At 45.6% G+C, this 57,671-nt stretch carries 53 protein-coding genes and 1 tRNA gene (1 of these 54 running past the window's edge); 29 read left to right on the forward strand and 25 right to left on the reverse strand.

All coding sequences use genetic code 11. From position 1 onward, the window contains the following. Both A37S_RS25010 and A37S_RS0116380 read left to right on the forward strand, forming a co-directional pair. A partial coding sequence (locus A37S_RS25010; RefSeq protein ID WP_036602392.1) for an IS30 family transposase occupies positions 1-265 on the forward strand: 265 nt, incomplete at its 5' end. A 183-nt stretch (positions 266-448) separates the two neighbouring features. After that, positions 449-525 (forward strand) — tRNA-Met (locus tag A37S_RS0116380). Here the strand turns inward: A37S_RS0116380 and A37S_RS28325 are convergent. The 7 genes from A37S_RS28325 to istA form a co-directional block, all read right to left on the reverse strand. Then, positions 482-2,098 carry a recombinase family protein gene (locus tag A37S_RS28325; RefSeq protein ID WP_425414410.1) on the reverse strand — a complete coding sequence of 539 codons (1,617 nt, stop codon included), beginning with the start codon at positions 2,096-2,098 and terminating at the stop codon, positions 482-484. The genes A37S_RS0116380 and A37S_RS28325 overlap by 44 nt on opposite strands. Positions 2,099-2,143: 45 nt before the next feature. Then, positions 2,144-2,341 carry a hypothetical protein gene (locus A37S_RS0116385; protein ID WP_028297925.1) on the reverse strand — a complete coding sequence of 66 codons (198 nt, stop codon included), beginning with the start codon at positions 2,339-2,341 and terminating at the stop codon, positions 2,144-2,146. Between the two features lie 458 nt (positions 2,342-2,799). Further along, complete coding sequence (locus A37S_RS0116390; protein ID WP_028297926.1) at positions 2,800-3,291, reverse strand: DUF1281 family ferredoxin-like fold protein; 492 nt, start codon at positions 3,289-3,291, stop codon at positions 2,800-2,802. A 72-nt stretch (positions 3,292-3,363) separates the two neighbouring features. Further along, entirely contained in the window at positions 3,364-3,768 is a 405-nt protein-coding gene (locus tag A37S_RS26355) for a DUF1281 family ferredoxin-like fold protein (protein WP_169719518.1), read from the reverse strand. A 106-nt stretch (positions 3,769-3,874) separates the two neighbouring features. Beyond that, complete coding sequence (locus A37S_RS0116400; protein ID WP_028297927.1) at positions 3,875-4,393, reverse strand: ADP-ribosyltransferase-containing protein; 519 nt, start codon at positions 4,391-4,393, stop codon at positions 3,875-3,877. Between the two features lie 167 nt (positions 4,394-4,560). Further along, positions 4,561-5,307: an IS21-like element helper ATPase IstB gene (gene istB / locus A37S_RS0116405; protein ID WP_028297928.1), complete on the reverse strand. Its 747-nt coding sequence runs from the start codon at positions 5,305-5,307 to the stop codon at positions 4,561-4,563. 22 nt (positions 5,308-5,329) lie between these two features. Beyond that, on the reverse strand, positions 5,330-6,853 hold the full coding sequence (istA, locus tag A37S_RS0116410; RefSeq protein WP_036602894.1) for an IS21 family transposase: 1,524 nt from the start codon (positions 6,851-6,853) through the stop codon (positions 5,330-5,332). Between the two features lie 472 nt (positions 6,854-7,325). Between istA and A37S_RS0116415 the strand changes: the two genes are divergently transcribed. Then, positions 7,326-8,465, forward strand: a complete 1,140-nt coding sequence (locus A37S_RS0116415; RefSeq protein WP_028297930.1) for a cysteine desulfurase family protein — start codon at positions 7,326-7,328, stop codon at positions 8,463-8,465. Between the two features lies 1 nt (position 8,466). Here A37S_RS0116415 and moaCB read toward each other — a convergent pair whose 3' ends face one another. Genes moaCB through A37S_RS0116465 form a run of 10 tightly spaced genes read right to left on the reverse strand, consistent with a single transcriptional unit; the run spans position 8,467 to position 18,296 of the window. Beyond that, a complete protein-coding gene (gene moaCB / locus A37S_RS0116420) occupies positions 8,467-9,378 on the reverse strand; it encodes a bifunctional molybdenum cofactor biosynthesis protein MoaC/MoaB (protein ID WP_028297931.1) in 912 nt (303 codons plus the stop codon). 1 nt (position 9,379) lies between these two features. Beyond that, positions 9,380-9,820: a molybdenum cofactor biosynthesis protein MoaE gene (locus tag A37S_RS0116425; protein ID WP_028297932.1), complete on the reverse strand. Its 441-nt coding sequence runs from the start codon at positions 9,818-9,820 to the stop codon at positions 9,380-9,382. Further along, complete coding sequence (locus A37S_RS0116430; protein WP_028297933.1) at positions 9,813-10,922, reverse strand: HesA/MoeB/ThiF family protein; 1,110 nt, start codon at positions 10,920-10,922, stop codon at positions 9,813-9,815. Before A37S_RS0116430 ends, A37S_RS0116425 begins: the two co-directional genes overlap by 8 nt. 5 nt (positions 10,923-10,927) lie before the next feature. Further along, positions 10,928-11,155: a MoaD/ThiS family protein gene (locus A37S_RS25020; RefSeq protein WP_036602878.1), complete on the reverse strand. Its 228-nt coding sequence runs from the start codon at positions 11,153-11,155 to the stop codon at positions 10,928-10,930. Next, positions 11,155-11,655, reverse strand: a complete 501-nt coding sequence (locus A37S_RS0116440) for a hypothetical protein (RefSeq protein ID WP_028297934.1) — start codon at positions 11,653-11,655, stop codon at positions 11,155-11,157. The genes A37S_RS25020 and A37S_RS0116440 overlap by 1 nt, the downstream gene beginning before the upstream one ends. A gap of 6 nt (positions 11,656-11,661) precedes the next feature. Continuing rightward, a complete protein-coding gene (locus tag A37S_RS0116445) occupies positions 11,662-12,390 on the reverse strand; it encodes a sulfite exporter TauE/SafE family protein (RefSeq protein WP_028297935.1) in 729 nt (242 codons plus the stop codon). Between the two features lie 3 nt (positions 12,391-12,393). After that, positions 12,394-14,391, reverse strand: a complete 1,998-nt coding sequence (locus A37S_RS0116450) for a TonB-dependent receptor plug domain-containing protein (protein WP_028297936.1) — start codon at positions 14,389-14,391, stop codon at positions 12,394-12,396. A gap of 19 nt (positions 14,392-14,410) precedes the next feature. Continuing rightward, positions 14,411-16,180 carry an NTP transferase domain-containing protein gene (locus A37S_RS0116455; protein ID WP_084163943.1) on the reverse strand — a complete coding sequence of 590 codons (1,770 nt, stop codon included), beginning with the start codon at positions 16,178-16,180 and terminating at the stop codon, positions 14,411-14,413. Beyond that, positions 16,177-17,166 (reverse strand): GTP 3',8-cyclase MoaA, encoded by a 990-nt coding sequence (moaA, locus tag A37S_RS0116460; protein ID WP_028297938.1) that lies wholly within the window; start codon positions 17,164-17,166, stop codon positions 16,177-16,179. The genes A37S_RS0116455 and moaA overlap by 4 nt, the downstream gene beginning before the upstream one ends. Then, positions 17,163-18,296, reverse strand: a complete 1,134-nt coding sequence (locus tag A37S_RS0116465) for an XdhC family protein (protein ID WP_028297939.1) — start codon at positions 18,294-18,296, stop codon at positions 17,163-17,165. Before A37S_RS0116465 ends, moaA begins: the two co-directional genes overlap by 4 nt. 326 nt (positions 18,297-18,622) lie before the next feature. On the opposite strand from A37S_RS0116465, the gene A37S_RS0116470 reads away from it, so the two are divergent. The 5 genes from A37S_RS0116470 to A37S_RS0116490 all read left to right on the forward strand — a co-directional run bounded on the left by A37S_RS0116470 (position 18,623) and on the right by A37S_RS0116490 (position 24,888). Next, the gene (locus A37S_RS0116470) at positions 18,623-20,881 is read left to right on the forward strand and encodes a xanthine dehydrogenase family protein molybdopterin-binding subunit (RefSeq protein WP_028297940.1); all 2,259 of its coding nucleotides are present in this window, start codon (positions 18,623-18,625) and stop codon (positions 20,879-20,881) included. 61 nt (positions 20,882-20,942) lie between these two features. Further along, the gene (locus A37S_RS0116475) at positions 20,943-21,413 is read left to right on the forward strand and encodes a (2Fe-2S)-binding protein (protein ID WP_028297941.1); all 471 of its coding nucleotides are present in this window, start codon (positions 20,943-20,945) and stop codon (positions 21,411-21,413) included. A 26-nt stretch (positions 21,414-21,439) separates the two neighbouring features. Then, complete coding sequence (locus A37S_RS0116480; RefSeq protein WP_028297942.1) at positions 21,440-22,096, forward strand: hypothetical protein; 657 nt, start codon at positions 21,440-21,442, stop codon at positions 22,094-22,096. Positions 22,097-22,129: 33 nt separating this feature from the next. Beyond that, entirely contained in the window at positions 22,130-24,364 is a 2,235-nt protein-coding gene (locus tag A37S_RS0116485; RefSeq protein WP_028297943.1) for a xanthine dehydrogenase family protein molybdopterin-binding subunit, read from the forward strand. Positions 24,365-24,435: 71 nt separating this feature from the next. Further along, complete coding sequence (locus tag A37S_RS0116490) at positions 24,436-24,888, forward strand: nuclear transport factor 2 family protein (RefSeq protein ID WP_028297944.1); 453 nt, start codon at positions 24,436-24,438, stop codon at positions 24,886-24,888. A gap of 88 nt (positions 24,889-24,976) precedes the next feature. Here the strand turns inward: A37S_RS0116490 and A37S_RS0116495 are convergent, their stop codons facing one another. The 3 genes from A37S_RS0116495 to A37S_RS0116505 all read right to left on the reverse strand — a co-directional run bounded on the left by A37S_RS0116495 (position 24,977) and on the right by A37S_RS0116505 (position 27,649). Next, complete coding sequence (locus tag A37S_RS0116495; protein WP_028297945.1) at positions 24,977-25,858, reverse strand: helix-turn-helix domain-containing protein; 882 nt, start codon at positions 25,856-25,858, stop codon at positions 24,977-24,979. 260 nt (positions 25,859-26,118) lie between these two features. Continuing rightward, positions 26,119-26,871 (reverse strand): LytR/AlgR family response regulator transcription factor, encoded by a 753-nt coding sequence (locus tag A37S_RS0116500; RefSeq protein ID WP_028297946.1) that lies wholly within the window; start codon positions 26,869-26,871, stop codon positions 26,119-26,121. 7 nt (positions 26,872-26,878) lie between these two features. Next, on the reverse strand, positions 26,879-27,649 hold the full coding sequence (locus tag A37S_RS0116505; protein WP_245586408.1) for a sensor histidine kinase: 771 nt from the start codon (positions 27,647-27,649) through the stop codon (positions 26,879-26,881). A gap of 657 nt (positions 27,650-28,306) precedes the next feature. Here A37S_RS0116505 and A37S_RS0116515 point away from each other — a divergent pair. After that, positions 28,307-29,470, forward strand: a complete 1,164-nt coding sequence (locus A37S_RS0116515; RefSeq protein WP_084163944.1) for an aldo/keto reductase — start codon at positions 28,307-28,309, stop codon at positions 29,468-29,470. Positions 29,471-29,560: 90 nt separating this feature from the next. Here A37S_RS0116515 and A37S_RS0116520 read toward each other — a convergent pair whose 3' ends face one another. After that, positions 29,561-30,457, reverse strand: coding sequence for a helix-turn-helix domain-containing protein (locus A37S_RS0116520; RefSeq protein ID WP_028297950.1), 897 nt, complete (start codon positions 30,455-30,457; stop codon positions 29,561-29,563). Positions 30,458-30,640: 183 nt separating this feature from the next. On the opposite strand from A37S_RS0116520, the gene A37S_RS0116525 reads away from it, so the two are divergent. The 19 genes from A37S_RS0116525 to A37S_RS0116615 all read left to right on the forward strand — a co-directional run bounded on the left by A37S_RS0116525 (position 30,641) and on the right by A37S_RS0116615 (position 50,325). Next, positions 30,641-31,825: a multidrug effflux MFS transporter gene (locus A37S_RS0116525; protein WP_028297951.1), complete on the forward strand. Its 1,185-nt coding sequence runs from the start codon at positions 30,641-30,643 to the stop codon at positions 31,823-31,825. A gap of 143 nt (positions 31,826-31,968) precedes the next feature. Beyond that, positions 31,969-32,820: an aldo/keto reductase gene (locus A37S_RS0116530; protein WP_028297952.1), complete on the forward strand. Its 852-nt coding sequence runs from the start codon at positions 31,969-31,971 to the stop codon at positions 32,818-32,820. Positions 32,821-33,028: 208 nt separating this feature from the next. Beyond that, positions 33,029-33,979, forward strand: a complete 951-nt coding sequence (locus tag A37S_RS0116535) for an aldo/keto reductase (protein WP_245586409.1) — start codon at positions 33,029-33,031, stop codon at positions 33,977-33,979. A 36-nt stretch (positions 33,980-34,015) separates the two neighbouring features. Then, positions 34,016-34,999 (forward strand): aldo/keto reductase, encoded by a 984-nt coding sequence (locus A37S_RS0116540; RefSeq protein WP_028297954.1) that lies wholly within the window; start codon positions 34,016-34,018, stop codon positions 34,997-34,999. Positions 35,000-35,091: 92 nt separating this feature from the next. Further along, complete coding sequence (locus A37S_RS28025) at positions 35,092-35,538, forward strand: hypothetical protein (protein WP_245586410.1); 447 nt, start codon at positions 35,092-35,094, stop codon at positions 35,536-35,538. Between the two features lie 119 nt (positions 35,539-35,657). Next, complete coding sequence (locus tag A37S_RS28030) at positions 35,658-36,206, forward strand: alpha/beta hydrolase family protein (protein ID WP_245586411.1); 549 nt, start codon at positions 35,658-35,660, stop codon at positions 36,204-36,206. A gap of 270 nt (positions 36,207-36,476) precedes the next feature. Then, a complete protein-coding gene (locus tag A37S_RS0116550) occupies positions 36,477-37,127 on the forward strand; it encodes a flavodoxin (protein ID WP_036602883.1) in 651 nt (216 codons plus the stop codon). A 13-nt stretch (positions 37,128-37,140) separates the two neighbouring features. Further along, positions 37,141-37,785: an NAD(P)H-binding protein gene (locus A37S_RS0116555; RefSeq protein WP_028297956.1), complete on the forward strand. Its 645-nt coding sequence runs from the start codon at positions 37,141-37,143 to the stop codon at positions 37,783-37,785. Positions 37,786-37,807: 22 nt separating this feature from the next. Next, complete coding sequence (locus tag A37S_RS0116560; RefSeq protein ID WP_211229806.1) at positions 37,808-38,815, forward strand: alpha/beta hydrolase; 1,008 nt, start codon at positions 37,808-37,810, stop codon at positions 38,813-38,815. Positions 38,816-38,870: 55 nt separating this feature from the next. After that, positions 38,871-39,359 (forward strand): nuclear transport factor 2 family protein, encoded by a 489-nt coding sequence (locus A37S_RS25030; RefSeq protein WP_051293244.1) that lies wholly within the window; start codon positions 38,871-38,873, stop codon positions 39,357-39,359. A gap of 37 nt (positions 39,360-39,396) precedes the next feature. Further along, on the forward strand, positions 39,397-41,556 hold the full coding sequence (locus A37S_RS0116570; protein WP_036602885.1) for an outer membrane protein assembly factor BamB family protein: 2,160 nt from the start codon (positions 39,397-39,399) through the stop codon (positions 41,554-41,556). Between the two features lie 85 nt (positions 41,557-41,641). After that, positions 41,642-43,252, forward strand: a complete 1,611-nt coding sequence (locus tag A37S_RS0116575; RefSeq protein ID WP_028297959.1) for a carboxylesterase/lipase family protein — start codon at positions 41,642-41,644, stop codon at positions 43,250-43,252. A 650-nt stretch (positions 43,253-43,902) separates the two neighbouring features. Beyond that, positions 43,903-44,598, forward strand: coding sequence for a carboxymuconolactone decarboxylase family protein (locus tag A37S_RS0116585; RefSeq protein ID WP_245586412.1), 696 nt, complete (start codon positions 43,903-43,905; stop codon positions 44,596-44,598). A 19-nt stretch (positions 44,599-44,617) separates the two neighbouring features. Further along, positions 44,618-45,685: an alpha/beta hydrolase gene (locus tag A37S_RS0116590; protein WP_036602888.1), complete on the forward strand. Its 1,068-nt coding sequence runs from the start codon at positions 44,618-44,620 to the stop codon at positions 45,683-45,685. Positions 45,686-45,802: 117 nt separating this feature from the next. Beyond that, positions 45,803-46,639, forward strand: coding sequence for an oxidoreductase (locus A37S_RS0116595; RefSeq protein ID WP_028297963.1), 837 nt, complete (start codon positions 45,803-45,805; stop codon positions 46,637-46,639). Positions 46,640-46,706: 67 nt separating this feature from the next. Beyond that, the gene (locus tag A37S_RS0116600) at positions 46,707-47,717 is read left to right on the forward strand and encodes a zinc-dependent alcohol dehydrogenase family protein (protein WP_028297964.1); all 1,011 of its coding nucleotides are present in this window, start codon (positions 46,707-46,709) and stop codon (positions 47,715-47,717) included. Positions 47,718-47,895: 178 nt separating this feature from the next. Next, on the forward strand, positions 47,896-48,372 hold the full coding sequence (locus A37S_RS0116605; protein ID WP_084163945.1) for a (R)-mandelonitrile lyase: 477 nt from the start codon (positions 47,896-47,898) through the stop codon (positions 48,370-48,372). A gap of 11 nt (positions 48,373-48,383) precedes the next feature. Continuing rightward, positions 48,384-49,463, forward strand: coding sequence for an alpha/beta hydrolase (locus tag A37S_RS0116610; RefSeq protein WP_036602891.1), 1,080 nt, complete (start codon positions 48,384-48,386; stop codon positions 49,461-49,463). A 109-nt stretch (positions 49,464-49,572) separates the two neighbouring features. Further along, positions 49,573-50,325: an SDR family oxidoreductase gene (locus A37S_RS0116615; protein ID WP_028297967.1), complete on the forward strand. Its 753-nt coding sequence runs from the start codon at positions 49,573-49,575 to the stop codon at positions 50,323-50,325. Positions 50,326-50,463: 138 nt separating this feature from the next. Here A37S_RS0116615 and A37S_RS0116620 read toward each other — a convergent pair whose 3' ends face one another. The 4 genes from A37S_RS0116620 to A37S_RS0116635 form a co-directional block, all read right to left on the reverse strand. Further along, positions 50,464-50,988, reverse strand: a complete 525-nt coding sequence (locus A37S_RS0116620) for a hypothetical protein (protein WP_157278753.1) — start codon at positions 50,986-50,988, stop codon at positions 50,464-50,466. Between the two features lie 115 nt (positions 50,989-51,103). Further along, positions 51,104-52,219: an aldo/keto reductase gene (locus tag A37S_RS0116625; RefSeq protein WP_245586413.1), complete on the reverse strand. Its 1,116-nt coding sequence runs from the start codon at positions 52,217-52,219 to the stop codon at positions 51,104-51,106. A gap of 62 nt (positions 52,220-52,281) precedes the next feature. Beyond that, positions 52,282-53,532: a DUF418 domain-containing protein gene (locus A37S_RS0116630; RefSeq protein ID WP_028297970.1), complete on the reverse strand. Its 1,251-nt coding sequence runs from the start codon at positions 53,530-53,532 to the stop codon at positions 52,282-52,284. A gap of 195 nt (positions 53,533-53,727) precedes the next feature. After that, positions 53,728-53,931 carry a hypothetical protein gene (locus A37S_RS0116635; protein WP_028297971.1) on the reverse strand — a complete coding sequence of 68 codons (204 nt, stop codon included), beginning with the start codon at positions 53,929-53,931 and terminating at the stop codon, positions 53,728-53,730. A gap of 1,639 nt (positions 53,932-55,570) precedes the next feature. On the opposite strand from A37S_RS0116635, the gene A37S_RS0116640 reads away from it, so the two are divergent. After that, positions 55,571-57,671, forward strand: partial view of a SusC/RagA family TonB-linked outer membrane protein gene (locus A37S_RS0116640; RefSeq protein ID WP_245586414.1) — the 5' portion only. It continues 1,130 nt past the right edge of the window; 2,101 of the gene's 3,231 nt are visible here — the first part of the coding sequence; it begins with the start codon at positions 55,571-55,573; its stop codon lies off the right edge, out of view.

Raw genomic sequence — 57,671 nt, forward strand, 5'->3', positions numbered from 1 at the left:
GCACAAGCTCATCGCAAAGAAACTGGAGGCCGATTTCTTCTTCGCCCACCCCTATTCCTCTTGGGAAAGGGGACTCAACGAATACACCAACAAGCTTATCAGGCAGTATATACCGAAAAAGCAGCCCTTTGAACAATTCAATGAACAGGATATCAGAAAGATACAGCACAAAATCAATGCAAGGCCAAGAAAAAAACTAGATTACCAGAACCCCAAGAACATTTTTTATGCTACCTTAGACAAAAAAGTTGCATTGGTGAGTTGAATCTACCTTGTCTGGTTAATTTTTATTTTTTTTCGATAGAAATAGAAATAACGCTATATTTGCAGACCCAAAAAGAAAGTGTTCTAAGGCTGATTCGGATGATTGGGGTTTGGACTTTATATAAACGCTAATTGGCGAACGCTTTTCGGTTCTGGGGTATATAAATTTGACATAATAGACAATGGCGGGGTAGCTCAGATGGTTAGAGCGTAGGATTCATAACCCTAAGGTCGGCAGTTCGATCCTGCTCCCCGCTACCAAAGTTGCGAAAGAGGCAAAATCCAGTTCTAATTCTGGTATGCCTCTTTTTTTATTACTTATAACTTGTTGAAAATAAGCTATATACGCAAAGAACTTATTTATTCTTGGGGTTCGACATTTATCTGTTTTCTTGCTGTATGTAATGCCCTCGGGGAAGAGTAAAAACTGTATGCGTTTCTTGGTGTTATAGTCTGCGGAAACCCATTTTAAAGGTAATTCAAAGGCGATTTTGATAGCAAAACCCACACTCTCATCAAGGTTCGACACCTGTTTGGAGAGTTTCATGAGATTTTTCTCGATTTCAGCCTTTTCTTCATTGTACTTGTCACGGTACTTGTGGTACAATTCTCCACCTATTTCTTCTTCGATGTAGCGTTCTTCCAGCCTGTCAATTTTCTTTATTATCTCTGTATGTTGATCCTGTAGGTTCCGATATTCGTCCTGATCTCCTGCTGTCAATTGATTGAATGTAGCAACAGCCTGCTTGGTGATCGCTTTAACCATATCTTTGGCTCTATCCACCTTAAATGTGTGAAGCAATTTTTCGAATAGACTATTTAGGGCGTTTGCGCTCTTGTTGTTGTTGCATGCTTTTGTATTGCATTTGTAATAGTATAGATTTTTCTTCTTTACAGTATAGCCCCGCATCGGCTTTCCACAATGATCGCAGGTCATGAAGCGTTTCAATGGGATTTCTGAGTTTTCCTCAATAATCCGGTATCCCTGTGCATTTTCTTTTAGCAGTCCGTTTACCTTAAGGAAGACTTCTTTGGAAATCATCTGCTCTTGGTTGCCCGCTACAACTTTTCCCTCCAGCATGTTGTGTGCCATCATACCACAATAAAAAGGATTGCGGAATATCGAGGATAGATGCTGATGGCATACTTTTAAACCTTTTTCATTTAGTCTTTTTTTTATCTCTTCAATTGACAAGTTGTCAAAAGCTTTCCAATGGAACGCCTGTCGCAATAACCTACCTTTAGAATTGATTACAATTTTTCGTTTGCCATTTTGACGGACAGCATTGAAACCCATCGGTGGCTGTGTTGGCCAATCTCCTCGCAAAAGCATTTCCTTGATACCGGCCATACATTTCTGTCTGCGTAGTTGATTGTCAAATTCGCCAAAAAGAAAAAGCATTTTCTGTTGCATTTGTCCAGAGGCATTAGATGTATCGATTGGCTGTGTTACTGATATGATTTCAATTCCAAGTTTCCTAAGCTCATTGGTAAGCCAAATGGAGTTGTCGTTACGCGAAAAACGTTCAAGACTGTATACAAGGATATATGAAATCTTCCCTTTGAACCTTTTCACAAAAGAGATCATAGCAGTGAATTGCTTCCGCTCGTCGGTTTCGGCGCTCTCGTAGGTTCCTCCAAAAGTGGCGGCGATGTTGTATTGCATCCTTTCGGCATAGAGCGTACAGGCTTTTAATTGGGTGGCAAGGCTTAAATTGTCAGCCTGCTGTTGACTGCTCACCCGTGTATAGATCACGCAGTCCTTGCTGCTTTTCATTGCCTTGGGTTCTTTCTTTCCCTTGGCAAATGTGTCGAAAAATAATGTGTCTGACATAAACTTATTACTTAAAATACCAGCATTAAACAATACTCTAATATACTAAAAATCAGTGGTATTGCCTTGTTTTTCCTTGTCTTTTTTGTAATAATCGAGCGCTATGTCGACAAATGTTTTTATGGTACTAATAGCTTCTTTAGCTTCGTCGTCCGTAAAATGCGCAAACATCGGGAGCGACTTTAGTTCTTCCACCGTAAGGTCGTGTTTTCTTGTTATATCTTCTTTGTCAACATATTTCATAGGGTAGTTTTTGGTGGGTAAGACTGATGGGCATATCACCACCAGAAAAGAAATTAACAACGTCAATTATTTGATATGCAGGTAATTATTCCTTACATTTGAAATGTAGAGAAATTGAATTTGAGGCTATGAGGACTTTTATTTATCTATGCATTACAGGTTTCATCGGAACAGGTGCCTTTCTTGCGGCACTGTCGATGTCCAATCCTTATCCCGCATATGCGGTTGGGTTCGGAGTATGGATTCTGTTTTTCTGGAGTTTGTCAAGACGCTCCCGGGAGGCTTCCCGTCGCAAGGAGACTGAACGGATGTTTGACGCGTGGTTACGACAACAACAACGCGGACGAAGGCAATATTGATAGTCGGGTGATGAGGTAGCTTTTACTGCCGCATTGGACCTTCAGACAGTTTTCATGTAATGCCCAAGGAGGGCATTTTTCTTTTTGCCCATAGGATTTCTATCTCCTTTGACCGTATGAATTGTTTAACTGCTCCTTTTTCATCTCCAGCATTATTTCCAAGATCTCTACATCACTGTCATAATAAAGACCTTCAAACATATATGCCTGTTCTTCCAGATCATAATTAAAATGTTCAAAATCTTCGATGTCGAGCCGTATATCGGTCAATATTCCTTGTTCGTATTTCGCCTCTCCGAAAAGCGACTTCTCAAGATCATAATATTCAAGACTAAACCCAGCTTGAAAGCGATCAGCTATTTCTACAAGAACTTCGATATTCGGTTTTGATTTCGTCTGGTAATAGAAACTCGTGTTGGAAAAATCGATTTCAAACAGATAGCCCTCACCATCATTTTTTATAAATGGAGGGATCTGTCCGAGTCTGTTCTCCTTTTCTAATGCAGACATGGCTTGGAATAGCCATTCTATTTCTTTGAGCGCTAGGGGTTCACCATTAAATTGTACGGAATTGTTGCAACAGTTTTCCATAGTTAATTAAGTTAAAGTGTTGAATTGGATGATTTTGCATCAGATCGTTTCTCTTTAATCCGTAAGACTCGGCTATCTGCTATATCCTTTTGAATTGTCCAATTGGTCTTTTTTTCGCTCCAATATCTCCTCAAGAAGTTCTTCTTCAATCTCGTAAGATGTTCCCATGAATGAGTATAACCCCTGTTCGTCTTTTTCGAATAGCTCGAAGTCTTCCTCCTCAAGTCGGACGTCTTTCAATACACCTTGCTCATAGTTGGCCTCTCCAAAGATGTCGAATCCGAGTTCCGAATATTGATGTGTAAAGTCAACCTGATAGTAGTCGGCAATCTGCACAATGATGTCTGTATTAGGTACCCATTTGGTCTCATAATATATTGTTCCGCCTTCAGTATAAATATCATGGCAATACCCCTCTTCGGATTGTATGAAAGGAGGTAGCTGACCTTCCCGAGTTTCTTTTTCCCGAAGTGCAATTCGTTGAACAGTTGTTCAATTTTTTCGAGTTTATCGGGGTCACAATTGAAAAGCACTGTGTTGACACACCAATTCGCCATAGTTTGATAAGTTAAAGGGTGATTTTTTAACGACCTGACCGTCCAATGGACATAGGCCTTTCGATAGATAATATGTTGATCTGGGAAGCACGGAAAACGACATATTCCAGTTCATCATCTCCTAAACTGGAAATAATACCATCGTAGCCTGCCGCGATCATAAGTTCATGTGCATCTTCACTGTGGAGGCAGTCGTACATCTCGCCAATTTCTCCGAGGCTGATCTCATGGTAGATGTTCTGCAGTGCTGTAGCACTGTTGAGCTTTTCCCCCGTCAAGATTTCCCAGATGATAGGTGCCTGGTCTTCCTCATCAAAGATCGAATGCAACCTTAGATCGATAGGGTTTTGTATAGTAAGATTTACAGTGAAGATGGTATCGCCGAACAGCAGGGCGTTTTCTTTTTTGTCGGCAAAGAAAAAGCCGTGGACAGTATTGTCCCATGCGGTGTTACTGCCTCTGTAGGAATCCTCGAACCTGTCGAAGTATGCTTCCGTTCCGTGATAGAATACAGCATCTGGGTCAATTGCTAAGTGCTTATTCATAGGTTAATAGTTCTGTTAGGTTTTTGGCTGGATATACCAATTAAGTTGACCCCTTTTGGCCAACCGAAAGTGACCCCTCTGAGTTAAGGGTTGAAAAGAGCAAAAAGTTGTTGTACAGATAGGCTCCTCGGAGCGGATGCTTTTGTCCGGTTTAACAACTATTATTTTTACAAAAATACATTTTCTGTTTTAGAGTTTCTTCTCCTTAGTGATTCTCCGTAGAGTTCAACCCTCAATGAGTGATGGACAATGCGGTCAAGGATGGCATCGGCGATTGTTTTTTCACCGATAATATCATACCATTCCTTAACTGGTATCTGTGAAGTAACTACCGTAGACCGCTTCTGGTGCCGATCTTCTATGATATCCAATAGGGAGGCCCTGCTTTGCGCATCAAAAGGCTGTAATCCGAAGTCGTCCAGGATCAGCAGGTCCGCCCGCTCTATTCTCTTCAGTTCTGCTAGAATGGTACCCTTTGCTTTGGCCAGCTTCAGCTGGCCCATGAGCTTGGCCGTATTGACGTACATAACCTTATAGCCGTTCTGACAGGCGTGATAACCAAGCGCTGTTGCCAGGTAGCTTTTGCCTGTTCCGGTGGAACCGGTAATGAACAGATCCTTGTGTTCCTTGACAAAATCAAGGGCGGCAAGCCTGTGTATCTGGTTCTTTTCCAGGCCACGGTCGATGCCGTAGTCGATCTGTTCAAGCGAGGCTTTATAGCGGAAGCCTGCTACCCTGATGGCTCGCTCTACGTAACGGTTCCGCCTGTCGTCCCACTCGCTGGCGACCAGCAGGGCGATGAACTGATCGGGTGTAAGCGCTTCTTTTACCGAAGTTTCCAGATTGGTTTTAAAGGCATCATACATGCCATAAAGGCGAAGCTGGCGCATCTTGTCTAATGTTTCATTGTTCATTTGTTCTATGTTTTATGGACTATTACTGATAGTATTCTTTTCCTCTGATGTTATTATGGGTGGGGATTGACGCCGGTTCGTCTTCATGTTGCAACTGGTCCAGGCGCTTTTTGAGTATCTCTTCGATAACGGGATAGTTGTACTGGCCCAGATTATCGGCCCAGCGGCAGGCATCAGCCAGTCTTCCGGCACCGACACGGCGCGCGAAGCTTAGAATACCCGAGCATGATTTGTAGGCCTGTTCTGGGTAAACCTTGTGTTCGAGTACTTTGGTAATATAACGGCCCACATCATCATGGATGGCTTCTGCCTGTTGGATGAACTTTTCAGGCGACCATTCAGTAAGGAAACGATGCTGCGAGGCCAGGTGGTTCTCGTCTGTGGTGTAACGGTATTTGATGCGGACACGGCCGTGGGAAGCGATCAGGGTGTATTGGTAATAGACCTTCACCGCAATGGAGGTATATAAGACCTTCACTTTCTTTCCGATGTAGTTGTAAGGCACGCTGTAGTAGTGGATATCTTCTCCCAAACGAACATACCCGTTCTTCATCACCGTGACCATTACCTGTTTATTAACCTCGTAACGCAATGGGTTGAGCGACCCCAGTGCTTCCCGTTCGATCTCTTCAAACTGTTCCCTGCGGGAGTAAGTCCGCCCGGAGAAAGGTTTGTTGTTATGGATCTCCAAGGCGGGGCGTATGGCCGAGTTCAGCGATTCCAAATCGCTGAACCTGCGGCCTTCCAGCCTGGCGTATATGCTGCGGTAGATCAGTTTAACAGCGCCTTCCACCAAAGACTTGTCACGCGGCTTATAAACACGTGCAGGGACAATTGTAACGGAATAATGCTCGGCAAAAGAAGCGAACTCATCGTTAAGTATAGCCTCGTATTTGCTTCCCCTGGTAACCGCCGAGCGGAGGTTATCGGGTACTATGGCACTGGGAACTCCACCGAAATAGTGTAAAGCATTCTCACATGCCTTGATCAGGTCTTCCTTCCGCTGGCTTTCTACGGCTTCCACGTAAGTAAGCTGGCTGCAGCCCAGGATGGCAACAAACACCTCCACATCATGCGTGGTGTCTTCGGGTGTGGTAAGTTGTAACTTGGTTCCCGTAAAGTCTATATACATCTTATCGCCAGCCTTATGGTCGATGTGCATAACTGGTCGTGAGAGCTGAAGATAGGTATGGACCGCATTGTTGAATCGTGAACGGCCATAGCCGTCAGGATGCTTTTCTATATACTCAGCATGCAGCATATCACGGGTTACACCCTTCTTTTTGAGCCTTTTACAATACTCTGGAAGTAAAATCTCAAGTTCCTGCATACGGGGACTGTTAACGGTCTTGGCAACCGAGGTGGTAAACAGTACGGCGAGTTCACTGTCTCTCTTGGCGCCAAACTCTTCGTGGCTTATGCCAAGGGTGTGCCATATACGCACATACTTTTTGATGGTGTTGCGGGAGATGCCTATCATCCCCTGGATCGTTTTAATCCCTGTACCCTGACAGTACAAACGGATGATCTGTCGTAGTCTATTCATCTTGATCGGTTTATTGGACATTGTATTCGCTGGTTTTCGTTTATCTAAAAGCTAAATAAAAACTTTGTCCTCAGAAATCCGTCAATACAACTACTTTAAGCTCTTTCAGGGGGTCACTTTCGCCTGGCGCAAAGGGGTCACTTTGCTTTGGCGGACAGTGGTCACCTTCATGTGGCAAAGGGGGCCTTTTTCATCAGGTCAGGAAGGGTCATTTTCATCTGTTTTATCCATAACATAGGCAACTCTACTTTTAATGACAATGGTCAATCCTATGAGGAAATATGGTCGTAAGATTAACATTTAAGGTATTTATTGTGTAATAGACAGACTGTACTCACGGTAAAGGTCATTATAAAATTTATAAGGAATGTATATATATTACTGATTCTGCAACCATTTTTACAGATTCGGGAGTAATTTCCCCTTATGATTTTTAATTTTATCACTGAATAGTGCTTTTATTGATTCTTGGATGAGCAAAGACTTTATTTATCTCGACTATAACTCCACCACACCTTTGGATAACAGGGTAATGGAAGCGATGCTTCCATATTTCAGCAACCTATATGCCAATCCGAACAGTTCCCATTTATTTGGCCTGTCGGTTCATGATGCCGTGGAGGAAGCCCTCGAAGACCTATCCGGTGCAATAGGTGGAAACCCGCACAACATCCTATTTACTTCAGGAGCAACCGAAGCCGTCAATCTGGCCATCAAGGGACTGCTGCCATCGGATAGAAAGCACATTGTTACGGTTTCGACCGAACATAAGGCTGTACTGGACACCTGTTCATTTTTGGAAAGTGTAGGTTACCGTGTGACATATCTACCGGTAGATCGTGAGGGGATCATCGACCTTCATCTTCTTGCAGATGCCATTACGGAGGACACATTGCTCGTCAGTATGATGATGGCCAATAATGAAACGGGCGTGATTCACCCCATTCGTGAAATAAGCCGTATTGCACATCAAAAAGGTGCGTGGATGCTGTGCGATGCTACACAAGCCGTGGGTAAACTACCTATTAATGCTAAAGATATGAATGTAGATTTTCTGGCATTCTCGGCGCATAAGTTTTATGGCCCCAAAGGGGTTGGTGGACTTTGCATTTCAGACCGTGCGAAAAAAGCCCTCACTCCCCAGATACACGGTGGCGGACAACAAGGTAAGCTACGTAGTGGAACCCTGAATGTACCCGGTATCATCGGAATGGCCAAAGCCATAACGATTGCCAATGCTGATATGCCAAAGGATACCGATCAGATTACAAGGCTTCGGGATAAACTGGAAAAGGAACTGCTCAGTGTCGAAGATACTTTCCGAAACGGGCATCCGCAGCACCGGCTTTACAATACGACAAACATCTGCTTCAAAGGGATATCAGCAGAACAGTTAATCATGGGGCTGGGCATGGTTTCCGTATCAAGCGGTTCTGCGTGTTCAGCAACCATCAACAGGCCTTCGCACGTCCTAACGGCAATGGGGTTAAGCGGTGCAGACGGTCTTTCTGCGCTCCGGTTCAGTTTGGGGAGGTTTACCACTGAAGAAGAGATCGCCAAAACTATTGACGCCGTCAAGCAGGGCGTAAACAGGCTAAGAGTGCCCCATTAATTTATTCATGAGGTTTGTTTTCCCTGACCTGGAATACATGAAGTACCTGCGGAAATAACGCTGAAATACTTTCCTTTACACCGTTAGGTGAGCCGGGAAGTGTCAACACGAGCATGTTTTCCGCAAAGCCTGCAATTCCCCGCGAAAGCATGGCGGTCTTTACGCGCTGCTGTCCGTATTGTCTCGCTGTTTCCATAATACCGGGAATGGCTTTTGTGATATAGGGTTCAACCGCTTCGGGCGTTACATCCCGTTCCGAGAGGCCGGTACCTCCGGTAAACACCAACAGGTCTATCCCGTCTGCCTTACATTGCTCCAAACATGCTCGAATAGCCTTGAGTTCATCGGGAACGACCGAATAGGCAATATCTTTTAGGCCCTGTTCCTGTAAGAGTTCCACAAGTAAGTGCCCGGAAGTATCTTTTTTCTCTTTTCTCGACACGGTATCACTGCATACCACCACGGCGGCTTTTAAATGCTCCGCTGAAACAACAGGATTGCCGCTTTTTCCCCCTTTTTTCTCCACAAGACGGATGTTCTGAATCTCGACACCCTTATCAATGGGCTTTAACATATCATAGATGACCAATGCCGCTACGGAAGCGCCGTGCATGGCTTCTACTTCAACCCCTGTTTTGTAGATCGTGTGTACTTCGACCTCAATCTTGATCTGTAAATCCATCACTTCATAGCGAATAGCTGCAAATTCTACCGGCAAGGGATGGCAGTCGGGGATCATGTCGCTTGTTTTCTTTATCGCCAATAGCGCCGAGGCTCTGGCAAACTCAAATATATCCCCTTTGGGAACTTTCCGCTGTTCCACTATCGCAATGGTATCGGGGCTTGAAACCTGAATTGTTGCTGTAGCAATAGCCTTTCGCAACGTATAGCTTTTAAATGTGATGTCAACCATATTATCTGTTTACTTTCCACTGGTGGGTGTCGTCCTCAAAAATTTCTTTTCCCCAGATCGGCAGTTCATTCTTTATTCGCTCAACGACTTCTTCACATGCCGCAATGGCAGCCTTTCGGTGGCCGGAAGAGGTGAACACAAAAAGACAGATTTCACCCGTCAGCACCGTTCCGATACTGTGGTAGATGTGCATGCAGGTCAAGTCATATTTTTCAAAGATAGCTTCCCGGATTTCGGACATCTTGTTGAGGGCCAGATCATCATAGGATGTGTATTCAATTGCACGTACTGTTTTGCCGTCGATCTGATCGGCCCTGATCTGTCCGAGGAAAATACTGTGTGCGCCGATATCCGTTTTGGACGCATGCTTGGCAATACTATCGGCAACCAGTATCGGAGGGATGGCGCCCTTCACAAATATGTTCTTTTTCTTTTTATCCATTATTATATATTTCCAAGGCCGCTACACCTCCTTCCAAATGGCTGACACGACAATCAGCCCCCAGCTTTTCCCGCAGAAATTGTCCTGCGAACTGGCTTCTTTTCCCCGATTGGCAGACCACGATCACGTGGTTCCGATCTATTTTTTCAACATTTTCCGGTAGCTCCTGCAAGGGTATCTGCACATGCTCAAAGGGAAGCTTCGGCTGTTCATCCACATTTCGCACGTCAACAACCAAGATACCATTCCCCTGGCATATTTCCATAAATTCCTGTGGGCTAATACGGTGAACCGAAGGTGTCGTTATACCACAATGATCATCATAACCGAACGCTTCAAAATGGGATAACGAGGTCGGGTAAACGGCTACTTTCGATAAGGTTTCCGGTATATCCAGTACCATCGAACGGTTATCCAACAGGTTAATGGTCATCAGCTTGTTGCAGAGTGGCTGACCGACACCTGTGAGCAACTTGATGGCTTCGGTTGCCTGCATGGTACCAATAATGCCGGGCAGCACACCCAACACGCCAACTTCGTTACAATCCGGAGCGTCCAGCGGGTCAGGAGGCAAAGGAAATAGGTGCCTGTAGGTCGTTTTTACACCGTTGTCATCAGCGACATTGAACACGGCGATCTGACCTTCATATTTATAAATGGCACCAAATACCAGCGGTTTACCCAATAAGGCACATAGATCACTTAAAAGGTATCTCGTTGTAAAGTTGTCCGTACAATCCAGAACCACATCGTATCCCTCGACAAGTTCGACGGCATTTTCCGTGGATAGGCGCAACACATACTCCCGGATGTCAGTTTCCGGATTCAGGAGCCTTAGCTTCGCAGCGGCAATTTCCGCTTTGTCAAGACCGATTTCATTTGTTCCGAACAAAACCTGCCGTTGCAGGTTGCTCAGTTCGATACGGTCGTGGTCAATAATGCCTATCTTCCCCACGCCTGCCGCAACGAGGTATTGTAGGGCAGGGCAACCCAATCCGCCCGCACCGACAACGAGTACACGGCCACTTTGGAGCTTGGTCTGTGCAACCTCACCAAATCCGCTCAATCTATAATGTCTCGAATAACGGTCGTTCCGTTCCATTTTTTTTATCCTCCTGAGTATGGTGGCATTAACGCCACCACGTCCTGTTCTTTAAGGGCTGTATTCTCTTTCACGATCGTATCATTGACGGCGACCAAAAATTTACGACCGTTCAGTCCCGCATGTTTTGCGGTAAGAGAAGCTGTCAAACCATCGGTATCCTGTGCTTCGACAGAAAACTCCCTCTGCAATATATCTGTCAACGAACCAAATGTCAATACTTTTACTTTCATCAGTTGATACGTACTAATTTAATAGTTTGCAATTGTTTTACGTAACGCCGTCCCGTAGCGATATCTTGCGGAGAGACCAAGGCAAGTTCATCTTCCTGTACCCCACCGGAAGCCTCTCTGATATTGGTCACGAGCAAGACGCTGTCCCCGATGGGTGTGTTGAACAGCTCATTCCACGAAAACACCACTTTATACCCATCGGTTGCTATACACACAAGGTAATATTCGCTCAATACCTTTGGTGATTCCTCCCCCAAAGTTACGTTCTTCAATACCTCTTTCAGGAGTACCCCTTTTATACCTTTTAAAGTTGAACGGTACGTTCCTGCATGGTTATATATACGAAGGCTGTCCAGCGACTGTTCAGGAAAAGCTGTTATCTTTTCAAAGGTAAGGGTTCTCGTTTGGTTATCAGGTGTGGTTATAACAAGGTTTTTAGCGTCCTGCGCATGAAGCAACATACCGGACAAAATCAAAAGGGTTGTAAGAATAGCTTTCATATCTGTTTATGCTGTTGTGAACAATAATTTATAGGCGGCCACCACAAGTACGGTTGCCAGCACATATTTAAGGGCATCCTGGTTCAGTTTTTTTGACCCAAGATAAGCGCCCAACAAACCGCCTCCGAATGCCACGCCAATGTACAGCCACATATCGGCATTGAAGGTAATTCCCTGCGTGAGCATACCGCCCAATCCCGATAGCGAGTTTACAAAGATAAAGGCGGCGCTTATGGCAGCAGTCTGTTTCTGATCGGTCCATTTCAACAGGATCAGCAAGGGAGACAGGATGATCCCACCACCAATGCCGATCATGCCGGACAGTAATCCGACAATGGCACCGATAGCCACGGCTCCAAAGACATTGTAAGGTTTTAGCTCGTCCTCCCCCGGACTTCTGAAAAAGAAAAACCGGATAATGGGAAACAATAACAGCACGCCGAGCACACGTTTGTACAGGCTATCGTCCAGTGTAATCATACCGCCAACAAAAGCCAGCGGAATGGAGGTTAAGGCTACTGTTAAGAAGAGGTTCCTTTTGAAAAAATGTCCCCTATAGTATTGGATGAACGATGTCATGGAGACAAACAAGTTCAATACCAGTGCCGTTGGCTTCATCTCCTGTGGTGCTATTCCGTAGAGCGCCATCAATGCCAGATATCCGCTTGCCCCGCCATGCCCCACGGAAGCGTACAGGAACGCGACAAAAAAGAGTATAACGTAAAACCATTCCATAGCTTAGAAATTATAAACAAGATTACTGTAAAATACACGTCCCGGTTCATAGAACCCTTCGGTCAGTGTATAGTTTTTATCGAAGATATTATTTACACCGCCTTCGACCGAGAACCACTTCCAGACCTTCAGGTTTACGCTGGCATTATAGAGCGTAAAACCCGGGGATTCTGTGCCGTATGAAGTACTGTAACGTTTGGAGTTATGCTCCATATTGGCCTGCACCCGCAGCCTGTCGTTTAGGTCATAACCGGCCATGAACATCAGTTTATGACGTGGCACATCTACGAGATAAATTTCGGGATTGCTGATATTGTTCCTTTTGATGAAGGTATAATTTGATCCGATAGTAAAGGCCGGACTGATCAGATAGTTTACCGCAACTTCAAAGCCCATGTACTCGCTGTCACCGGTATTCTGCAATTGGGTGAGCCACATGTCAGCACCTTCATCGAACTGCACATTGTTCACCATGAGTATGGTCCTGCTGATCTTACTGTAGAATAGAGAACCGTCCAAAAACAGGCGATTGAACAACCTGTTGCTGTAGGTCAGATCATAGTTGACGGACTGCTCTGCCTTAAGATCGGGATTGGGGATTGCTGTACCCATGCGGTAGGAATAGCGGTCCTTCGGTGTGGCAAATCTTGTTTTTTTGCCAATAGAAAGGTTTAGCTGTTGATTGGTTGAGAGCCGGTACTGTAGCGCCCCCTGTATATTAAATGCGTCATTGGAGTTGGAAGGATAATTGCTGATCTCATCCGTATCGGCGTTATAATCTTCCGCTCTAAAGCTTTTTCTGTTGTTATAGCTTACCCCGGCAGTTAGATCCAATGCTTCTGTTATCTTAAAGCGGTCTTCTATGGCCAGCGTAAAATTTCCATCGTTCATATTTTGTTCCGGTTCTCCCACATCGTATTCCCGGTGCACATCCTGTTTATACTGGACGGAGGTTGAAAGAAGATTGCGTTTGCTCGTCTGGTAATCATGCTGCACAATACCACCTATGGTATAATCGTTGTAGATGCTGGCAAAGGCATAGCCGCGATCCATCGTCGTAAAAGTAGCGTCGTCCCAGGAGTTCAGCAGGTTCTTGAACACATCATAATAGACCCTTGTCTTGATAGATTGCTTTTCACTGATTGCAGTATTGGAAAGGAAATACACACTCTGTTTGTCCCAATTTGGCCATTCCCAATACCGTGGCCTGTTTAACTGGTTATTTTCGGTATCGCTTCCTGCGTAGAAAGGATTGCCCTTACTGCCCCGCTGATAGCTGTATGCAAGAGCATATTCGGAATTCTCCGTTGGGGTGAACGCAAACTTGATATGGTATTTCCGATCATTCTGATAGGAATTGTCCCGCCGTCCGCCATCCTCAAATTGCGTTGGGGTGAATTTCTTTGACATCGGGAAGAAGTCACGGTTCAGCTGGGAAAAGGACGCTTGTACGTAAAATCGATCCCATTTGGAGCCGACGTTGAAATTAGTCCGGTATCCGCCGGAAATATAGCCTGTTGCTCCCTGGATTTCCAACGCTTTCTGTGGCCTTCTGGTAATGACGTTTATAGCGCCGCCCAAAGCGTTCGGTCCATACAGTACCGAAGCATTTCCTTTGGATACCTGAACTTCCGAGACATCAAACGTGGTAAACCTGCCCAGATCGACCATGCCGTCATAGGGAACATATACGGGAATACCGTCGATGAATAAAGGTACCTGCCGAAGATCAAATCCCCGGACGTTGACCACACTTTCGTTTCTTGCGCCGATGGAGGTGAGTGTCACCCCCGGCAACAGATTCAATGCGGAGGCCACATCGTTTTTACCATATTTCTGGATCTGCTCCGCGCTTATGGTATTCACGTTCCTTTGACCGATCACAGAAACTTCTCCAAGTCTGAATACATTCTTTATCGTGTCCTTTTCAACCGGAGACTGCGCCCAGGACTGCTGGAAGGAAAAACATAAAAATGCGGGTAAAAGAAATTTTAAATTCATGTATAATATTAAAAGGGTTTTACAGTAAATAAGCTTCCATATTCGTTCCTGCTGTAATCACTTCATCATCTTCCGGTATAATTATCAGGCAGTTTGCCTGTGCAAATGACTGCAACCGATAGGATTCCTGGGCATGCAACGGTATCAATTTTTCTCCGTCATAACTCCCTTTTAAAAAGTGGGTAAGCCCCGCCTTTTTGCGGTAATCATGGCTGATCGGCGCCTTGATCTTCTTTATCCGGCGTGGTACCTGCATCAGCTTCTCCAAAGCGGGGGCAACATACAGGTAGAAACAGGTCAATGCCGACGAAGGATTTCCCGGAAGGCCAAAGACCAGTTTTTCCTGTTTCGTTCCGAAGAACAGCGGTTTTCCCGGTTTCTGACGGATACGGTGAAAACGTTGCTCTATGCCACATTCCTTTGCTGCTGTAGTGACAAAATCATATTCACCCACACTCACGCCGCCTACCAATAGCAGGACATCCGCATTTTCCAACGCTCTTTCCATCGTCACTTTTAGCTGCTGCATATCGTCTGGAACATGGAAAATCTCTTTGGCAATAATGCCTAACTGGGTCAAAGCACCACCTAACTGATAGGAATTGGATTCGTAGACCTCCCCAAAACCAAGCGGTTCACCCAAAGGTTTCAATTCATCACCCGTAAGGAGAATGGCAACCCGTGGAACGGCGTAAATATCCACATGGGTACAACCGATTCCTGCCAGATAACCTATGGCAGCAGGAGTCAGTAAGGTTCCGTTCTGTATGGCCAATGTGTCCTTATCCACTTCCGATCCTTTTGGGCGCACGTTATCTCCCTGATGGAGTTCGTTATCTTTTATCCTGATTCCGTTATTATCGGTCACGTCTACCTTTTCCTGCATGACCACGGTGTCTGCTCCTATGGGTAGCGGGGCACCGGTAAATATCCGCATGGCCTCACCAGGTGACAGTGTTTTCTGGGTGGTTGAACCTGCCGGTATCTTATCTGCTACCCTGAGTTCCTGCTCACGTTCCTCATAGCGTATGGCATAGCCGTCCATAGACGATTGTGCAAAATTCGGAATCGCATACTTTGCTATGACATTGGAGGCTAAAGTATAGCCCAACGCATCCTGTATCGGTACACCAGTGCTTTTTTTGGGTTTTGGCAAATAGAAGTCAATGATTTCTTTTGCCTCGTCCACGCTCACCATCGTCTGTTTCAAGCCATAATAGTCTTCTTTGGTATCGATGTCAAACCGGGCCTGCGCAAAAGGGAAGATTGCCATATCCTCCAGGTATTTTTTGATGATTTTTTTCGCCCCCTCCTGACCGTCGAGGGAACGCAGTTCAGCGAAATACCGTTTCGAGAACAGAACGGGAACACCCCAGGTTCCGGCAAAGCCTGTCGTTATGATTCCCTTTTCGGTCTCCTTCGCCAGCACTTTAAGTTCATGAAAGACATTGGCATTTATAAAGGGCTGGTCACAGACGGTTATGATGCACTGTTCCAGATCAGGGTTTGCCTGCAGCAAAGATTTCAGTCCAGTTTTTATCGATCCGGACATACCATCCTCCCAATCGGGGTTAATGACCATTTCCACTTTTGCTCCTGTCAGTTCATCTTGGATGGTCTCATGGGAGGCACCCAGCACAACAAGCACCTGATGGTCAGGATTAAGTGACGCTTCATCCGTTATGCGTCTCAGCAAACTCTTGCCTTCAAAAGCAAGAAGCTGTTTAGGTGCTCCGAGCCGGGAGGAGTTTCCGGCCGCCAGTATGATTATGCCTGTCTTTTTTATCATCCGCCAATGGTTATCATGCTCCGGTTCTTTAAGGAATCGGTTTCTATATCTTTAAAATCTTTTGTTAACTGTCCGCCCAAAGATTCCGCTTTGGAGCGTATGCTCTGCTGTATCAAGGGAAGGACATCCTCCCCGTTCCGCAATGCCGAGAGCAGATCCGTTTCCTCTTTTGAAAAGAGGCAGTTCTTTAATTTTCCATCTGCCGTTAAGCGCATGCGGTTACAGCTTTCGCAGAAGGGAGCGGTCATGGTACTGATGACAGCTATTTTACCCATATGGCCAGCTATGGCAAAGGGTTTGGATGTGTCGTTGGGTTTGGGCGGAATAGGCTCAATGTCATAGGCGGAGCCAATCCGTTCCAATATTTCGTTCAAGGTAAGCACCTGATTACTTGACCATCGGTTCCCGCTAAAGGGCATGAATTCTATGAAGCGTACTTCAATGGGATATAACCTGGTCAGTTCTACAAAATCCAAGATTTCATCATCGTTCAGCCCTTTCATGACGACCACGTTGAGTTTAGTCTGCACCTGTTTTTCCAGCAGCAGGTCAATATTCCGGCGCACCCGGTCAAAATAATCCCTGCGCGTGATGCGGAAGAACTTATCCGGTTGAAGGGTGTCCAAACTGATGTTGATACTGCTAAAGCCCGCATCCACGATCTGGGGCAGCATGTCATCGATGCGTATGCCATTGGTGGTCATGGTCAATTCGACCGGAAGCCTGGAGAGGGTGCGGATGATTTCGGGGGCATCTTTTCGCACGAGCGGTTCCCCGCCTGTCAGGCGGATCTTCGTGACACCATGGTCCACAAAGAGTTTTGCCAATGGCCCGATTTCCTCCACCTGCATCAGTTTGGTATGTGGTGTAAAGGCATATTCTTCCTCCGGCATGCAATAAAAGCACCGCAGATTACAGTTATCCGTGAGGGATATCCGCAGGTAGTTATGGACGCGTCCGAAGTTATCTATGATCCTTTCCCTCATCGTATGGTTGGAATATCGTCGTGTATTTTTGTTGTCAGCAGTTTAAGGGAACTTCCTTTTCTTCCGCTCAAAATGGCTTTAATTTCCGATACGATCGATATGGCGATCTCTTCGGAAGTTTCTGCGCCGATATCCAGACCCATCGGCCCGAATATCCTTTCCCGTTGCATTTCATCCACGCGCGCACCCGATCCGTCCAGGTCATTGAACATCCGTTCCATTTTGGTTTTTGGACCCAGCACACCGATGTAGGGCGTGGGCGTAGCAATGAGGGTTTTCAACAGCGACAGGTCGTAATGGTAATTGTGCGTCATGAGCACGAAAACGGTTAACGGGTCGACGTCAATCTGTTCCTGTACCCGCTCGGGTGTAGTTAATATAACCTGATCCGCTTTGGGGAAGCGTTGCGCAGTGGCATGCGTTGCGCGCCCGTCCACAACAGTCGTTTCCCAACCTACGAGAGCAGCCGCCTCCACCAATGGCTTGGCATCATTTCCTGCACCTGCAATGACGAGATGTACCGAAGGTGGCCTATATTCGATCAGGGCTTCCATCGGGATGCCTTGCAAAAAAACCTCTTTTAAGAACGATTGCCTGCTGTTCTTCGCCAAACGGATGTCGGCTGTGAGTGGGGACAGGTCAATATTGGAAGGTGCCGTAAAATGGTCATCGGGATTATTTGCCAACAAGACGGTTCCGATCTGTTCATTTCTCTGTTCTGTAGAAAACAACGTAACAAGGACAGCATCTTGTCTGTTCTGCTGCAATCTTTCCAAAAGTGCTACGGAATTGTTCCGGTTAAGGATATCGATAGGTTCAAAAAGGATATGGACGATACCGTTGCACCCTAACTGTACCCCAAATTCAGAACCGTCTTCGCCGGAGGTATCGTATGTGACCAACCTGTTCTTTTGCTGATGGATGGCCAATAGTGCTTTCCGCAAGGCATCGCCTTCCAGACAGCCACCACTTATCGCCCCCGTCAGCCTACCGTCTTCGGTGACCAGCATTCTCGCTCCGGGTTGCCTGTAGGAGGAACCTTCCACCTTGACAACTGTGGCAAGAGCCATGCGTTGGTTGTTTGCCAGCGCCGTTTCGTAAGCCCGAATGATGTCGTTTATTTCTTTCATGAATGATCTGTCGTTTTCCTAAAAGCAGTTCTTTTTAAAAACTTAAAGATGGTCAAAATTCCTTTATAAAAGGGCCTTAAAAACTTTACCTGAAAATCCAAAATTAAGAGATTCACTCGTTATTAATAGCTCCATCAGTAATATTGGTAGTTAAATCAGTAATTTATATACTTGATAATTGTTTTTTTTATGACATTTTTGTAAAGTGCACGTTGTGAGAAGAGGACTAACACGGTTATAAATTTCCTGCATTATAGATTCTTGATTTCATACCGATCGATAAGATAAGGAAATTGATGATCCATTTTTTGAAATAGAGAAAAGCCATGACACTTGTAAAAACAACACTGAACAGAAGATCCTTTTTGAGAGCCGCTTTGCTGGCGGGTGGAGGAATGGTACTGAGCTTTAGCTGGATGGCGGGTTGTAAACCTTCCGGAAGAAAAGCTCTTGAAATGCCCGAAGAGTGGTTTGAGCTGAACAGCTACATCAAGATCGGCGAAAACGGCGTGATATCCTTGAGCAGCCCCAATCCGGAATTTGGCCAGAACGTGAAGACTTCCATGCCGATGATACTGGCGGAGGAATTGGATGTGGATTGGGATAACGTCGTGGTGGAACAGGCGGATTTTCTTCCAGACCGTTTCAAAAACCAGTTTACAGGGGGAAGCCAGGCTATCCGGTCAAACTGGACACCGCTCCGGACGGTGGGCGCTACGGCCCGACAGATGTTGATATTGGCGGCGGCCAAACACTGGAATGTTCCGGCTACAGAGATAACGACCGAGCCCGGCATACTGTTGCACAAGGCCTCCGGTAAACAGGCATCTTATGGAGAGATGGCATCTGCTGCCTCCCAGATCCCTATCCCGGAAGAAGTGGAGCTGAAAAAAGTTTCCGACTTCAAGATCATCGGCACATCCAAGAAAAACGTAGATGTCAAGAATATCGTTAACGGTAAACCGCTCTTTAGCCTTGACTACAAGACCGAAGGAATGCTCACCGCCATGATCGTGCATCCACCTGCATTCGGCATGCAACTGAAATCCATTGATGATAGCGCAGCCATAACCATGCCCGGCATACAATCAATATTTACCATTGATACGCTAACAGGTGATATAGACCAGAACTTCTTTGATGCCACCAGTTTTACCAAGATGGCCGTAGTGGTCGGCAATAGCACCTGGGAAGTCATGCAGGCAAAAAAGGCACTGAAGATAGCGTGGGAGGAAGAACCCGAACGGGTGTTCAGGAGATCCGCCTCCTGGATGCAGGGCTCCGAAATCATTAAAGCAACCTTTCCCCCCGGACTGGAGAGTACAGATGATCACCTGGCTAAAATGGCGGAATTTACCAAAAAGCCCGGTCAGATCCTCCGCCGCGACGGTGATCCGGAAGGTGCCTTTAAAAAGGCCTCCAAAATAATAGAGCGCACCTACACGGCACCTTTCCTTGCGCATAATACCATGGAGCCGGTCAACTGCTTTGCACACGTGACGGCCGAAAAAGCGGAACTCTACGGCCCGCTTCAGGCACCGGAATATATAAATGCTACATTGTCCCAACGCTTGGGCCTTCCAAAGGATAAGATACACATTAAACTGGCCCGCATGGGAGGAGGTTTTGGTCTGCGTGCCTATGGGCATCATCTTATCGAAGCCGCTGTTATTTCCCAACAGGTGAAAGCACCGGTTAAGTTGGTGTATACCCGTGAAGATGAAATGACCGCAGGTTTGTACCGTCCGGCATATAGCGCTACTTATCGCGCGGCCCTTGATGAGAACAATCAATTGATCGCTTTCCATGTTAAAGGCGGAGGTATTCCCGAAATGCCCGTTGCCCCCCATCGTTTCCCCGCAGGAGCCATCGATAATTATCTGGCCGAAGGATGGAGCATCACGTCCAATATCACAACCGGGATCTTCCGTGCACCGAGATCGAATTTCATGGCTTGTGCCGAGCAGTCGTTCCTGGACGAGCTTGCCGCCGAGATGGGAAAAGATCCGATCGATTTTCGTCTGGAGCTTTTGGAACGGGCAAAGACGGCACCGGTAGGCGAAAACAACGATTACCAGGCGGATCGTTATGCCGGTGTCCTACGGTTGGCCCGTGATAAATCCAATTGGAACGAAACCAAACAAGGCATCCATAGGGGGGTATCGGCTTATTTTTGCCACAACTCGTATGTGGCAGAGGTGGTTGATCTGGTGATGAAAAATGGCACGCCAAAGGTAGAAAAGGTTGTGGCCGCTATAGACTGTGGAATTGTGGTCAACAAGGATGCGGCGGTAAATATGGCCGAAGGGGCCATCGTAGACGGGATTGGGAACGCCCTGTTTGGGGAGATGCCTTTTAAGGATGGTGCACCTCAAAAGAATAACTTTCCAAGTTATCGCATGATCCGGGCCAATGAAGCGCCAAAGGAAATAGATGTCCATTTTGTAGGAAGTGAAACAGACCCGACCGGAATGGGCGAACCGCCTTTTGCGCCGGTATTTGCGGCTGTAGCCAATGCACTTTATAAGGCGACAGGTACGCGGTTTTACAACCAACCCTTTATCAATGGGCTGACAACTGGCTGACGAGATATGAACGGTACTGATTAAATAATAATGATTTAACTAAACATTCTAAACAACTATCATGGCAACAACAAAATTGAAAATCAACGGCAAAGAACATGCAGTAGATGTTGACCCATCTACCCCCTTGTTATGGGTTTTACGGGATCACTTAAACTTAGTTGGCACCAAATACGGTTGTGGCGTTGCTTCTTGCGGAGCATGCGTCGTTCATCTAGAAGGAGAAGCGGTACGGTCATGCGTGACGAAAGTAAGTCGTGCCGCTGGAAAGGAAGTCGTTACAATAGAAGGCCTTTCGGAGAATGGAGACCACCCCTTACAACAGGCATGGGAACAGGTAGACGTGCCTCAGTGTGGATATTGTCAGTCTGGACAAATTATGTCTGCGGCCGTATTGCTCCGGGAAATCCCAAACCCCACGGACGAGGAGATAGATCTTGCCATGACGGGAAATATCTGCAGATGTGGTACTTACTTGAGAATCAGGAAAGCGATTCATTTAGCGGCCGAAATCCAGAATGAAATAAAATAAACAGCTCACAGATAATAACTTAGGAGATGAAAAGTAAAACTGGACAAAAAGAAATCAGGCATAGCTATAAATTGACAGCGGCGTTATCCGTTTTGGCCATCCTGATGACTTTAATGGTTACGATATCTGCACGTTCCGAATCAGCAGCATTTGGTTCAAAAGATAAGGAGGTGTTCGCAGATCAACGGAAGAGGGATAGTGTTAAATCTGTTGAGGCATTTTCCAAAGTGTATAGCGTATTGATTAGCCCGAGGTGTGTCAACTGTCATCCGGCCGGCGATGTTCCCCTTCAAGGGGATGATAGCCACTTGCATGCGATGTTGCCACAGCGGGGCAAAGAGGGAAAGGGGATGCTGACCATGAAATGTGCGAATTGCCACCAGAGTGAAAATACCCGCGGACCGCATACGCCTCCCGGCAATCCAAACTGGCATCTGCCACCTGCCGATATGAAAATGGTCTTCGAGGGAAAAAGCGCTAGCGAGTTGGCAAAACAGCTCATGGATCCTGCCCAAAACGGACATAAAGATATGAAAGCGCTGATCGCCCACGCAGATGATGCATTAGTGCTTTGGGGCTGGGAACCTGGCGATGGACGGACGTTGCCTCCCTTGAGCCATAAAGAATTTAAGGAAGCCTGGATTACCTGGCTAAAAAACGGTGCTTATGCGCCCGAAAAATAAAGGACTGGAAATGCAGAATTTAGAAGGTAAGATATGACTGAAGTTAAAAATAATACAGGAAGGAGATCCTTCCTGAAAGCTGCCCTGCTCGCTGGAGGAGGGATGGTTCTCCATTTCAGTTGGCCTGCTGGCAGCAAAGCTGCCGCAAAGAAAGCACTTGAAACACCCGAGGAGTGGTTCGAGTTGAATAGCTATATCAAGATCGGTGAAAACGGTATCGTCTCCCTGTTCAACCCAAATCCCGAATTTGGACAGAACGTAAAGACCTCCCTGCCCATGATCCTGGCCGAAGAGCTGGACATCGATTGGGAACAAGTGGTTGTAGAACAGGCCGATTTCTATCCCGAACGTTTTGGACGACAATTTACAGGAGGTAGCCAATCGGTTCGCGGAGCTTGGTCTCCTTTAAGGACAGCAGGTGCTACCGCAAGGCAGATGCTGGTACTGGCCGCGGCCGCCGAGTGGAATGTTCCGGCTTCGGAGATTAGTACAGAATCTGGCACCTTATTGCATCAGGCTTCGGGAAAGAAAGCCGGTTACGGTGAATTTGCGTCTGCGGCCGCAAAGATACCAGTCCCCAAAGAGGTTAAGCTGAAGGCTGTCAATGATTTTAAGATAGTAGGTTCATCCAGGAGCAACGTAGAAGTTAAGAATATACTGACCGGAAAGCCCTTATTTGGACTCGATTATAAGACCGAAGGTATGTTGATTGCTATGGTCGTTCACCCGCCCGCCTTCGGATTGTGCTTTAAGTCAATGGATGACAGCGTTGCTAAAACCATGCCCGGCATCAAGTCCATATTTACGATAGATTCGTTGACTGAAGATATAGACCAGAACTTCTTTGATGCGACCAGTTTTACCAAATTTGCCGTCGTTGTGGGCAACACAACTTGGGAGGTACTACAGGCAAAAAAAGCGTTAAAAGTAGAGTGGGAAGAGGAACCCGAACGCACCTTTACCATGGGTGGCAGAAAGGCGACATTTCCTGCTGGACTGGAAAGCACCGAATTGCATCGGGCCAAAATGCAGGAATTGACCAAGACGCCGGGGAATATTGCCCGACGGGACGGTGACCCGGAAAGGGCCTTCCAAGCGGCCGCAAAAATTCTCGAACGTACCTATACCGCACCCTTTTTGGCACATAATGCCATGGAACCCGTCAATTGTTTTGCACATGTGACGGCTGATAGGGCCGAACTATATGGGCCTACACAGGCCCCTGAGTTTATTTCGGGAACACTTTCGGAAAGGCTGGGGATGCCAAAGGAAAAGATACTGATTCGGCTGGCACGCATGGGAGGCGGATTTGGCCGCCGGGCATACGGGCATCATCTGATAGAAGCCGCCGTGATTTCCCAGTATTTACAGGCTCCCATCAAACTGGTATACACTCGTGAAGATGAGATGACGGCTGGGATCTATAGGCCCACGTATAGTGCAACCTATCGGGCAGCGCTGGACGAAAACAATCAGTTATTGGCTTTTCATGTCAAGGCGGGTGGAATACCTGAATCACCTTTGCATGCAAATCGATTTCCGGCAGGGGCCATAGACAACTACCTTGCCGAGGGGTGGCAGATTCCTTCCAATATCACCGTTGGCGCTTTTCGCGCACCGCGCTCCAATTTTATGGCGGCAGCAGAGCAGTCCTTTCTGGACGAACTGGCGGCAGAGATGGGCAAAGACCCTATTGATTTTCGTCTGGAACTGCTGGAGCGGGCAAAGACGAACCCCGTTGGTCAAAGGAATGATTACGATGCTGCCCGATATGCGGGCGTACTGGAACTGGTACGTGATAAATCCAATTGGAAAGAAACCCCGCAAGGGGTACACCGTGGCGTATCGGCCTATTTTTGCCATAATTCATACGTGGCCGAGATAGTTGATCTGGTGATGAAAGATGACATGCCAAAGGTAGAAAAAGTCGTAGCCGCTATTGACTGCGGCATTGTGGTCAACAAGGATGCGGCGATAAATATGGCAGAAGGGGCTATCGTAGACGGTGTAGGAAACGCCCTGTACGGTGAACTTCCGTTTAAGGACGGAGTGCCTCAAAAGAACAATTTTACAACGTACCAATTGATCCGTATGAACGAAGCTCCCAAAACGATCGATGTTCATTTTGTACAAAATGAAGAAGCTCCAACCGGCATGGGCGAACCTCCATTTGCACCGGTTTTTGCCGCCGTGGCCAATGCGCTTTATCGCGCTACCGGAAAGCGCTTTTATAACCAACCGTTCATCAATGAACTGAAATCATCATAACTGGTTATAGAATGGTTTAATTTTTTAACGATAGAGAACTAAGCAAATTTCAATTTAAAACTATTTAAACAATGAAAAAATCAATCATCGCGATATTATTCGTCATAGTGGGTATGCAATTGTCTTTCGCCCAAAGCTCTTCAACCGAACAGGAGCTTAAAGAGCTCTCCAAAGCCAAATGGCAATGGATGGCGGATAAGAACGTGGACAAACTGGCTTCACTTTTTCACGATAAGTCGAAATTTGTCCACATGAGCGGAACCTGGAAAAAGGAAGAGGAGCTCGACATTATTAAAACAGGAAGCATCTGGTACAAAAATGCGGATGTGCACGACGTTGCCGTAGAAGTTGTTGGCGATGTCGCCGTCCTTTGGAACCGCATTACCTTGGATGCCGTGGTTCGGGAAAACGTTGCGGTGACAGAGTTTACCGTGACGGAAGTTTATAAAAAGGAAGACGACGGCTGGAAATTGTTGGTCTTCACCTTCAGCAGTGTTCGGGACACGCATAAGATTAAGCATTAACCGAAATAAAGAAACCCGTTTTGCGGAGGTTAATCCCTCAGAAGGGACGGTTGATTATGGGAACAGGGCTTTTCAGCCCTGTTTTTTATTATTCTATCTTTTTGTCGCTTTCGTTCCTGCCTAAAGCCCGGAATTCATTAGGGCTCAGTCCGACCATTTTTTTAAAGAACCGGGAAAAATGTTGTGGATATTTAAAGCCCAGCTCAAAAGCGATCTCATTAATGGACTTATCCTTATCGCTGATCCTATTTTTGGCTTCCTCGACTATCCTGTTATGAATATATTCCTGCGCGGATATTCCCGTTTCCTTCTTGATCAGGTCTCCAAAATAATTTGGTGATCGGTGTAGCCGGTCTGCAAAATAAGCTACCATCGGAATTCCGATTTCGTAGATATTTCCCGAGGAAAGGTAATCATTGAGCAAAAGATCAAACCGTTTTAAAATACCTTTAGAGCTATCTTCATACGATACCGTTTGGCGGTCATAGCATCGCAGGCAATAATTCAGGAGACGTTCTATGTGGGAGACAATGAGCTTTTTACTGTGCTTATCCATAGCGTTTTCCAGTTCCAGTTCAATGCTTCCAAAGCAGTCAGAGATCAGCTGGCATTCGTCCGGCATCAGGTTTAAGGATGTATGGGTAGCATAACCGTAAGCATTCCATTCCCTGATGGTATCTGCCAATGAGGTTCCCGGTACCAGATCGGGATGGAAGACCAATGTATGTTTCATGGACATATCCGGTTCGATCGTTTGTTCCGTCGCCTGTCCCGGGAAAATAACCGATAGGGCTCCCTTTTGATTTTCATGGTACGACAGCGCTATGCAGTATAGGCCCAGATGTAACCTGCAATCAGACTCTAAGGCTAAGGGGGTCCGTTTCACCAGACTGACCAGCGAATGCCTTGTTTCAATGTTGTAGAAATCGTTGAAGGCGCGGATTGTGTTTACGTTGATCGTGTTTTCCATAGTGCAGGCCCCACTGTTACATCAAAGAACACCCTTGCATGAAGAACTGTATCGGATAAATTCCTGTGCACTGAATGCCGCTTGCGAGATGGAACAAGGTCACGCTATTATCACTATGCTGTATGTCTGCTATTCTCATAAAATGTTATAATCTTATGAAGCAAACTTCTGAAAATTAGGCCATGCCTATTTATATTGACGGATTAAAACGAAAAACTTAGGTCTAAAGACGAAAAAGCGAACGCTGTCGTCGCGGCGATTTAGCCATTGACGATCCATTCCTTAAATTCTGCTGCTCTGTTTTTACTGATGTAGATCCGTTCGGGAGTCTCGGTGTCCAATGTAATGAAAAGTCGGTTGTCGAACCAGATCGTTATGTTTTTCACGGCACTGCGGGCAATGATATATTGTTTGTTGGCACGGTAAAAATCCGACGGGTTCAAGGAGGAAAATATCTGATCCAATGTTCTGGAAAAGGGATGGTTATTCCCGTCCTTTAGATAGATATGCGTGTTCCTATCGGTTGTATAGAAACAGGAAACCTGCCCGAGATCGACAGGCAGTAACTGGTCCTTGACCGGAACCAGGATCTTGTCCCTGTAGCGTGCTTCGGGTGTCAGTTTTGCGACCTGCGACAGATATGCGGTGATATCGGCCGGCGACCATTTACTGAATTTATGCAGTGCCCGCTCAAGATCACTGTTTTTTATAGGTTTGAGCAGGTAATCGATGCTGTTGACCTTAAATGCTTCGATAGCATACTCATCGAAAGCCGTTGTGAAAATAATCGGCACCTCGACATCGATCTGGTCAAATATCAAAAATGCCGAACCATCAGAAAGATGGATATCCATCAATATCAGATCAGGGACAGGGTTTTTCTTTAACCATTTAACGGTCTGACCGACACTTTCCGTATTACCAAGGACCTGTATCGTGGGGTCGATCTCCCGCAGAATCTCCAGTAGGCTTTCATAAGCGGCTGTTTCATCTTCTACAATCAGTACCCTCATAAGATAATCACTTTAACGGTAAATAAACGGTAAATGTTTCTCCATTATCGGCTACCTGGATAGGTTTGTTCATCAATAGCAAAAAACGGCTTTCCAGATTCTTCAGGCCGGTTCCGTTGGTTACCGGAGCAACCAGTTTAGGATAGATAGGACTGGTAACAACCAACTCATTTCTATCATTGGAATATATATCGATCGTCATCTTATGATCGCTGTCTATCATGTTATGCACCACCACGTTTTCCAAAAGTGGAAGAATGGAAAGCACCGGCAGTCTGGCCGTTAGCTTGCTGCTATCTACGTTAACGTTGTAATCCAGTTTATTTGCAAAACGGACTTCCATCATATAGCGGAAAGCATCCACAAAGGCCAGCTCTTCCTCCAAGGTTACCATTCCTTTTTTGTCGCTCTGCAGTATGTACCGGAAAACATCCGAAAGTTTGCCCACGTAGGTCAGCGTCATCCTATCGTCCTTTTTCCGGATGAGCGATGTCAGGCCATTGAGCGAATTGAAGAAGAAGTGCGGATTGATCTGGTTGGTCAGCGCATCATACCGGCTCTGTAGATTCTTGACTGTCAATTCCTCAATCTGCTTTTCCTTTTTTCTTTTCTCCGTGTAGAGCATAACGATATGCCCCAGGAGCGTACTGAGGACAGAGACAACAAGCACCTGAAAAAGTACGAGACTGCCAAAATGCCTTACCTTGGTAAAGACAAAAAATGAAATGGCTCCGTAAAGAGCATAGGCAACAATCGATATCAGAACGCTGTACCCCAATCTCTTTTTAAAAGGGGCGGTACTTAGATGATTGAGGTTGTACCTGACCAGGATAAAAATCAGTCCGATAAAAAAAATATAACGGAATAAGAAAAATAGGATATGACCCGTCCTATCTCCGCTGTCAAGCCATTTTAATTCAAAGGGCAGCCAGGTTATATCAGGGTATATAACAAAAATTGCTGATACGGCACTGATCAGCAGTAGCTGCCACCAATTGTATTTCCTTAACAAATTACGCCTTCACCTTTCATATTCAATAAAAACTATTTTGTGTTAAAAGTACGCTATTATATCCCCAAAAAGTACCTGAAGCCGAGCAAAGCGAAAAATGAACGACGAACACGAAAATGAGTTCCGATAAGCACATGATTTTTCAGTTAAATATTACCATTCAAATTTACCAATTGTTCCTTAAATGAACACCGCTCCTTCGCAAATCAGTAAAAATGGTAGCATTATCCGTAATTTATATACGGATCAGGCCCAACTTGTTTTCGAACTTTGTCCTATTGTTAAAAAAAGAAAGGCAGCGCCAGAAATATTTACAAATAGGGATTGTTGCAACAGCTCTCGCTTTAGGAACTTCCTGCAACAATCCCCGGAAAAGAAAATAATATTTAAAAAAAGGGTTTATATCATTTAAAAAATATAGTTATGGATAGTAAAAATCGCAGGGACTTCTTAAAAAAAGGAGCGTTTTTTGGAACAGCCCTATTAGCGACTTCCGCATTGGGTGCTATTCCCGCCGGATGCAGCGGTGCTGCGGATAAGGAAAACAACAACAGTGGAAACGGTAAAGGAAGCGGAAAACCCAAAACCAGAACCTTAGGTTCAGGAGCACACAGCATGGAAGTGTCCGCTCTTGGTCTGGGCTGTATGGGCATGAGCTATCACCGTAGCTTTATTCCCGATAAACAGGCAATGATAACTTTAATCCGTAGAGCTGCTGACTTAGGTGTCAATCTCTTTGATACAGCGGAAGCCTATGGACCTTTTACCAATCAGGAACTGGTCGGAGAGGCAATTGAGCCGATCCGTAAGGATATCCTCATTGCCACGAAATTCGGCTTTAAGGAGGGTAAACCTGAGATAGGACTTGATAGCCGTCCCGAAAGTATCAGAAAAGCCGTAGAACATGCACTCAAAAGTTTAAGGACCGATTATATAGATTTGCTGTATCAGCACCGCATAGACCCGAATGTGCCTATTGAAGATGTTGCCGGAACGGTAAAAGACCTGATAGCGGAAGGCAAGGTAAAGCACTTTGGCATGAGTGAACGGGATTTCAGTCAAACTGAAAATGGAATTGAATTGATCCGCAAGGCTCATGCCGTGCAACCTGTAACCGCTTTGCAGAGTGAATATTCCACCATGACACGACAGCCTGAAAAGGAAGTGTTAAATCTGTGCGAAGAACTGGGAATAGGTTTCGTTCCCTACAGTCCGCTAAGCCGGGGCCTTATCTCGGGCTATATCAACGAACGGACAAAGTACAACCCTACCAATGACAACAGGATATCGCTCCCACGTTATACGCCCGAAATCATTATCGCCAACTGGCCGATCATTGATATCCTAAAAGAATTTGGTGATCATAGAGGTCTAACTGTTGCACAGGTCGCTTTAGCCTGGCTATTGGCACAAAAGCCATTTATCGTTCCTGTTCCGGGCACGACCAAACTGGCGCACTTACAGGAAAATATGTGGTCGGCGGATTACGAATTTACCGCAGATGAACTGAAAGTGTTAACGGATGATCTGTCAGCAGTGGAAATAAGAGGTGAACGTTACACCACAGGATATCCAACAACCAAATAAATAGCATGGCATCCTGATGGATAGTTGATTAATTAATTCCCTAAAAGAAAAAAATGGGGCTGTATCATTTCGGTAAAACCCCATTTTTCATCAATTCAGATTCCTATACTCGTTCGGCGTATAACCGACACGTTGCTTAAACAGCCTGCTAAAATGTTGGGGATATTTAAAGCCCAGTTCGTAAGCAATCTCATTGATGGTTTTCTCGCTGTCAAAAATTTTGTTCTTCGCAATATCAATAATCTTGTTCTGGATATATTCCTGCGCTGTTTTGCCCGTCTCCTTTTTGATCAGGTCACCAAAGTAGTTTGGCGACAAATGGAGTGCATCGGCAAAGTAAGCCACCGATGGCAATCCGATGCTGTAAGGTTTCTCGGAAGCAAAAAAGCTGTTCAATTCTTCTTCAAATCTTTCCAGTATGCCCTTATTGATATGTTCCCGGGTAATGAACTGCCGGTCATAGAACCGTTCGCAATAGTTCAGGAACAGCTCGATATTGGAAGCGATCAGCCGTTTGCTGTGCTTATCAACTGCGTGGCTCAGTTCACTTTCGATCTTGGAGAAACAGTCAAACACGATCTTGCGTTCCTTTTTGGATAGGTGGAGTGCCTCATTCGTATTGTAACCGAAGAAACTGTATTCATCCAATGTCTTGGCCAGAGCGGTGCCCTTGATCAGGTCGGGATGAAATACCAGCGCATGTCCCATCGGTTGATAGATATCCACTTTGTTCTCTACGTCAATGACCTGTCCCGGAGAAATAAAGACCAGGGTACCTTCCTCGTAGTCATAATAGTTGCATCCGTATTTTAAATCACCGCAGTGTATCTCTTTCAGGAAAATACAGTATAGCCCGAAAGTCATCCGCGATCCCGTTCTCTTATTTGCTTTTGAGAAATCGATGATACTGACCAGTGGGTGCAGCGTTTCGTGGTTATTGAAATCGTTGTACTGGCTTACCGTATCAAAATTATATGCCTGTTCCATAGCCGTTATATTTTATCTAACAAAAATAGGCATTCTTACAGACTGATAATCAAAACAGAGGTGCAATCAGTAATATTGGTAGCAAAAACCGTAATCCGTATACCATAATACCTCCTGTCAGTTCTGAAATTTGTACCGATAAAAAAAATCAGGACGATAATCATGAAGGGAAATACAGTTTCAATGGAAGAAAGTCACAGATCAAATATATTTTTTTTAGCCGCTTTGGGCAGCCTCATGGCTTTTACATCTCTTTCAACGGATATGTATCTTCCCGCATTGCCCGAAATGCAAAAAGATCTTCACGGGAACATGGAACTGACGATCACCGGCTTTCTTATCGGGTTCTCGCTGGCACAGATTTTTTGGGGGCCGATCAGCGACAGGTTTGGCAGGAAGCGTCCCCTTATCCTGGGTATGCTTTTATTCATTATCGGTACCATTGGCTGTGCGATGTCGTATAATATTTCGCACATGATCTTTTGGCGGGTTGTACAGGCGTTTGGTGGATGCACAGGCCCAATGATCTCCAGGGCAATGGTACGTGATATGTTCGGCATTAACAAAGCAGCGCAGATGCTGTCCACTTTGATGATCATCATGGCCGTTGCACCCATTATAGGACCCCTTCTGGGAGGCCAATTGCTGAAGATAAGCTCTTGGCGCAGTATCTTCTGGTTCCTTGCGGTTGTCGGCGTACTGATGCTGGTCTGTATTATACGCTTACCCGAGACGTTGCCTCCCCAAAAACGTCAGGATACTTCGCTGGGCAACACCTTTCTAAAGTATAAACAGCTCCTGTCCAACCGGAAGTTCATGAAATACACGTTGTGTGTCACCTTCTTTTATGTAGGCGCTTATGCGTTCATTGCCGGTTCCCCATTTGTTTACATTACTTATTTCGGGGTTGAACCCCAATATTTCGGTTTGTTATTCGCATTGAATATCCTTGGACTCATGGGGCTCAGCTTTGCCAACAGAAGGCTGATAACCCGTTACAAACTTGACACATTGTTACGCGCAGCATCTTTCATAGCCATGGTTGCAGGTATCATACTGGCCGTTTTGGTAAAATCGGATATATCGGGCATATACGGTGTGCTGACCGCCGTGTTTTTCTTTTTTTCCATGAACGGGATTATCGCGGCCACCGCTACCGCCTCAGCACTGGACGGCGTGCCGGAAATGGCCGGCACTGCATCGGCACTGCTGGGTTCTCTCCAATATGGCAGTGGAATACTTTCTACGGTTTTACTGGCTTTGTTCGGAGACGGAACTCCATGGACAATGAGCTGGATTATCGCCCTGTTTACCATAGCCTGTGCAGCAATGGCATTCCTGAAGAATGAGGAAATCCCTGCCGGCTAAAGGCTGAAAGAAAACTTAAACATTGGTCGACCTGTTATTTTGGTAGAAGAAACAGTAATCTGTATACTAATTAACAGGTTTTTAATCAGGAACTTTGTAAAATCGAAATTCTTATTAAATAAAGAGATTAAAAAAATAACGAAATGAAGACAGTTAAGTTGAACAACGGAGTGCAAATGCCGATCTTAGGATTTGGTGTTTTCCAGATACCGGATCCCGCCGAATGTGAAAGGGCGGTCATAGATGCTATTGAAACAGGTTACAGGCTGATTGATACGGCAGCTTCCTACCTGAATGAAACTCCCGTAGGCAACGCAATCAAAAATAGTGGAATTGCCAGGGAAGAACTGTTCATTACCACCAAGCTTTGGGTGCAGGACACCGGCTACGAAAAAACGAAAGCAGCCTTTCAAAAGTCGCTGGACAAGCTGAAACTGGACTACCTTGACCTGTATCTTATCCACCAGCCCTATGGTGATATTTTCGGGTCGTGGAGAGCCATGCAGGAATTGTACCATGAAGGAAAGGTCAAGGCTATCGGCGTTGCCAACTTCCAGCCCGACAGAATGATCGACCTGATCATAAATAGTGGTTTTACCCCGGCCATTAACCAGATTGAAACCCATCCGTTCCACCAACAGGCTGAAAACCAAAAATTCCTTTCAGAAAATAATGTACAGATACAGTCATGGGGGCCATTCGCGGAAGGAAAGAATAACATATTCCACAATGAGGTACTGTCGGCTATAGGCGAAAAATACAATAAATCGGTAGCGCAGGTAATCCTCGGATGGTTGATCCAAAGAGATGTTATCGCTATCCCAAAATCGGTAAGAAAAGAAAGAATGGCGGAGAATTTCAACATTTTCGATTTTGAGCTCGCTGCGGAAGATATGCAAGCCATAGCCGCCTTAGATACAAATGCAAGTTTGTTCTTTGACCACAGAGATCCGGCAATGGTAAAATGGTTGAGCGAACGTAAACTGGATCTATAACCTTAAAAACACAGCAATGGATCGTCGTACCATCTTAAAAACAGCGGGACTTGCCGTGGCAGGAAGTATCCTGCTACCTCTTGGTTCTTCTGCGGAACCTTCAAATACAGGTTTGCAGCGCAGTGATAAGTCAAAACAGTTTGCTCCCGGCAGGCGAAAACTTGGAAAAACGCTTGAAGTTTCCAGCGTTGGCCTCGGGGTGCAGAATATGAGCCGAACGTATCAGACCACCATTCCCTTGCGCTCCGAAATGCATAATATCATCCGCACGGCATTTGACAAGGGCGTTACCTTTTTTGATGCTGCCGAAGCCTATGGCCCCTGGGAAGTAGAGCGTATTCTGGGCGAAGGGATCAAGCCCTTTCGGGATAAGGTAAAAGTTGCCACGAAGTTTGGCTGGAACATTGACCAGCAAACCGGCAGATGGCAACCAGGTCTGAACAGCAAGCCCGAACAAATCAGGAAAGTGGTGGAAAATATGCTGAAACGGCTCCAGACAGACCGTATCGATCTGCTCTACCAACACCGTGTTGACCCCAATGTGCCGATCGAGGATGTTGCAGGAACGATCCAGGAACTTATCAAAGAAGGGAAAGTATTGCATTACGGCCTTTGCGAACCTGGGCTACAAACGGTCAGACGCGCACACGCTGTTCATCCGGTTACGGCCATTCAGAATGAATATTCCCTGATCTGGCGCGGGCCGGAAGAAACGATTATCCCGCTTTGTGAGGAATTGGGCATCGGCCTGGTGCCGTGGAGCCCTCTTGGGGTTGGTTTTCTTACCGGGGCCATAGACGCAGGTACGAGGTTTGCCCAGGGCGATATCCGTGGCAATGAAACCCGCTTCTCACCGGAGAACCTGCCCGGTAACCTTGCACTGGTGGAGTTATTGAAAAAATGGGCTGCGCAGAAGCAGGCTACGCCGGGGCAAATCGCCCTGGCCTGGCTTCAGGCACAGAAACCGTGGATCGTCCCTATACCCGGTACCACACAAATGGCCCACATGCTGGAAAACAGTGATGCTGACCAAGTGAAGTTTATGGCTGATGAACTTGTAGCATTTAATGATGAGCTGAATAAAATTCAGATCAAAGGCGAAAGGCTACCAGCAGGAGTCTTGGCTCTTTCTGGAGTTGAAGCACCGATAAAAAAATAATAAGGATAACTTCTTACTAAAAGTAAATATAAAATGATATCAAAAAGAATATTAGGAAACAGCGGACTAGAAGTGTCGGCGCTTGGATTGGGCTGTATGGGGCTCAGTTTTGGCTATGGTCCCGCTACCGATAAGCATGAAGCTATAAAATTGATCAGGGCAGCATTTGATGCAGGCATCACCTTTTTCGATACTGCAGAATGTTACGGCCCTTTTACCAACGAAGAACTATTAGGCGAAGCACTTGCACCTTTTCGGGAAAAAGTGGTTATCGCTACCAAATTTGGTTTTGAAGACGGTGATTCAAAAAAAGGACTGGACAGTAGTCCGGCAAGGATCAGAGCAGTCGTAGAAGCTTCTTTGAAAAGGTTAAAGACAGACTATATTGATCTGTTCTACCAACACAGGGTAGATCCAAATGTACCGATGGAAGAGGTTGCAGGTACGGTAAAAGATCTGATCGGCGAGGGTAAGGTAAAGCATTTTGGTTTATCCGAAGCCGGAGTGGAAAGTATCCGAAAGGCTCACTCCGTACAACCCGTTACTGCATTGCAGAGCGAATACTCTCTATTTTTCCGTGAACCTGAAAAAGAAATTATTCTTACGTTGGAGGAACTTGGAATCGGCTTTGTACCATTCAGTCCTTTGGGCAAGGGTTTCTTAACAGGTGCCATTGACGGGACTACAAGGTTCGATCCTACGGATTTCAGGAACACCGTACCCCGTTTCTCCGAAGAGAACCGGAAAGCAAACCAGGCACTGGTAGATTTAGTAAAGACCATCGCAATCGATAAGGAGGCAACTCCGGCGCAGATCGCACTGGCCTGGCTGCTGGCACAAAAGCCTTGGATCGTGCCTATTCCGGGCACGACAAAGCTCCACCGTTTGCAGGAAAACATCGGAGCCATACATGTCAATTTAAGTGAGGCTGAATTGAACGACATTGCAAAGGCATTGGAACACATTGAAATCGTCGGGGCAAGATATTCCGCACAATTACAGGACAGGGTTGGCAAGTAAAACAGAGCAGACCGCTTATTTTTGTCTGTTGAAAGCATATCATCCGGCCGAAAAATGTAAATTAGTAACAATTACCAAGAAAATATAGACACATGGAAAATAGACAAAAGAGCAAAAAGGTCTGGGTGGCTCTCGCAATACCTTCGTTATTGCTCGGCGGCGCGCTTTGCTTTTCATCCTGTAATACCATAAACGAAAACAACAGTAACAGCATGAATATTAAAGAACAGGGCAGTTTTATGGTAGGCGGTACAAAGACTACCCAGCCAGGCACATTCAATGTGGACAGCGCCTTAAATCCACAGGGACAGACCTTTCACAGCGACCACGCCTATGCGTTCTACCAGATTCCGGAAAATGCGAATAAACTTCCGTTGGTTTTCCTGCATGGAGCGGGAGAATCCAAAAAACATGGGAAACCACACCCGATGGACGGGAAGGCTTCCAGAATATCTTTCTCCGCAGAAAGTTCCCGGTTTACCTGCTGGATCAGCCCAGACGTGGCGATGCCGGCAGGAGTTCCGTTGAGGCGACCATAAAACCGACTGCGGACGAACAGTTCTGGTTCACGCAGTTCAGGCTCGGTAACTATCCCGACTATTTTTCCAATGTCCAGTTTCCAAAAGATGACGCTTCGCTGGAGCAGTTCTTCCGGCAGATGACCCCGAACACGGGCGATTTTGATGCAAAGGTTATCACGGACGCCGTTTCCGCATTGTTCGACAAGATAGGTGAAGGCATACTGGTTACACATTCCCAGGGCGGTGGGCCGGGCTGGATGACAGGCATCAAAAACGATAAGGTGAAAGCCATTGTAGCTTATGAACCGTACAGTGGTTTTATGTTTCCGGAGGGCGAATTGCCACAACCCATAAACTCAACCGGGCTTTTCGGCGCGCTCAGCGGTGTGGAAATACCCCTGGAGGACTTCAAAAAACTAACACGGATTCCCATTGTGGTTTATTATGGCGATAACATCGCCAAAGAACCTACCAACGTATGGAATATGGACCACTGGCGTTCCGGGCTTGAAATGGCAAGGCTATGGGCCGCGGCTGTCAATAAACACGGTGGAGATGCAAAAGTGGTACATCTGCCGGAAGTAGGTATTGAAGGCAATACGCACTTTGCGTTTTCTGATTTGAATAATATAGCGGTAGCCGACGAACTATCAAAATGGCTGAAGGAAAAAAGATTGGATGAATGATTTCATTTTGGAGAGCCCCTGGCATATTTGCCAGCGTACCTTAAGCCAACGCTTTAAAAAAATATTTCTTTGGAAAAGCTGGAATAGACAAGATGAACTTAGCTAAGTTCATAGAGAATTAAAGCTATGTAAAGCAGGATATAATTCCTGCTTTTTTATGTTCCGTTAGTGCGGTGTAAGGCTAATCAGTAATATTGGTAGCAATTTCGGTAATCTGTATACCAAAATAATCAGATTGTATTAGGAAATTTGTATGTAAAGGTGTTAGAGATGAAAAAGTTAACAACGCATTGGCTGATGATATGTACGCTCCTGTTTACAATGACATCCTGCTCGCGGGCCGAACAGCCAGGTATAGAAAAAGAAGAACCGTCAACGGAAGAAAGTGATTCGTTGCAGGGAAAAAAGATATTGATCGTTTACCTCTCACGCACAAAGAATACCAAAGCCGTTGCGGAAATCATCCATAAGAAAGTGGGCGGCGATCTTGTCGCATTGGAACTGGTAACACCTTATCCGGAAAATTACCAGCAGATCGTAGCGCAGGTGTCCAAGGAAAATGACCAGGGCTATCTGCCACCGTTAAAAACGCAGATCGAGGAGATCAATCAATACGATGTGGTATTTCTTGGTTTTCCAACCTGGGGTATGCAGTTACCTCCACCGATAAAAAGCTTTTTGAACCAATACGATCTGAACGGAAAAACGGTCGTTCCATTTAATACCAATGCAGGTTACGGGATTGGCAGCAGCTTTGAAACGGTAAAGAAACTGTGTCCGGAGAGTAAAATACTGGAAGGATTTTCTACCAAAGGCGGTGTGGAAAGAGACGGGATTTTATACGTGATGGAAGGCGAAAAAGAAAAAGAGGTACAGGCAGAGGTACAAAATTGGCTGAAGAAAATAGGTTTGGTTAATTAATAAAAGGAGTAAAATGAACATACTGATATTAGGTGCGGCGGGAAGGATCGGAAGATTGCTTACAGCCGACCTTCTTGCACAGACCCCATATAATCTCGTGCTGTATGCAAAGAATGCAAATGCACGCTTGAAAGAAGAGAAATCCGAAAGGGTAAAATTAGTGGACGGAGACTTTAAGGATCCGGATGCTTTGAGCAGTGCTATGAACGGGGTTGACATCGTCTACGTCAATGATCTGGGCGATGACCGGTCTACCGCTACCATTATAGCGGCTATGAATAAAGCCGGAGTCAAACGTGTCATCGGAGCCTCCATCCTCGGTATTTATGACGAGGTTCCCGGAGAATTTGGCCGTTGGAACAAAAGAATGATCGGTAGTTCCCCTCGGATGCAGATGCAGATAAACTCTGCGCGTGCCATAGAGGATTCGGGGCTCGATTATACCCTGCTCAGGTTAACATGGCTCTATGACCAGGAAGGTAACCGGGATTATGTGCTGACGGAAAAAGGAGATCCCTTCAGAAGCACTCAGGTTACCCGGGAAGCAGTTTCCCAATTGATCGTTGACATCGTGATGGCCGGAGACGAACGTTTTGTCGGTAAAAGCCTGGGCGTGGGCGAACCGGACACCGAATGGGATAAACCATCCTTTTATTGATGAGGAACGTAAATAGATGAGAATGATAGGTTATCACATCATATTATTGTTTGCTGTATTTACTGCAAATTGCAGTTCCCCCGATGCATCCGTCTATGATGAGCCGCACAATGGAAGTGAAACTGAAGCCAATATATCCATGGATACGCATCTAACAATAAATAATCTTGTTCAGGATATTGCAGAGCATCCTGCGTTTAAGGGGTTTGGCGAACTGCTGCTGCCGAGCGACAATAATACGCGCTATTACAATACACCGATCAGTAATATCGGTGCGTTGATGCCCTACCACAATGCTGTTCATCCGGAAGAAGAGGTAGCGGCATTAAATCGTTTGATCAATGATGTGAACGACAACAAATCTGTTTTTTACAGCTTTTATAACGAGCAGCAGATAAAACAGGATCCCCGTAAAAGCAATACGGGTTTATTTTTCTATCGTGGGGATCCGGATGCGCCCTTTGCCATCGTCTGCCCGGGGGGCGGGTTTTCCTATGTCGGCTCACTGCACGAAGGGCTTCCACTGGCCTGGGAAATCAGCAAAAAGAAACTGAATGCTTTTGTGATCCGCTACAGGATCGGCAGTGAGCAATGGGCGACGGAAGACCTTGCTCAGGCAATACGTTTCATTTTTGACAACGCTTCTACATTAAAGGTAGACACAAAGAACTATTCCCTGTGGGGCGGATCGGCAGGTGCAAGAATGGTGGGCAATATAGCCTACTACGGCGTTAATGCCTCTGTCCAGGGGAATTATCCTGAACCCGCAACCGCAGTTATCGCCTATACCGGTCAATCTTTATACAGTGAGAATTTTCCTCCTACGTTTATAACCGTCAGCGCCAATGATCCGATAGCCAATGTCCGCGTTATGGAGAGACGGGCCGAAAATCTAAAAAATGCAGGTGTTACCGTTCGGTATGAGCGGTACGAAAGAGCGGGGCATGGGTTTGGCCTTGGAACAGGTACGGATGCAGCTGGCTGGTTGGACAAAGCCGTAGATTTTTGGAAAGAGCAGATGAAAAGGTAAACAGAAAAATGTCACTAATAATTTTTTCCATTATAAAACTATAAACAATATCGTTATGAAAGCATTAACAATCGCATTATTTTTCATCATTATGGGTGTACAGACATCATTTGCACAGCAATCTGCTGCCGATCAGGAAATCATCAAGCTCTCCAAAGACAAGTGGCAATGGATGGCCGATAAAAATGTGGAAGTACTGGACAATCTCTTTCACGAGAAATCCATGTTTGTGCACATGGGCGGATCATGGGGAAAGCAACAGGAATTGGATGTCATCAAAAGCGGGGGCATCTGGTACAAGAAAGCGGAAGTCTATTCGGTGACCGTGAACATCATCGGCAATACTGCCATACTTTTAAATGACATCGATCTGGAAGCCGTAGTCGGCGGCAATACTGTTACTAATCCTTTTATGGTAACCGAAGTATATATTAAAGAAAACGGTGAATGGAAAATGGGATCATTGACGTTCTCCCGTTTGATGCGTCCGGTAAAAATGAATGGCGATAACAACCAACAGTCAGCACCACAATCAAAGCAATAGCGGATAAAATTTGATGTGGATGTTAACGAAAATCAAAATGAATAGATTACTTTTTAATAGCAGAAGCCTTTTCCTCTGCATCACGGGCATTTCGCTTTGCATTGCCGGTTGTACATCTACCGACAAGCACGATAATACATGGTCTGACTACAAAGCCGACGCACATAGTTCCAGCTACTCATCGCTGGACCAGATCAATGTGTCTAACGTAAGCCAATTGGAAAATGTATGGACTTTCCAAATGGATGATTTACCACAAGGTCAGGATCCGGTCTCGAGTCAAAGCAATCCTATCATAGTTGATGGCGTCATGTATGTAAATTCCGGTAAGCAGACCGTTTATGCTATCGATGCGGCTACCGGGAAAGAAATTTGGTCGTGTAAGACGATAGAGGAAGGACAGCCCAGTGCCGCGAGCAGAGGCGTTACCTATTGGGAAAGTGGCGATGATCGAAGGATATTGTACTCTTCGGGTAATTATTTGATGGCGATTGATGCAAAAACTGGAAAGATCATCCCTTCGTTTGGAACTAATGGGAGAGTCAATTTGAACGAAGGGGTAAGAGATGATCCCGAAAAAATTTCACTTTCGCTTTCAACCCCGGGAAGGATCTTCAAAGATTTGATCATTGTCGGATTGAGAACACCGGATGCTTATAATGCTCCTCCCGGATATATCAGAGCTTATAACTGCAAGACGGGAAAATTAGCATGGACCTTTCACACCATTCCCCACCCAGGTGAACCCGGCTATGAAACCTGGCCGCCCGATGCGTATAAATATGCGGGTGGAGCCAATTGCTGGGCAGGGTTGAGTATTGATAGGACAAGAGGTATGGTTTTCCTGGCACTCGGATCACCTTCCTATGATTATTATGGTGCAGACAGAAAAGGAGAAAACCTTTTCGGCAACTGTGTCCTCGCCTTAGACGCTGCTACCGGTCACTACAAATGGCATTTCCAAACTGTGCATCATGATCTTTGGGATTATGATCTGCCCGCGCCGCCGAATTTAGTGACCATAAAAAAAGATGGAAAAGATGTTGATGCGGTCGCGCAGGTTACCAAGCACGGTTTTGTGTTTGTTCTTGACCGTGAAACCGGCACGCCACTCTACCCTGTGGAAGAGCGAAAAGTGCCTGCTTCAAACATGCCGGGTGAAGAAGCATGGCCTACCCAACCATTTCCGCTGAAACCAAAAGCGTTTGTGAAGCAATCTATGACCGAGGATGATCTGAACCATTACTCCGATACAGACCACCATGCTATCCTGGAAAAATTCAGGTCGGTAAGGTATGAGGGGCTGTTTACCCCTCCGGATTTAAAAGGTACATTATCATTGCCTGCCACAAGAGGGGGAGCGAATTGGGGCGGAGCAGCCTATGACCCTAACACATCATACCTGTATATCAGAGGCAATAATTTGCCGGAAATTATTACCATGGTTGATCTTGATAAACATTTTGCTGCCCGCGATAATTCCATTTTTGAAACGGGCCGGGCTGTTTACCTGAAAAATTGTTCAGCGTGCCATGGCGCTGAAATGAAAGGAGTTCCTCCTACATTCCCGGCATTGGCAGATATCAAGGACAAGATGAGTGAAAAAGAAGCGCTTGAAAAAACACGGATGGGAGGTGGTCAGATGCCTGCCTATAAAGGGGTATTAACCGCAGATGAAGAACAGGCTATCATTGCTTTTTTGTACGACAAGAAAGGTGGCCAGGCTACCGGGGCGACACCGGCAAAAGAGGGGAAAGCTGACGAAAGGACACCTGTGCGGTACGGAAACATTACGGGTTACCAAACTTGGTCCGACCCGAGTGGAAATCCTGCAATGAAAGGCCCTTGGAATACGTTGAGCGCACTCAATCTTTCAACAGGAGAATATGCGTGGCAGATTCCCGTGGGAAATGATGAAAAGCTACAGGAAAAGGGCGGCCCAATTACCGGATTACTGGCCCGGTCGGGTCCAATGGTAACAGCGGGAGGATTGGTATTTATCAGTGGCGCTGCCGACAAAAAACTGTGGGCATTTGACAAGAATACGGGCAAAATGGTTTGGGAAACATCTTTACCTGCTGCTAACAACGCCAATGTCTGCACATTCTCTATTGGCGGAAAACAGTTTGTTGCGCTGGGAGTGGGAGGTACAAAAGAACATCCATCGGGCTCCATTATGGCTTTTGCATTGCCGTAACTTGTTTTATCACATGAACAAGAGCGCTATCAGTTTATCAAAATGAGCGGATAAGAAATACCCGATCAAGAAAAATGAAATCAATATGAAAAAGATATTAACAGGATTGGCTATCACAATCTGCTTGAATGTGCTGGCACAACAAAATGCGATGAATCCCGATCCGTCCGGAGGGCCAACTGTTCGCATGGCTTCCGGGGTTGTACAGGGCGTAACTGAAGGAAAAGTCGAAAGCTTCAAGGGGATTCCCTATGCCGCTGCCCCGATAGGTGAATACCGCTGGCGGCCGCCGCAACCCGTTTCGGCATGGGAAGGCGTGCGTGACGCAAGCAAATTCTGTGCGGACTGTGCCCAGGCGGGCTGGCCCCGGACAGACGGCGCCATTCGGGAAAACACATCGGAAGATTGCCTCTTTCTAAATCTATGGCGTCCCTCTAACGCTAAACAGGGAGCAAAGCTGCCCGTTATGGTCTGGATCTACGGTGGCGGATTCGTAGGCGGTGGCAGTTCCTTTCCCGAAACTTCGGGAAATCAGTTTGCCGGACAGGGAGTTATTCTGGTAAACTTCAATTACCGCCTCGGAAGACTGGGGCATTTTGCATTTCCGGCCCTCTCCGCCGAGCATCCCGAAGAACCCAAAGGCAGTTATGCCTACATGGACCAAATTGCGGCGCTCCAATGGGTAAAGCAGAATATAGCGGCATTTGGAGGTGACCCGGACAATGTCACTATTTTTGGCGAATCTGCCGGTGGTGTTTCCGTACATTCCTTACTGACCATACCGGCGGCTAAAGGGCTGTTCCATAAAGCGATTATCGAATCCGGAGGCGGCCGGGATGGCGTTCTTACGGGCAGGCCGATAAACAAAGAAAATGCAGATCCTTATTACCCCGTGTCAGCGGAAACCATCGGCATAAACTTTGCCCGTAAGCACGGCATTGAGGGAACGGATGCGGCGGCGCTGGCAAAGCTCCGTTCGCTGACTGTTGAAGAGATTGTGGACAGCGGGCAGGAAAGTGACGGTCAGGGAGGTCCGCCTATCTACCCGGGGCCTATCCTCGATGGTAAACTGGTGGTAGAGACTGCCCAGAGTACATATGAAGCTGGCCGGCAACCAAGTGTTCCCATTATCATCGGCTCCAACAGTGCTGAAGTACCGGCAGGGTTTGTCAATGCCCGTTCAAAGGAAGAACTGCTGTCTATTTTCGGAGACCATAAGGAGGAAGCTGTTTCCGCCTATGATCCGGACGGTACGACGGAATTTGCCGAGATGCTGACCATGGTCAATACGGATAAGGTATGGGCGGAACCGGCACGCTTCACCGCGAGAGCCTTTACGGCCAAAGGTACTCCTGCATATATCTACCTGTTCTCCTATGTTGCCGATTCCATGAAAAACCGGATGCGTTACGGCGCAGCCCACGCATCCGAGATCCCCTACGTGTTCGATAACCTGACGGGACGGAACGGCGCCACTGTTTCGTCGAAAGATCAGGATGTCGCCAGGATGATGAATACCTATTGGGCAAACTTTGCAAAAACCGGAAATCCCAATGGCGATGGTTTGCCCGAATGGCCTGTTTACCATCCTCAAAAGGAGACTTTACTTGAATTTCGTGCAGACGGTACGGCGTTGGGTACTCCCGACCCTAAGAAAGCACGGTTGGATGTTATGGAGAAGATAGCAGAAAAATAAGAATTTAAACACACGATCAGAAAAATGAAAAAAGTCATAGCGGAGGAATAGGCTGGAACATCCGGACAAAAAATGAAAATGTGAAAGCCATCTTTTCCTGTGAACCAGGGAGCCTGTTTATATTTCTTCAGTTTGAAATACCGGACCCTATTGAAGGTTCTGCAGGGCCACTCGAAGCGGCGGGCTGTTCCAATGGCTGATTTTATGAAGGTTACAAAAATGCCGATCTTCATTTACTATGGTGGTTTCTTTCCGAAAAGCCATCTCCCAACGCCGATGCAGACGGATCGCGGACCCGGTTAGCTATGGTGGGGATGTTACGGTAGTTCATCTGTCCGAAGCCGGTCTCAAAGGCAATATGCATTTTCGCTTTTCAGATTTAAACAATATAGCTGTAGCGGATCCGATTTCAGAATGGCTTAAGGAAAAAGGATTTGGATAGATAAAAACTTATTTTTTTCAGTATCCTTCGTCCTCAATGATGTCTATCAGTAATATTGGTAGCAGAATCCGTAATCCATATACCTTCTGCCGTCTTTTAATCTCGAACTTTGTACTGTTAATTAAAAGCATAACATATGCGGGCTAGTTGAAGTATATAATAACAAGGAATAATGATAAACAAACTTTTAAAATCAATTTTACTTGTCATGGCAGTAATTGTAACGGCTACGGTCAATGCCCAGGATGGTGCAGGTATCAATCAATATTTAGTTCCTGAACAGCGAAGTATTGTCAGCATTGCTGCTTTGACCGCAAAGGGTGATCTACCAAAACTAAAAACGGCACTGAACGCCGGGCTTGATTCCGGACTGACCGTCAATGAGATTAAGGAAGCAATCGTTCACCTGTATGCCTATTGTGGGTTTCCGCGGAGTATCCGTGGATTGCAAACATTGATGGCAGTACTTGATGAGCGCAAAGCCAGTGGAAGAAACGATGAACCGGGACCTGAGTCTGCTCCGATCAATGATGAAGGCAGCAAGTATGAACGGGGAAAAGCCATTTTGGAAGAGTTAAGTGGTGTTCCGGAAACCGGGCCAAAAACGGGTTACGCAGCATTTGCACCTATAATAGAAGTCTTCCTGAAAGAACACCTTTTTGCCGATATTTTCGAGCGGGACGTCCTGGGGTATGCCGAAAGGGAGCTGGTAACCGTATCGGTGCTTAGCAGTATCGGCGGCGTGGAGCCCATGTTACGGTCTCATTTAAATCTATGCCTGAATGTTGGCCTGACACCGAACCAGTTACAGCAGTTTGTAGGAATTATCAAATCAACTGCTGGAAAAAAGGAGGCGAAAGCAGCACAGGAAGTTTTGGACGAAGTCCTAAAAAGTAAGAAGTAAAATTTAAAATATTCAAAAGATGAAAAAGTTAACATTGATGATTACATTATTAACTTCAACAATAGCAACAGATATGGTAAATGCACAATCTATTCAGAAAAAGTATGAATCAAATCCTTTTACCCTGGTATATGACGGAGCCATTACCAAAAATGAAAAAGGAAAAGTAAACATCCATCCGGTGAAATATAAGCTGAACGGTATTGAAATAGCTGCGAATGTTTATACACCGGCAGATTATGATCCGTCAAAGAGATATCCGGCAGTAGTGGTGGCGCACCCTAATGGGGGTATCAAAGAGCAGACAGCGGGATTATACGCACAACATTTGGCCGAGGCAGGTTATATCACCATTGCCTTCGATGCAGCCTATCAGGGAGCAAGCGGTGGCGAGCCTCGTCATACGGACAAGCCCCAGTACCGGACCGAAGATATACACGGGGCTGCAGATTTTATTACGCAATATCCGGGCGTTGACGCGAACCGTTTAGGTGTTTTGGGTATTTGTGGCGGCGGCGGTTATACACTAAAAGCAGCCCAGTCGGACAAACGCTTTAAAGCTGTGGCAACCCTAAGTATGTTCAATTCAGGTGAGGTAAGACGTAACGGCTTTCAGAACTCTCAGTTAAATACTATTCCGGAACGCATAAAACAAGCCTCGGATGCCCGTGCGCAGGAAGCCGCAGGCGGTAAAATCCTTTTTTCAGGTGTGGCAAGTATAACAGACGAAGAAATCGCTAAAACGTCTACCGATCTGTACCGTGAAGGATACGAGTACTATTACAGAACGCATGCACATCCCAACTCCACCTTTCTGTACACCACAAGTAGCCTGATGGATCTAATGGCCTGGGATGCCACCGACGAGATTGAATTGATCGACCAACCCTTGTTAATGATGGCAGGAAGCAAGGCAGATACAAAATACATGACAGATGAGGCGTTTCCCAAAGCGGTCAATGCAAAGAACAAGGAGCTGTTCCTGATTGAAGGCGCTACACATATACAGACCTACTGGAAGCCGGAGTATGTGGATCAGGCCGTCAGCAAGTTGATTGGATTTTACGGCAAGTATCTTAAACCATAAAAATGAGGGTTCTAATATTAGGTGCAGCCGGGCAAATCAGCAAAATGCTGGGCGAACCAAATACTAATTCGGACAGGCCTTCTTTTTACTAAGGTAATCGACTGAAAAAATAAGCAAATGAAAAATCTCAATAAAACGTGGTTGCTAACGGGTTGCTCTACAGGGCTTGGGCGTGCTTTCGCGCAAGAAGTATTAAAAAATGGTTATAATGCTGTGGTAACTTCCAGAAATGCTGCAGATATTCTGGGCATAGTCGAAAATTATCCCGAAACCGCCCTGGGTCTGGCAATGGATGTAACCGATAAAGAACAGGTGGCAAAGGTCATTGAACAGGCCAAAACTAAATTCGAAAGCATAGATGTACTGGTAAACAATGCCGGTTATGGGTATCGCGCAGCGGTGGAAGAAGCAGAGGACGATGCGGTGCAGCGATTGTTCGATACAAACTTTTTTGGCATGGTAAATACAATAAAGGCAGTACTGCCAGGAATGCGGAAACAGAGATCAGGTACGATCATGAACGTCTCTTCCATAGCAGGGCGCTTTGCTGCGCCGGGCTCTGCTTATTATGCCGCTTCAAAGTTTGCCGTGGAAGGTATGTCCGATGCACTCCGCAAAGAGGTTGCTCCATTGGGCATAAGGGTTATTGTAATCGAGCCGGGCGCTTTCAGGACAGACTTTGCAGGTCGTTCGCTGACGGGCACCCAAAAAGAAATTTCAGATTACAGGGAAACAGCAGGGAAAAGAAGAAAAGGGAACGACCACACACATGGCACGCAACCCGGTAATCCCCAAAAAGCGGCACAGGCAATAATCAAATTGGCTGAAAGTAAAAATGTTCCATTCCGCTTATTATTGGGTACTGACGCTGTTAATAGCGTTAGGAAAGAACTAGAAGCCCAAAGCAAAGAATTGGAAGATTGGAAAGAGATTAGCTTAACCACCGATTATTAGGCATATAGGAAATCGGTAAAATAAATGAAAAGGAGAACCATAATAAAGCAGAGGTGTAAGTGTTTTTATGAAAGCAATTGTAGTAGAAGAATCATTCGGGCTGGAAAATATAAAAATCCAAGAGCTGTCTAAACCGACTATAAAGGACAATGAAGTTTTGATAAAAGTCGAAGCGGGTTCTTTAAATTATCTAGATTTGTTGGTTGTAAAAGGGAAATTTGGAAAACAAAATTTTGATTTTCCTCATATAATAGGAACCAATATCGCTGGTAGAGTAGTCGAAGTCGGTACACACGCAGAAAATATCAACGTCGGTGATTTGGTATGTAACCATTATTACCAAACTTGGCAATCAGGCGTCTTTAAAGAAGGAAATAATGACGCTCGTCCAGGAACCTATCTTAAAGGCGTTTTTTCGGAATATATAGCCTTGCCTGCTTACGCGTGTGTTCCCATTCCGTCTAATTTATCAACAACGGAAGCGGCAGCATTACCTATCGCAGGTTTAACGGCTTGGGAAGCGTTAGTAACAGAAGGAAAGTTAATAGCAGGGCAAACGATTCTTATTAAAGGTACAGGTGGTGTTTCTGTTTTTGCACTTCAGTTTGCAAAGATGCTTGGAGCAAAAGCAATTGTTACTTCAAGTGCTGACGAGAAATTGGAAAAAGCCACTGCATTGGGAGCTAATGTAACTTTAAATTATAAAACTAATAGCAATTGGAAGCAGGATGTTTTAGCTGAAACCGCAGGACAAGGTGTGGATTTGGTTTTGGAAGTTACAGGCGCGGAACTCAACGAATCGCTCGATTATCTGGCGCTTAATGGGAAAATTATTGTGTCCGGTTTTTTGAGCGGCACAAAAGCCAATCTAGATATTTTAACTTTTATGGAACGGAAAGCGACCATTTTCAGTACTAAAGTCGGCTCTAAAGCTTCATTCATTGATATGAACAGAGCCATAGAAATAAATAACATAAAACCTTTTATAGGTAAAATTTTTCCGTTAGACAAGTTTAAAGAAGCCTTTGATCATCTGGAATATGGGAAACATTTCGGGAAAGTAATCATTACCTTTTAAAAAATATTGGGCCAAACTGAGATTGATTTTCATAATCCTTGAGGGACAGTGATGCGGACCGCTTATGGTAAACCTTAAATCGTTTCGGCGTAGGACAGTGTAAAAGTAATACAGATTATTGATACAGTAAAACAAAGCAGTGAACAGGAAAAAGTGCTAGAATTTAAATAAATAAGAAATGAGAAAAATAATAGTTCTATTGATAGGAATTGCAGTTACAACAAGTTGTCAGACTAAAAGCGTAAGAGATAAGGACACAGCAGAAATTTTCCCAAATAGCACTAAAGTGACCAATGACAATTTCACAGGAGACGTTTGGCTTACTATGTTGGCAGAAAGCGATACCACCTACAACGTCAATATCGGCTCGGTAACCTTTGAACCGGGAGCAAGAACAAACTGGCATTCCCACAAAGGAGGACAGATCCTTTTGGTAACGGAAGGAGAAGGTTTATACCAGGAAAAAGGTAAGCCGGTCGAGGTCATAAAAAAGGGAGATGTTATAAAATGCCCACCAAATACCGAACATTGGCACGGTGCTACACCTACCGAGGCAATGACGCATATTGCAGTAGGCACAAACACCAATGTAGGTGGTGCAGTATGGTTTAAACCTGTAACGGATCAGGAATACCGCAGCGGCGAAAGCCAATAACCGTTTATTATATGAATAAATTATCAATCTTTTTTGCATTCGTGCTTCCAACGATATTAACTGATAGCGTATTTGCACAGACCCTCGAAAAGAAAGAGTCTATGCTGATCGAAGATCAGGGCAGCTTTGCCATTGGAGGAACGGTCATTGAAAATCCGGGAAACTATGATCCGGTCAAACGTGCTACTGATGGTCAGACCTATCATGGCGATCATGCCTATCTGTTTTATCAGATACCGGCACAGGCCAGACAGCTTCCGCTTGTATTCTGGCATGGGATCGGCCAATTTTCCAAAACCTGGGAAACCACTCCCGATGGACGGGAAGGTTTCCAGAACATTTTTTTAAGACGGCGCTTTGGCGTTTACCTTCTGGACCAGCCCAGACGTGGAAACGCAGGTCGTGGTACGATAGAAGGTACTGTTACGCCCACTCCCGATGAACAGGATTGGTTCGGTACATTTCGGGTGGGGATATGGCCGGATTATTTCCCCGGAGTTCAATTCTCCAAAGATCCCGAAACGCTCAATCAATATTTCCGTTCCATGACACCTAATATTGGTCCGATCGATATAGGTGTCAATGTAAGCGCTGTTTCGGATCTGTTTTCAAAAATCGGCCCCGCAATTCTTGTTACACATTCTCATTCCGGCGGTATGGGATGGCTCACTGCCATCAAAAATCCAAATGTAAAAGGAATAGTATGTTATGAGCCGGGAAGCGGTTTCGTTTTTCCAGAAGGAGAAGTACCTCCAGCCGTAGAGAGTTCAGCAGGTCCGTTGGAAGCAGTCGGAATCCCAAGGGAAGAATTTTTAAAACTGACAAAGCTTCCAATCATCATTTACTATGGCGACAATATTCCCAAGAAATTAGATATCAATAATCCCGGGGCGGATGGCTGGCGTGCTAGGCTTGAAATGGCAAGGCTGTGGCGGGATGCAGTAAATAAACATGGAGGTGATGTGACCGTTGTACATTTACCTGAAATTGGCATTAAAGGGAATACCCATTTCCCGTTTTCTGATCTGAACAACATTGAAATAGCGGATCTGATGTCGAAATGGTTAAAGGAAAAAGGTCTGGATAGATAATATAGAATCCCAATAATAATATTAATGGAGCTGAAGAAACTCCTACCATGGGGTACGGTATGGTTATAACGCGTACACAATAAATGAGTTAACATAACAAACTAAGAAAATGAGCCAACAAGAGAATATTGCCGGAAAGGTCGTAGTGATCACGGGCGCAAGTAGCGGACTCGGTGAAGCCTCTGCCCGCCACCTAACGGAGCTGGGCGCAACCGTCGTTTTAGGCGCACGCCGCAAAGAAAAAATTGATAAGCTGGCGGAGGAAATCAATAACAACGGAGGAAAGGCACTAGCTGTAGAAACAGATGTAACTGATGTTAACCAAGTAAAAAATCTGGTAGATACCGCAGTAAATGAATACGGAAAGATCGATGTAATTCTTAACAATGCGGGACTGATGCCACTATCGCCCCTGGAATACCTGAAAATCGGCGATTGGAACCAGGCTATTGATGTAAATATCAAAGGTGTATTATATGGCATTGCAGCCGCATTACCCTATATGAAAGAGCAGAAATCAGGTCAGATCATCAGTGTTTCATCAGTAGCCGGACATACCATCAGTCCCGGTGGTGCAGTTTATTCCGCCACCAAATATGCGGTAAGGGTAATTTCCGAAGCCTTAAGACAGGAAGTAAAACCGTATAATATCCGTACTGCGGTAATCTCTCCCGGAGCCGTCGCTACCGAACTGCCGAACAGCGTAACCGCTCCCGATGTAGCAGAAGGCATTCACCAATATTATGCGCAAAACGCGATCCCTGCCAGTTCATTTGCAAGAGCGCTTGCTTTTATCATCAGCCAACCGGAAGATGTGGATGTGAATGAAATCCTATTCCGTCCAACTGTACAGCAATTGTAATTCAAGATGGGAGGAGATCATTAGGAAACTACATTTAAGACGGTTGTCAGTATAATTGCTGACAACCGTTTTTGTATTGGTCTGCACACAAAACGAGAACAGATAATATAACCTGCCTCTCTCAATAGTTATACGGCCTTAAAGCTCTTTTTCATTTATAACGATCATTTCGTTATTGTCGATGATAAGCTCTTTATATTTGTTTCCTTGATGCAGATGTAAAATATAGGTTTTAGACTCACTATCGGAAAAAACAATTTCCTCCGTGCAGGATATCGCATAGAGTCTGAATTTGGCACGCACTAACTTAGAGAGAGCCTCGGGCAATACTTCACCATTAAAGCTTCGTAATGTATAGTTCCATTCGCCATCCAGTTTATAATATACAAAATGGGGAGTTTCATCCTTTGTGAACTTAACAACGATCCCTTCGTTTGCAACTTGCCAAAACGGCCTGTCTATATTGTTGAAATTCGAATCAAAATGACTTGATAGCTTTAACATTATACGGAGGTCCAGGTTTTTAGCGGCGTCTTGCAAAGTACCGGATGATGAAACTGGTCCAGCCTTTTTCCGTCTAACGGAACGCTTTATCAAACGCATAATCAACGTGCCGAAAATCAGTATGGCAAGTGTTAACAGTGAAATCCATAAAAAGTTCATCCGGTCATAAGTTTTGTTGAATTTGTTTTATTCGCTGCCTGAGAAACCGCATTCCTCAACAGACTTCTGCCTACCACCTGGTTCCACATCTCGGGTACAATCCAGTTCTTTCTACTTATCCACGGCTCCAACGTCCCGCAACGATTTCTATTTTCGAGGCGGCCTCATTAAAATCCCTGATTTCATCGGCGGTAAAACTGATCTGCGCCGCACCCAGGTTTTCTTTCAGGTGATCCGGATTTGTGGTTCCCGGAATCGGAACAATCCATGGTTTCTGCGCCAGTAACCAGGCGAGTGACGTCTGGGCGATGGTCGCATTTTTCCGATCTGCCCATGATTTCACCAATTTGACCATTTCAAGGTTCTTTTCCCTGTTTTCAGGGGCAAAGCGCGTGATCTGCGCCCTTGTGTCGGTTGGAGGCAATTGCGTGTCTTTACCTATTGCCCCTGTCAGGAATCCCGCAGCCATCGGTCCCCAGCACACCAATCCTATTCCCAGTTCCTCCAACGTGGGGATGATATCGTTTTCAACTCCCCTCCACAGTAATGAATATTCACTCTGCAGGGCGGTAAGGGGCTGTACGGCGTGTGCGCGCCTTACGCTTTCAGCGTCTGCCTCGGACATACCGAAGTGTTTCACCTTACCCTCCCTGATCAGCTCCCCTACGGTTCCCGCCACATCTTCTATGGGCACGGCGGGATCCATCCTGTGCTGATAGAACAGGTCGATGGCATCCACCCTGAGCCGTTTTAAGGACGCTTCCGCAACGTCCCTGATATGGTCGGGACGACTGTTCATGCCTCCACGGGATTGACCTGTTTTCGTGTCCAGGTTCCAGCCGAATTTTGTGGCGATCACCACCTTGTTCCTAAAGGGCTGCAATGCCTCGCCCACAATTTCCTCATTTGTAAAGGGACCGTAAGCTTCGGCCGAATCAAAGAATGTAACGCCTTGTTCGGCAGCGCCCCGCAGCAGGGCTATGGCTTTGGATTTTTCCATATCAGGTCCGTACACCCGTGTTAATAACATGCATCCCAGCCCAAGGGAGGAGACTTCCAGTGAACCGAGCTTTCGCGTACCGGGCTGTGCGTTAACACCGCTATCGGACGTAGCCATGCCGTTGGCACCTGCCGTCAGCCAGGCTGGTAACATGAGAGAGCTTAACGCGCCCATTCCCGTTAATCGGATAAAGTCCTTTCTGTTGATGTTGCTTGATCTTTGCTTATCCATTTCTCATAATTTTAGTTAAAAGCTGTTCTTTTTCGTGCGTTGGTATTCATAGGCTCATCCTGTTATCGAAGGGTAGCTGTCTTTCTCCTGAAAGGTTGCGCCTTCAGGTAAGTCGCCGAACGCCAGAACCATTCAAGCGGACCGTACAGAAAGTATCTCAACCAATACCTGCTGTATATGAGCTGTAATATATAGACCGCTATTCCCAGTGCAAAGACTTCGGTGGGACCCCAGTTTCCAAAAACCGGCCCGAATGCCCACATGGAAAACAAGAGGCCGCCGATAACACTCTGCACTTCATAATTGGTCAGTCCCATACGTCCGTACGGTGACATGACATCTAGGTACCTGCCGAAGTGTCCGGTGTGGTAAAGTAGGATGAATCCCGTGACCAGGGCCATGGAAAATACGACTGTGTTAATATCATTTAAGGTCATCACGATCAATGATGAGATTGGCAATTCTCCGCCTCTGGGCGTCATCATTGCACGTATATCCGGCGGCGGAAATAATCCGATGACACTGTTTATCAGTATGACGGCTATGACAGACCCTCCAAAAAGGATCAGATTTTTTCCTTTCGGAATCTGTATCTCTTCGAAATAACGCGTGCGGCCGACAACAAGTCCTAGGATAAACAGTGCGAGCGTAATATACCCACGGCTGAACAGGCCAAACTGGTAGTTCAGCTTTCCCTGCAATCCCCTGGTAAAATTGTGCTTCACCGAATTTGCAAATGAAGGTTTTTCCATCTGACGCGGCGGTCCGGATGGCCGACGGTCACTGTTCCGGATATTTTCAGGCTGTTCGGTTCTGGTCATCCTATCATAGCTGATTTTCAGGATGCGGGGCGTACCCAATAGCAGAAGGGAAACCAGGATCATCAATATCCAGCTTCTGACCTTGTAAAGTAAAACCATTATAATCCCGAACACGGCATAGAGCGAGATTATTTCACCGCTGTAGAAACAGTTGCCTACCAGTCCGATCACAAACAGGATGACCATTCTCCATATAAAACGTAAACGGAAATCGATTCCTTTACGGGAGGCCCTGTCCATCTGGATAAAAAAGCTCAAACCGAACAGAAAGGCAAAAATATTGATGAACCTGCCCGATATCACGTTCTGTCCGATCCAACGTATAGCCTCGTCCCATGCCGGGTATAGTGGCTCCCGTGGTTCCGAAAACGAGAAAATACTGTAATGTTGTAGCATATGCATAAGTATAACGCCAAGCAATGCGAATCCCCTTAATGCATCCAATACCGTAATCCGGTTTAATGGGGTTGATAAGGTTTTGTCCTGTTCCATTTTTTTACTTTAATTAAGCCTGTATAGGAAAAGTGAATTGGGGCTGTTCCTTTTGCTCCGGTAGTATTCTTGTATATATTGTATAATTTTCATCGTATTTCTATCTGATTGTCCCTTGACTTTTGGCATCGGCCCAACCTAAATGATGATCCTCCCGGAAGTGGATACCAAATCCAGAGGCAAAAGCTAAGCTTATCACAGGCCATGTCTGGATATATGATTCATAATGCTCTTTAAAATCCTTTTTTCTATCACGCTGACTTCTTTATCGAAAAGCTGCGCGTTGCTTCCAGTATCCAGTTTCCGATACCAATCCAATAATTTTCTTTTCTCAGAAATAGTGAGTTCCGTGTTCCCGGATCTTGTGATAATCGGCGCTATTTCTTCTGGTATTTTCATGGTCAATTTATTCTACGGTCCGAGACTATTTGTTAATATGTTAATATGACCCCTTACTTCTGTTTTTCTATATCGATGACGTAACGAAATTTCGCTTTTCCATCCGCGATTTTCTTGCCGCGACCGATAACGGTTGCTACGTCTGTGTCGGTGATTTCCACTTCGGGATGAATGTTGTTTGCTGCCGAATAATCCTGCGTTTCCCTGAAGCGACCAATCCGTGAGCCGGATACCTTTCGGTTTAACGCAAAAGTCCAGAATGGGCATTTTCACGCCATCGTTCAATTCTACTTTTTGCATATTGCTACTTTTATGATGCTTAACCTTTAAAGAACCCTATATCGTCGACTATTCGCTGTCTCACATGTAAAGGTCTTGACTTTTATGGATCGAAATGTATACCGATTACTGATTATACTACCAATATTACTGAATGGTCGCGCGGTATGGCAGTAGTTTATACCGATCGAAAGATTATCCCTCGGAGCTTTCAAGCCCAAGGAAATTGGACAGAACATTGCTTACCGATTGTCTGATTTTCGATACTAAATAAGATTCTGTGACCCAAATTGTTAGAATCAGGTCATTTATAACCGAGCTAATCCCCTAAGTACCGTTTCGTTCATAGCAAGTAATCAAACCGACCCAGCATACGGTTGAGGCATTTGCGTAACTTTGTTTGATATGTAAATTGGTTAGTGGAAACCTATGATAGCATGACCGAAACAAGAGACAATAAAAGTACCTTTAATATATTATTGTTTACATTGGCTAATTAACGATAAAATAGGAATAATGTGTTCGACTGTGATCCTGCTCTCTCCAGTGAGCGGGATTTATGTTGATGTTACTACTTCAGCATGTCTTTCAATGCATGTATTGACTTTAAATCTTCATAAAAGTTCGACATTTCGCGTGTTCCCCCTACTTATAGACATACTTTTCTAAAAGTGACACAAATGGAGTGCTTACGGCGCTCCATTTGTGTTTTTACAGAACCCTTACATCTTCAGAGATAAAGGGCGGCATACAGTCCCGTTTCCTTTTAAATTGCGGTGAGGATTATTTTGGATGTATGTGTTTGTATGTCAGTGTGTTTTTATTGTTTCTTAAGTTTTAATATAGTTGTCCGCATCTTACATCGACTAGTTGTCCGCATCTTAAATCGACCTAAAAATTTTCTTACATTTTAAAACTATATGTCATCTTGTTTGTAGTACAAACTAGAATAGTTGTGTAACCAAGACAATTAAATCCTAATTGATGATGAAAAGACTAAAACTCAAAGCAAAGCCATGTAGCTAGCATAGATTATATGCCTAGGATATTAGAAGGCAAGTAATTCCATTCATCTATTAACATCTCTTAACAAGGAATAGCCTTCTTTATTTCAACTGGTAATGCTAAGTATAATCTAATTGGTAGTATTCTGAATATCAGAATTTTGCCGTACGTTCCTGTCTAGATGAGTTGCTCCGTTAGATAGCTATAGCCTGCATCGGACTTTAAGATAAAACCGTTTACCCGATTGTTAAAACCTTTATGAAGGTCAGACATCCCCCTAAAGTGAAGATTTGATTAACCGTCAATTAAACAAGTATTTAGTAAAAGTCAGCAATTACCAAAAACCAATTAAATTATGATGTATATGTTTAACCAGCAAATCAGGCGATGTGGTCGTATGACCATTGCTGCGGTCCTTTTCTCCGTAATGGGGTGTTTTGGATTCAGCCTTACATGTCAGTTGCTTTATGCCGCGACACCAAATGTATTGTTTGTACAGCAACAATTAAATCTAAGTGGCAGGGTATCGGATCAATCAGGAACCCAGGGCCTGGCGGGCGTGAGCGTTCGCGTTAAGGGAACCCAGACAGGTACTACCACCGATGCCGACGGAAAATTTCAGTTGAACAATGTCCCTCCAAATGCCGTTTTGGTATTTTCTACCATTGGATATCAAACGGTAGAAGAAAATGTCAACAATCGCGAGGTAATCGGTGTGTCTATGTTTGAAGATGTAGCCAGCCTGTCCGAGGTAGTCATAGTGGGATATGGTACACAGAAAAAAGAAACCATTACGGGTTCAGTTACTACGGTGCCGACCAAAGAGTTGACAAAAACTCCTGCGGTGAACCTATCGAATGCCATCGCGGGAAGAACTCCGGGCGTCATTGCTACGCAGTCCAGTGGAGAGCCGGGCGCCGACGGAGCCACTATACGTATTCGAGGGACCAACACGCTAGGCAATAGTGATCCGCTAATAGTAGTGGATGGTATTCCTGCCAGGGAAGGGGGCTTGGAACGAATAAATCCAGCGGATATAGAAAGCATGTCTGTCTTGAAAGATGCGGCTGCCGCCATTTATGGAGCAAGGGCGGCCAATGGCGTTATTCTCATTACGACCAAACGAGGTGCGCAAGGCAAGCCGACCATTACCTACAACTTCAATCAAGGCTTTAGCGGTATCGCCCTAACTCCCGAATTGGCCGATGCCGGTCAGTATGCCGAGATGAGGAACGATCTAGAAGTCTATAAACTCCCGGTTGCAGAATGGCAGGCCGCAACTGGAGCCTTTCGAACTACGGGAGCATACCTCAGGCCCAATGGTACAACGGTGAATGCGCCTTTTGATCCGGAAGACATACGCATGTTCGGAGACGGTTCCGATCCCTGGGGTCATCCGAATACCGATTGGTTTGGTGCAACTATGCGGAATTTTGCTCCGCAATCGCGCCATAATCTCCAGATTACAGGAGGCTCGGAAAACTTCAAGTTTCTAACCTCTTTGGGCTATCAAAATCAAGATGCAGCCTATAAAAATTCAGCTACCAATTATAAGCAATATGACCTGCGGGTCAATCTCGATGCCAATATAAGTCAATACATCAAGACACAAATAGGAGTCTTAGGTAGGCAGGAGGACAGAAACTATCCCACAAAATCGGCTGGAACGATATTCCGTATGTTGATGCGAGGCAATCCCACCCAACCTGCCTACTGGCCCAATGGAATGCCTGGGCCAGATATCGAGAACGGAGAAAATCCAGTGGTAATTACTACTGATCAGACTGGTTATGACCGAAATAAACGGTACTACTTTCAATCGAACGGACAAATTGAAATTTCGCAACCTTGGATTGAAGGACTTAAATTTGTCGGTACAGCTGCCGTAGATAAATTCATTCGCCAGGATAAACGATGGGAAACACCTTGGTACCTCTATACATGGCAAGGAGCGTATGAAGACGATGGTGTAACGCCATTGTTGGTGAGAGGTAGAAGGGGACCCGCAGATCCAAGATTAAATCAAGGAAACGAAGATCAATTAAATGTCCTCTTGGGAGGTATCCTAAATTTTGAAAGATCCTTTAATGATCACAATGTAACGGTCATGGCTGGCATCAACCGGGAAACAATCAGAAATGATCAGTTCGGGGCTTATCGCCGTTACTTTATCTCATCTTTGATTGACCAGATGGATGCGGGCGGAGACTATGAGAAAGACAACTGGGGAGGAGCTTGGGAGCGTGCACGTCTTAATTACTTTGGACGCGCAGGATACAATTATAAGGGCAAGTATATCGGAGAGCTATTATGGCGTTACGATGGCTCCTATATGTTCCCCGAAAATAGTCGATATGGTTTTTTTCCGGGTGTCAGCGCTGGATGGCTGATATCGGAAGAGGGTTTTTGGAAAGACAATATCAAAGCTGTTAATTACCTAAAGCTCCGGGCCTCAT

The organism is Olivibacter sitiensis DSM 17696, assembly GCF_000427965.1.
In the GTDB taxonomy this organism is placed as follows: domain Bacteria; phylum Bacteroidota; class Bacteroidia; order Sphingobacteriales; family Sphingobacteriaceae; genus Olivibacter; species Olivibacter sitiensis.

Coding starts and splice junctions, on each gene's coding strand:
- A37S_RS28325 (WP_425414410.1), bottom strand. CDS start 2,098: ATGTCAGACACATTATTTTTCGACACATTTGCCAAGGGAAAGAAAGAA.
- A37S_RS0116385 (WP_028297925.1), bottom strand. CDS start 2,341: ATGAAATATGTTGACAAAGAAGATATAACAAGAAAACACGACCTTACG.
- A37S_RS0116390 (WP_028297926.1), bottom strand. CDS start 3,291: ATGGAAAACTGTTGCAACAATTCCGTACAATTTAATGGTGAACCCCTA.
- A37S_RS0116400 (WP_028297927.1), bottom strand. CDS start 4,393: ATGAATAAGCACTTAGCAATTGACCCAGATGCTGTATTCTATCACGGA.
- istB (WP_028297928.1), bottom strand. CDS start 5,307: ATGAACAATGAAACATTAGACAAGATGCGCCAGCTTCGCCTTTATGGC.
- istA (WP_036602894.1), bottom strand. CDS start 6,853: ATGAATAGACTACGACAGATCATCCGTTTGTACTGTCAGGGTACAGGG.
- A37S_RS0116415 (WP_028297930.1), top strand. CDS start 7,326: ATGAGCAAAGACTTTATTTATCTCGACTATAACTCCACCACACCTTTG.
- moaCB (WP_028297931.1), bottom strand. CDS start 9,378: ATGGTTGACATCACATTTAAAAGCTATACGTTGCGAAAGGCTATTGCT.
- A37S_RS0116425 (WP_028297932.1), bottom strand. CDS start 9,820: ATGGATAAAAAGAAAAAGAACATATTTGTGAAGGGCGCCATCCCTCCG.
- A37S_RS0116430 (WP_028297933.1), bottom strand. CDS start 10,922: ATGGAACGGAACGACCGTTATTCGAGACATTATAGATTGAGCGGATTT.
- A37S_RS25020 (WP_036602878.1), bottom strand. CDS start 11,155: ATGAAAGTAAAAGTATTGACATTTGGTTCGTTGACAGATATATTGCAG.
- A37S_RS0116440 (WP_028297934.1), bottom strand. CDS start 11,655: ATGAAAGCTATTCTTACAACCCTTTTGATTTTGTCCGGTATGTTGCTT.
- A37S_RS0116445 (WP_028297935.1), bottom strand. CDS start 12,390: ATGGAATGGTTTTACGTTATACTCTTTTTTGTCGCGTTCCTGTACGCT.
- A37S_RS0116450 (WP_028297936.1), bottom strand. CDS start 14,391: ATGAATTTAAAATTTCTTTTACCCGCATTTTTATGTTTTTCCTTCCAG.
- A37S_RS0116455 (WP_084163943.1), bottom strand. CDS start 16,180: ATGATAAAAAAGACAGGCATAATCATACTGGCGGCCGGAAACTCCTCC.
- moaA (WP_028297938.1), bottom strand. CDS start 17,166: ATGAGGGAAAGGATCATAGATAACTTCGGACGCGTCCATAACTACCTG.
- A37S_RS0116465 (WP_028297939.1), bottom strand. CDS start 18,296: ATGAAAGAAATAAACGACATCATTCGGGCTTACGAAACGGCGCTGGCA.
- A37S_RS0116470 (WP_028297940.1), top strand. CDS start 18,623: ATGACACTTGTAAAAACAACACTGAACAGAAGATCCTTTTTGAGAGCC.
- A37S_RS0116475 (WP_028297941.1), top strand. CDS start 20,943: ATGGCAACAACAAAATTGAAAATCAACGGCAAAGAACATGCAGTAGAT.
- A37S_RS0116480 (WP_028297942.1), top strand. CDS start 21,440: ATGAAAAGTAAAACTGGACAAAAAGAAATCAGGCATAGCTATAAATTG.
- A37S_RS0116485 (WP_028297943.1), top strand. CDS start 22,130: ATGACTGAAGTTAAAAATAATACAGGAAGGAGATCCTTCCTGAAAGCT.
- A37S_RS0116490 (WP_028297944.1), top strand. CDS start 24,436: ATGAAAAAATCAATCATCGCGATATTATTCGTCATAGTGGGTATGCAA.
- A37S_RS0116495 (WP_028297945.1), bottom strand. CDS start 25,858: ATGGAAAACACGATCAACGTAAACACAATCCGCGCCTTCAACGATTTC.
- A37S_RS0116500 (WP_028297946.1), bottom strand. CDS start 26,871: ATGAGGGTACTGATTGTAGAAGATGAAACAGCCGCTTATGAAAGCCTA.
- A37S_RS0116515 (WP_084163944.1), top strand. CDS start 28,307: ATGGATAGTAAAAATCGCAGGGACTTCTTAAAAAAAGGAGCGTTTTTT.
- A37S_RS0116520 (WP_028297950.1), bottom strand. CDS start 30,457: ATGGAACAGGCATATAATTTTGATACGGTAAGCCAGTACAACGATTTC.
- A37S_RS0116525 (WP_028297951.1), top strand. CDS start 30,641: ATGGAAGAAAGTCACAGATCAAATATATTTTTTTTAGCCGCTTTGGGC.
- A37S_RS0116530 (WP_028297952.1), top strand. CDS start 31,969: ATGAAGACAGTTAAGTTGAACAACGGAGTGCAAATGCCGATCTTAGGA.
- A37S_RS0116535 (WP_245586409.1), top strand. CDS start 33,029: ATGAGCCGAACGTATCAGACCACCATTCCCTTGCGCTCCGAAATGCAT.
- A37S_RS28025 (WP_245586410.1), top strand. CDS start 35,092: ATGGAAAATAGACAAAAGAGCAAAAAGGTCTGGGTGGCTCTCGCAATA.
- A37S_RS28030 (WP_245586411.1), top strand. CDS start 35,658: ATGACCCCGAACACGGGCGATTTTGATGCAAAGGTTATCACGGACGCC.
- A37S_RS0116550 (WP_036602883.1), top strand. CDS start 36,477: ATGAAAAAGTTAACAACGCATTGGCTGATGATATGTACGCTCCTGTTT.
- A37S_RS0116555 (WP_028297956.1), top strand. CDS start 37,141: ATGAACATACTGATATTAGGTGCGGCGGGAAGGATCGGAAGATTGCTT.
- A37S_RS0116560 (WP_211229806.1), top strand. CDS start 37,808: ATGATAGGTTATCACATCATATTATTGTTTGCTGTATTTACTGCAAAT.
- A37S_RS25030 (WP_051293244.1), top strand. CDS start 38,871: ATGAAAGCATTAACAATCGCATTATTTTTCATCATTATGGGTGTACAG.
- A37S_RS0116570 (WP_036602885.1), top strand. CDS start 39,397: ATGAATAGATTACTTTTTAATAGCAGAAGCCTTTTCCTCTGCATCACG.
- A37S_RS0116575 (WP_028297959.1), top strand. CDS start 41,642: ATGAAAAAGATATTAACAGGATTGGCTATCACAATCTGCTTGAATGTG.
- A37S_RS0116585 (WP_245586412.1), top strand. CDS start 43,903: ATGGCAGTAATTGTAACGGCTACGGTCAATGCCCAGGATGGTGCAGGT.
- A37S_RS0116590 (WP_036602888.1), top strand. CDS start 44,618: ATGAAAAAGTTAACATTGATGATTACATTATTAACTTCAACAATAGCA.
- A37S_RS0116595 (WP_028297963.1), top strand. CDS start 45,803: ATGAAAAATCTCAATAAAACGTGGTTGCTAACGGGTTGCTCTACAGGG.
- A37S_RS0116600 (WP_028297964.1), top strand. CDS start 46,707: ATGAAAGCAATTGTAGTAGAAGAATCATTCGGGCTGGAAAATATAAAA.
- A37S_RS0116605 (WP_084163945.1), top strand. CDS start 47,896: ATGAGAAAAATAATAGTTCTATTGATAGGAATTGCAGTTACAACAAGT.
- A37S_RS0116610 (WP_036602891.1), top strand. CDS start 48,384: ATGAATAAATTATCAATCTTTTTTGCATTCGTGCTTCCAACGATATTA.
- A37S_RS0116615 (WP_028297967.1), top strand. CDS start 49,573: ATGAGCCAACAAGAGAATATTGCCGGAAAGGTCGTAGTGATCACGGGC.
- A37S_RS0116620 (WP_157278753.1), bottom strand. CDS start 50,988: ATGAACTTTTTATGGATTTCACTGTTAACACTTGCCATACTGATTTTC.
- A37S_RS0116625 (WP_245586413.1), bottom strand. CDS start 52,219: ATGGATAAGCAAAGATCAAGCAACATCAACAGAAAGGACTTTATCCGA.
- A37S_RS0116630 (WP_028297970.1), bottom strand. CDS start 53,532: ATGGAACAGGACAAAACCTTATCAACCCCATTAAACCGGATTACGGTA.
- A37S_RS0116635 (WP_028297971.1), bottom strand. CDS start 53,931: ATGAAAATACCAGAAGAAATAGCGCCGATTATCACAAGATCCGGGAAC.